57 protein-coding genes, 1 tRNA gene, 1 pseudogene and 1 riboswitch (1 of these 60 running past the window's edge) are annotated in these 54658 nt (G+C 59.7%); of the genes and pseudogenes, 34 read left to right on the plus strand and 25 right to left on the minus strand.

Going from position 1 to position 54658, the window contains the following annotated elements:
• Positions 1-215 precede the first annotated feature (215 nt).
• The 4 genes from ehuB (at position 216) to ehuA (ending at position 3335) form a co-directional block, all read left to right on the plus strand.
• Positions 216-1073 carry an ectoine/hydroxyectoine ABC transporter substrate-binding protein EhuB gene (ehuB, locus tag BVK86_RS06550; protein ID WP_075945650.1) on the plus strand — a complete coding sequence of 286 codons (858 nt, stop codon included), beginning with the start codon at positions 216-218 and terminating at the stop codon, positions 1071-1073.
• Between the two features lie 74 nt (positions 1074-1147).
• Positions 1148-1807 carry an ectoine/hydroxyectoine ABC transporter permease subunit EhuC gene (ehuC, locus tag BVK86_RS06555; RefSeq protein WP_075945651.1) on the plus strand — a complete coding sequence of 220 codons (660 nt, stop codon included), beginning with the start codon at positions 1148-1150 and terminating at the stop codon, positions 1805-1807.
• Positions 1804-2460, plus strand: a complete 657-nt coding sequence (gene ehuD / locus BVK86_RS06560) for an ectoine/hydroxyectoine ABC transporter permease subunit EhuD (protein WP_075945652.1) — start codon at positions 1804-1806, stop codon at positions 2458-2460. Before ehuC ends, ehuD begins: the two co-directional genes overlap by 4 nt.
• The gene (gene ehuA, locus BVK86_RS06565) at positions 2460-3335 is read left to right on the plus strand and encodes an ectoine/hydroxyectoine ABC transporter ATP-binding protein EhuA (RefSeq protein ID WP_083659303.1); all 876 of its coding nucleotides are present in this window, start codon (positions 2460-2462) and stop codon (positions 3333-3335) included. The genes ehuD and ehuA overlap by 1 nt, the downstream gene beginning before the upstream one ends.
• A 125-nt stretch (positions 3336-3460) precedes the next feature.
• Here the strand turns inward: ehuA and BVK86_RS06570 are convergent, their stop codons facing one another.
• The 7 genes from BVK86_RS06570 to BVK86_RS06600 all read right to left on the minus strand — a co-directional run bounded on the left by BVK86_RS06570 (position 3461) and on the right by BVK86_RS06600 (position 14095).
• Positions 3461-4192 carry a YiaD family glycine zipper/OmpA-like lipoprotein gene (locus tag BVK86_RS06570; protein WP_075945653.1) on the minus strand — a complete coding sequence of 244 codons (732 nt, stop codon included), beginning with the start codon at positions 4190-4192 and terminating at the stop codon, positions 3461-3463.
• Between the two features lie 104 nt (positions 4193-4296).
• Complete coding sequence (locus BVK86_RS06575; RefSeq protein ID WP_075945654.1) at positions 4297-4938, minus strand: MBL fold metallo-hydrolase; 642 nt, start codon at positions 4936-4938, stop codon at positions 4297-4299.
• A gap of 87 nt (positions 4939-5025) precedes the next feature.
• Positions 5026-7764, minus strand: coding sequence for a winged helix-turn-helix domain-containing protein (locus tag BVK86_RS06580; RefSeq protein WP_075945655.1), 2739 nt, complete (start codon positions 7762-7764; stop codon positions 5026-5028).
• A 231-nt stretch (positions 7765-7995) separates the two neighbouring features.
• On the minus strand, positions 7996-9360 hold the full coding sequence (locus BVK86_RS06585; protein ID WP_075945656.1) for a DUF1329 domain-containing protein: 1365 nt from the start codon (positions 9358-9360) through the stop codon (positions 7996-7998).
• Between the two features lie 28 nt (positions 9361-9388).
• Positions 9389-11275: a DUF1302 domain-containing protein gene (locus BVK86_RS06590; protein WP_075945657.1), complete on the minus strand. Its 1887-nt coding sequence runs from the start codon at positions 11273-11275 to the stop codon at positions 9389-9391.
• A 336-nt stretch (positions 11276-11611) separates the two neighbouring features.
• Positions 11612-13294 carry a fatty acid--CoA ligase gene (locus tag BVK86_RS06595; RefSeq protein ID WP_075945658.1) on the minus strand — a complete coding sequence of 561 codons (1683 nt, stop codon included), beginning with the start codon at positions 13292-13294 and terminating at the stop codon, positions 11612-11614.
• A gap of 171 nt (positions 13295-13465) precedes the next feature.
• Positions 13466-14095, minus strand: a complete 630-nt coding sequence (locus tag BVK86_RS06600) for a LysE family translocator (RefSeq protein ID WP_075945659.1) — start codon at positions 14093-14095, stop codon at positions 13466-13468.
• A gap of 91 nt (positions 14096-14186) precedes the next feature.
• Here BVK86_RS06600 and BVK86_RS06605 point away from each other — a divergent pair, with 91 nt between their 5' ends.
• The 3 genes from BVK86_RS06605 to BVK86_RS06615 all read left to right on the plus strand — a co-directional run bounded on the left by BVK86_RS06605 (position 14187) and on the right by BVK86_RS06615 (position 17022).
• Complete coding sequence (locus BVK86_RS06605; RefSeq protein WP_075945660.1) at positions 14187-15152, plus strand: 2-hydroxyacid dehydrogenase; 966 nt, start codon at positions 14187-14189, stop codon at positions 15150-15152.
• Between the two features lie 33 nt (positions 15153-15185).
• A complete protein-coding gene (locus tag BVK86_RS06610; protein ID WP_075945661.1) occupies positions 15186-16184 on the plus strand; it encodes a class I SAM-dependent methyltransferase in 999 nt (332 codons plus the stop codon).
• Positions 16185-16223: 39 nt separating this feature from the next.
• Positions 16224-16361: riboswitch (yybP-ykoY riboswitch) on the plus strand.
• Between the two features lie 76 nt (positions 16362-16437).
• Positions 16438-17022, plus strand: coding sequence for a TMEM165/GDT1 family protein (locus BVK86_RS06615; RefSeq protein WP_075945662.1), 585 nt, complete (start codon positions 16438-16440; stop codon positions 17020-17022).
• 65 nt (positions 17023-17087) lie between these two features.
• On the opposite strand, the gene BVK86_RS06620 is transcribed toward BVK86_RS06615, so the two are convergent.
• Positions 17088-17906, minus strand: coding sequence for a M48 family metallopeptidase (locus tag BVK86_RS06620; RefSeq protein ID WP_075945663.1), 819 nt, complete (start codon positions 17904-17906; stop codon positions 17088-17090).
• Between the two features lie 1362 nt (positions 17907-19268).
• On the opposite strand from BVK86_RS06620, the pseudogene BVK86_RS30475 reads away from it, so the two are divergent.
• A pseudogene (locus tag BVK86_RS30475) lies at positions 19269-19466 on the plus strand (HAMP domain-containing protein); the annotation flags it as partial.
• A 111-nt stretch (positions 19467-19577) separates the two neighbouring features.
• Positions 19578-20321, plus strand: coding sequence for a methyl-accepting chemotaxis protein (locus tag BVK86_RS30480; RefSeq protein ID WP_425272396.1), 744 nt, complete (start codon positions 19578-19580; stop codon positions 20319-20321).
• A 108-nt stretch (positions 20322-20429) separates the two neighbouring features.
• Here BVK86_RS30480 and BVK86_RS06630 read toward each other — a convergent pair whose 3' ends face one another.
• From BVK86_RS06630 to BVK86_RS06640, 3 genes are read right to left on the minus strand one after another with little or no spacing between them, the layout of a single operon-like run.
• The gene (locus tag BVK86_RS06630) at positions 20430-21053 is read right to left on the minus strand and encodes an SOS response-associated peptidase (protein ID WP_075945665.1); all 624 of its coding nucleotides are present in this window, start codon (positions 21051-21053) and stop codon (positions 20430-20432) included.
• Between the two features lie 35 nt (positions 21054-21088).
• Complete coding sequence (locus tag BVK86_RS06635) at positions 21089-21349, minus strand: putative signal transducing protein (RefSeq protein ID WP_075945666.1); 261 nt, start codon at positions 21347-21349, stop codon at positions 21089-21091.
• Positions 21350-21358: 9 nt separating this feature from the next.
• Positions 21359-21541 (minus strand): CPXCG motif-containing cysteine-rich protein, encoded by a 183-nt coding sequence (locus BVK86_RS06640; protein ID WP_075945667.1) that lies wholly within the window; start codon positions 21539-21541, stop codon positions 21359-21361.
• Positions 21542-21680: 139 nt separating this feature from the next.
• On the opposite strand from BVK86_RS06640, the gene BVK86_RS06645 reads away from it, so the two are divergent.
• Positions 21681-22847 (plus strand): 1-acyl-sn-glycerol-3-phosphate acyltransferase, encoded by a 1167-nt coding sequence (locus BVK86_RS06645; RefSeq protein WP_075945668.1) that lies wholly within the window; start codon positions 21681-21683, stop codon positions 22845-22847.
• A gap of 60 nt (positions 22848-22907) precedes the next feature.
• On the opposite strand, the gene BVK86_RS06650 is transcribed toward BVK86_RS06645, so the two are convergent.
• Positions 22908-23186, minus strand: coding sequence for a hypothetical protein (locus BVK86_RS06650; protein ID WP_075945669.1), 279 nt, complete (start codon positions 23184-23186; stop codon positions 22908-22910).
• A 193-nt stretch (positions 23187-23379) separates the two neighbouring features.
• Here BVK86_RS06650 and BVK86_RS06655 point away from each other — a divergent pair, with 193 nt between their 5' ends.
• A complete protein-coding gene (locus BVK86_RS06655; protein WP_034149566.1) occupies positions 23380-23586 on the plus strand; it encodes a hypothetical protein in 207 nt (68 codons plus the stop codon).
• A 75-nt stretch (positions 23587-23661) separates the two neighbouring features.
• Here the strand turns inward: BVK86_RS06655 and BVK86_RS06660 are convergent, their stop codons facing one another.
• Positions 23662-24246: a YajG family lipoprotein gene (locus BVK86_RS06660; protein ID WP_046818977.1), complete on the minus strand. Its 585-nt coding sequence runs from the start codon at positions 24244-24246 to the stop codon at positions 23662-23664.
• Positions 24247-24450: 204 nt separating this feature from the next.
• On the opposite strand from BVK86_RS06660, the gene BVK86_RS06665 reads away from it, so the two are divergent.
• Both BVK86_RS06665 and mqo read left to right on the plus strand, forming a co-directional pair.
• The gene (locus tag BVK86_RS06665) at positions 24451-24684 is read left to right on the plus strand and encodes a hypothetical protein (protein WP_075945670.1); all 234 of its coding nucleotides are present in this window, start codon (positions 24451-24453) and stop codon (positions 24682-24684) included.
• Positions 24685-25418: 734 nt separating this feature from the next.
• Positions 25419-26927 carry a malate dehydrogenase (quinone) gene (mqo, locus tag BVK86_RS06670; protein WP_075945671.1) on the plus strand — a complete coding sequence of 503 codons (1509 nt, stop codon included), beginning with the start codon at positions 25419-25421 and terminating at the stop codon, positions 26925-26927.
• Positions 26928-27039: 112 nt separating this feature from the next.
• On the opposite strand, the gene BVK86_RS06675 is transcribed toward mqo, so the two are convergent.
• The 4 genes from BVK86_RS06675 to BVK86_RS06690 form a co-directional block, all read right to left on the minus strand.
• Positions 27040-27327 carry a PA4642 family protein gene (locus BVK86_RS06675; RefSeq protein WP_075945672.1) on the minus strand — a complete coding sequence of 96 codons (288 nt, stop codon included), beginning with the start codon at positions 27325-27327 and terminating at the stop codon, positions 27040-27042.
• Positions 27328-27390: 63 nt separating this feature from the next.
• Positions 27391-27876 carry a hypothetical protein gene (locus BVK86_RS06680; RefSeq protein WP_075945673.1) on the minus strand — a complete coding sequence of 162 codons (486 nt, stop codon included), beginning with the start codon at positions 27874-27876 and terminating at the stop codon, positions 27391-27393.
• A gap of 57 nt (positions 27877-27933) precedes the next feature.
• The gene (locus tag BVK86_RS06685) at positions 27934-28407 is read right to left on the minus strand and encodes a WbuC family cupin fold metalloprotein (RefSeq protein WP_075945674.1); all 474 of its coding nucleotides are present in this window, start codon (positions 28405-28407) and stop codon (positions 27934-27936) included.
• Between the two features lie 3 nt (positions 28408-28410).
• Positions 28411-28968: a hypoxanthine-guanine phosphoribosyltransferase gene (locus BVK86_RS06690; RefSeq protein ID WP_056853257.1), complete on the minus strand. Its 558-nt coding sequence runs from the start codon at positions 28966-28968 to the stop codon at positions 28411-28413.
• A 164-nt stretch (positions 28969-29132) separates the two neighbouring features.
• On the opposite strand from BVK86_RS06690, the gene upp reads away from it, so the two are divergent.
• Together upp and BVK86_RS06700 are read left to right on the plus strand one after the other, a co-directional pair.
• Entirely contained in the window at positions 29133-29771 is a 639-nt protein-coding gene (gene upp / locus BVK86_RS06695) for a uracil phosphoribosyltransferase (RefSeq protein ID WP_075945675.1), read from the plus strand.
• A 2-nt stretch (positions 29772-29773) separates the two neighbouring features.
• A complete protein-coding gene (locus tag BVK86_RS06700) occupies positions 29774-31048 on the plus strand; it encodes a uracil-xanthine permease family protein (RefSeq protein WP_034149573.1) in 1275 nt (424 codons plus the stop codon).
• A gap of 135 nt (positions 31049-31183) precedes the next feature.
• Here BVK86_RS06700 and hemH read toward each other — a convergent pair whose 3' ends face one another.
• Both hemH and BVK86_RS06710 read right to left on the minus strand, forming a co-directional pair.
• Positions 31184-32209, minus strand: coding sequence for a ferrochelatase (gene hemH, locus BVK86_RS06705; protein ID WP_075945676.1), 1026 nt, complete (start codon positions 32207-32209; stop codon positions 31184-31186).
• A 13-nt stretch (positions 32210-32222) separates the two neighbouring features.
• Positions 32223-33125, minus strand: a complete 903-nt coding sequence (locus tag BVK86_RS06710; RefSeq protein ID WP_075945677.1) for a TIGR01777 family oxidoreductase — start codon at positions 33123-33125, stop codon at positions 32223-32225.
• A 197-nt stretch (positions 33126-33322) separates the two neighbouring features.
• On the opposite strand from BVK86_RS06710, the gene BVK86_RS06715 reads away from it, so the two are divergent.
• The 12 genes from BVK86_RS06715 to BVK86_RS06770 all read left to right on the plus strand — a co-directional run bounded on the left by BVK86_RS06715 (position 33323) and on the right by BVK86_RS06770 (position 43402).
• The gene (locus BVK86_RS06715) at positions 33323-34309 is read left to right on the plus strand and encodes an NAD(P)/FAD-dependent oxidoreductase (protein WP_075945678.1); all 987 of its coding nucleotides are present in this window, start codon (positions 33323-33325) and stop codon (positions 34307-34309) included.
• On the plus strand, positions 34306-34521 hold the full coding sequence (locus BVK86_RS06720; protein WP_075945679.1) for a TIGR02450 family Trp-rich protein: 216 nt from the start codon (positions 34306-34308) through the stop codon (positions 34519-34521). Before BVK86_RS06715 ends, BVK86_RS06720 begins: the two co-directional genes overlap by 4 nt.
• A gap of 138 nt (positions 34522-34659) precedes the next feature.
• On the plus strand, positions 34660-35619 hold the full coding sequence (locus BVK86_RS06725) for a YbgA family protein (protein ID WP_075945680.1): 960 nt from the start codon (positions 34660-34662) through the stop codon (positions 35617-35619).
• A complete protein-coding gene (locus BVK86_RS06730) occupies positions 35619-36560 on the plus strand; it encodes a MerR family transcriptional regulator (RefSeq protein ID WP_075945681.1) in 942 nt (313 codons plus the stop codon). Before BVK86_RS06725 ends, BVK86_RS06730 begins: the two co-directional genes overlap by 1 nt.
• Before the next feature lie 34 nt (positions 36561-36594).
• Entirely contained in the window at positions 36595-38040 is a 1446-nt protein-coding gene (phrB, locus tag BVK86_RS06735; RefSeq protein WP_075945682.1) for a deoxyribodipyrimidine photo-lyase, read from the plus strand.
• Positions 38033-38455 (plus strand): nuclear transport factor 2 family protein, encoded by a 423-nt coding sequence (locus BVK86_RS06740; RefSeq protein WP_075945683.1) that lies wholly within the window; start codon positions 38033-38035, stop codon positions 38453-38455. The genes phrB and BVK86_RS06740 overlap by 8 nt, the downstream gene beginning before the upstream one ends.
• The gene (locus BVK86_RS06745) at positions 38452-39234 is read left to right on the plus strand and encodes an SDR family NAD(P)-dependent oxidoreductase (RefSeq protein ID WP_075945684.1); all 783 of its coding nucleotides are present in this window, start codon (positions 38452-38454) and stop codon (positions 39232-39234) included. The genes BVK86_RS06740 and BVK86_RS06745 overlap by 4 nt, the downstream gene beginning before the upstream one ends.
• Entirely contained in the window at positions 39231-40478 is a 1248-nt protein-coding gene (locus tag BVK86_RS06750) for an NAD(P)/FAD-dependent oxidoreductase (RefSeq protein ID WP_075945685.1), read from the plus strand. The genes BVK86_RS06745 and BVK86_RS06750 overlap by 4 nt, the downstream gene beginning before the upstream one ends.
• Positions 40475-41290, plus strand: coding sequence for a DUF1365 domain-containing protein (locus tag BVK86_RS06755; protein ID WP_075945686.1), 816 nt, complete (start codon positions 40475-40477; stop codon positions 41288-41290). Before BVK86_RS06750 ends, BVK86_RS06755 begins: the two co-directional genes overlap by 4 nt.
• On the plus strand, positions 41277-42548 hold the full coding sequence (locus BVK86_RS06760; protein ID WP_075945687.1) for an SAM-dependent methyltransferase: 1272 nt from the start codon (positions 41277-41279) through the stop codon (positions 42546-42548). The genes BVK86_RS06755 and BVK86_RS06760 overlap by 14 nt, the downstream gene beginning before the upstream one ends.
• Complete coding sequence (locus tag BVK86_RS06765) at positions 42541-43044, plus strand: DUF2878 domain-containing protein (protein ID WP_075945688.1); 504 nt, start codon at positions 42541-42543, stop codon at positions 43042-43044. Before BVK86_RS06760 ends, BVK86_RS06765 begins: the two co-directional genes overlap by 8 nt.
• Positions 43045-43096: 52 nt before the next feature.
• Positions 43097-43402: a YkgJ family cysteine cluster protein gene (locus tag BVK86_RS06770; RefSeq protein ID WP_075945689.1), complete on the plus strand. Its 306-nt coding sequence runs from the start codon at positions 43097-43099 to the stop codon at positions 43400-43402.
• Positions 43403-43531: 129 nt separating this feature from the next.
• On the opposite strand, the gene BVK86_RS06775 is transcribed toward BVK86_RS06770, so the two are convergent.
• From BVK86_RS06775 to hemA, 6 genes are all read right to left on the minus strand, one after another.
• Positions 43532-44050 carry an acyloxyacyl hydrolase gene (locus tag BVK86_RS06775; RefSeq protein ID WP_075945690.1) on the minus strand — a complete coding sequence of 173 codons (519 nt, stop codon included), beginning with the start codon at positions 44048-44050 and terminating at the stop codon, positions 43532-43534.
• A 119-nt stretch (positions 44051-44169) separates the two neighbouring features.
• Positions 44170-44961 carry a glutamate racemase gene (gene murI / locus BVK86_RS06780; RefSeq protein WP_075945691.1) on the minus strand — a complete coding sequence of 264 codons (792 nt, stop codon included), beginning with the start codon at positions 44959-44961 and terminating at the stop codon, positions 44170-44172.
• Positions 44954-45709: a molybdopterin-synthase adenylyltransferase MoeB gene (locus BVK86_RS06785; protein WP_075945692.1), complete on the minus strand. Its 756-nt coding sequence runs from the start codon at positions 45707-45709 to the stop codon at positions 44954-44956. The genes murI and BVK86_RS06785 overlap by 8 nt, the downstream gene beginning before the upstream one ends.
• The gene (prmC, locus tag BVK86_RS06790) at positions 45703-46533 is read right to left on the minus strand and encodes a peptide chain release factor N(5)-glutamine methyltransferase (RefSeq protein WP_075945693.1); all 831 of its coding nucleotides are present in this window, start codon (positions 46531-46533) and stop codon (positions 45703-45705) included. Before prmC ends, BVK86_RS06785 begins: the two co-directional genes overlap by 7 nt.
• Complete coding sequence (prfA, locus tag BVK86_RS06795) at positions 46534-47616, minus strand: peptide chain release factor 1 (protein ID WP_075945694.1); 1083 nt, start codon at positions 47614-47616, stop codon at positions 46534-46536.
• A complete protein-coding gene (gene hemA, locus BVK86_RS06800; RefSeq protein WP_075945695.1) occupies positions 47613-48902 on the minus strand; it encodes a glutamyl-tRNA reductase in 1290 nt (429 codons plus the stop codon). Before hemA ends, prfA begins: the two co-directional genes overlap by 4 nt.
• A gap of 213 nt (positions 48903-49115) precedes the next feature.
• On the opposite strand from hemA, the gene BVK86_RS06805 reads away from it, so the two are divergent.
• From BVK86_RS06805 to pth, 7 genes are all read left to right on the plus strand, one after another.
• Positions 49116-50840 (plus strand): tetratricopeptide repeat protein, encoded by a 1725-nt coding sequence (locus BVK86_RS06805; protein WP_075945696.1) that lies wholly within the window; start codon positions 49116-49118, stop codon positions 50838-50840.
• Positions 50841-50844: 4 nt separating this feature from the next.
• A complete protein-coding gene (gene lolB / locus BVK86_RS06810) occupies positions 50845-51462 on the plus strand; it encodes a lipoprotein insertase outer membrane protein LolB (RefSeq protein WP_075945697.1) in 618 nt (205 codons plus the stop codon).
• 1 nt (position 51463) lies between these two features.
• Positions 51464-52315, plus strand: coding sequence for a 4-(cytidine 5'-diphospho)-2-C-methyl-D-erythritol kinase (gene ispE / locus BVK86_RS06815; RefSeq protein ID WP_075945698.1), 852 nt, complete (start codon positions 51464-51466; stop codon positions 52313-52315).
• Between the two features lie 36 nt (positions 52316-52351).
• Positions 52352-52426: transfer RNA gene (locus tag BVK86_RS06820), tRNA-Gln, on the plus strand.
• Positions 52427-52471: 45 nt separating this feature from the next.
• Positions 52472-53413 carry a ribose-phosphate pyrophosphokinase gene (locus BVK86_RS06825; protein ID WP_003171603.1) on the plus strand — a complete coding sequence of 314 codons (942 nt, stop codon included), beginning with the start codon at positions 52472-52474 and terminating at the stop codon, positions 53411-53413.
• A 142-nt stretch (positions 53414-53555) separates the two neighbouring features.
• Entirely contained in the window at positions 53556-54158 is a 603-nt protein-coding gene (locus BVK86_RS06830; protein WP_075945699.1) for a 50S ribosomal protein L25/general stress protein Ctc, read from the plus strand.
• Between the two features lie 169 nt (positions 54159-54327).
• On the plus strand, positions 54328-54658 hold the 5' portion of the coding sequence (pth, locus tag BVK86_RS06835; RefSeq protein ID WP_075945700.1) for an aminoacyl-tRNA hydrolase. It continues 254 nt past the right edge of the window; the window shows 331 of its 585 coding nt (coding positions 1-331); its start codon is at positions 54328-54330; its stop codon lies beyond the right edge, outside the window.

Below are 54658 nucleotides of genomic sequence, written 5' to 3' on the forward strand. Positions count from 1 at the left end.
ATGCAATGTGGCACAGGGCTTTTGTATGCTCGGTCCAAGGTCGATGCACAGGCAGGGGAACCCGCCGCCAACAACAACCAATCGATCTGTACCGGAACTGTGCCCCCGGGCTTCGGCTCAACTGGAAACGGCTCTCGTACGCTTTGCTCTTGTCACACTGCCTCCTACCACAGAGCCGTCACCGACGGGTCCACAAGAAACAGGAGATTTTATCGATGAGCAATTCCATTCCCCGCAGTTCCCATGTCTTGCGTCACCTGTTCGTGGCTTGCGCGATGTTCGGTCTGGCCGCCAGCGCCCATGCCGCCACGACGCTGGAAACCATTACGAAAAACAGCACCATTCGTATCGGCTACGCCAACGAAACCCCATTCGCCTTTACCGAGACTGATGGCCGGGTCACCGGCGAATCGCCGGAAATCGCCAAGGTCATCTTCGCCAAAATGGGCATCAAGCAAGTCGATGGCGTACTGACCGAGTGGGGCTCGCTGATCCCGGGCCTGCGCGCCGGGCGTTTCGATGTGATTGCCGCCGGCATGTACATCACCCCCGAGCGCTGCAAACAGGTGATCTTCACCGACCCGCAATACCAATTGCCCGACGCCCTCCTGACCGCCAAAGGCAACCCGAAAAACCTGCACAGCTATGAAGACATCGCCAGGAACCCGGACGTGAAACTGGCAATCATGGCCGGCACGGTCAATCTGAAATACGCGCGAAACTCCGGCGTGAAGGACACGCAGATCCTTCAGGTGCCCGACACCACCGCCCAGTTGCAAGCCGTGCGTGCCGGTCGCGCCGATGCCGCCGTGGGCACCCAGCTGACCATGAAAGGCCTGGCGGCCAAGGGTGGAGAAAAGGTCGAAGCGGTCACCGAATTCAAGGATGACCCGTCGCATACCGGTTACGGCGCCCTCGCTTTCCGTCCGGAAGACAAGGACCTGCGGGATGCGGTCAATGCCGAACTGAAAAAGTGGCTGGGCTCTGAGAACCACCTCAAGACGGTGGCCCCGTTTGGCTTCGACAAATCCAACGTGACCAGCAAAACGGCTGCCGAGCTCTGCGCTCAATAGTCGAGACAGGCATGGCGCTATAGCGCGATGCCTATCCTGCCGACTCCGGATGTTGAACCACGCAGGTGTAAACAATGGGTGAATTACTTCCGCTATTGATACAAGGCGCCTGGGTCACGCTCCAGGTGACCTTTTTCGGCTCGATCCTGGCCATCGTCGCGGCCATTCTGGCGGCGCTGGGACGCATGTCGCCGTGGCGGGCGCTGAGCTGGTTCTCGGTCGCCTACATTGAAGTGTTTCGTGGCACGTCGTTGCTGGTGCAACTGTTCTGGCTGTTTTTCGTGTTGCCGCTGCCACCGTTCAATCTGGCACTGAGCCCCTACAGCGTCGCCATCGTCGGCCTCGGCCTGCACATCGGCGCGTATGGCGCCGAGGTGATGCGCGGTGCAATCAGTTCCGTGGCGAAAGGTCAGTACGAAGCGGCAACGGCGCTGAACTTCAGCAGCTACAAGCGTTTTCGCCGGATCATTCTGCCTCAAGCCTTGCTCGCCGCTATTCCACCGGGCACCAACCTGCTGATCGAACTGCTGAAAAACACCTCGCTGGTGTCGCTGATCACCTTGTCCGACCTGAGCTTCCGCGCCCGGCAACTGGATCAGGCCACGTTCCAGACGCTGGAAATCTTCAGCCTCGCGCTGGTGATGTATTTCATCCTGGCGCAAGCGATCAACCTCGGCATGCGCAGCATTGAACGTCGCCTGGCGCGCGGCCGGATGCGTGGAGGTCTGTCATGACCCTGTTCGACTGGACCTATGCCTGGCAGATCCTCCCCGATTTGCTGCGCGCTTCGCTCAACACCGTGGGCATTACCCTGATCGGTTTCCTGATCGCCATTGTGCTGGGGCTGTTTCTCGCCATCGGCCGACGCAGCCGCCTGTATTGGCTGTCGTGGCCGATCGCCGGGATGATCGAATTCATCCGCAGCACGCCGCTGCTGATCCAGGTGTATTTCCTCTACTACGTGCTGCCCAATTACGGCGTCAGCCTATCGGCCATGCAAGTGGGGATCATCGGCATTGGCGTGCACTACGCCTGCTACATCGCCGAGGTCTATCGCGGCGGGCTTGATGCCGTGCCACGTGCGCAATGGGAAGCAGTGACCGCGCTGAACATCGGGCCGTACAGCGCCTACCGCAACATCATCCTGCCCCAGGCCCTGCGGCCGATCCTGCCGCCGCTGGGCAACTACCTGGTGGCAATGCTCAAGGACACGCCGGTGCTGTCAGCCATAACCGTGGTTGAAATCATGCAGCAGGCCAAGAACATCGGCTCCGAAAACTTCCGCTACCTGGAGCCGATCACCATGGTCGGCCTGTTCTTCCTCGCCCTGAGCATCGCCCTGGCTTATCTGGTACGGCGCCTCGAACTGCGCCTGGAGCTACGCTAATGACTTCTCCACTCTCGACCTCCAACGACCTTTCCCGGCGCGGCAACCTGACGCCACTGCATCCGCAAGAGGCCACGGCCATGCATCAAACGAAAGCGGTCAAGCCGATTGTCAGCTTCCAGGACGTCACCAAAAGCTACGGCAATTTCACCGTGCTCGACCATTTGAACCTGGACGTCTCGCCCGGCGAGAAAGTCGCGATCATCGGCCCCAGCGGCTCGGGGAAATCCACGCTGTTGCGGGTCTTGATGACCCTCGAAGGCATTGATGACGGACTGATCCGCATCGAAGACGACTTGCTGACACATATGCCCAATCGCAACGGCGTGCTGGTGCCGGCCAACGACCGGCACATCCGCCGGGTGCGCGGCAAAATCGGCATGGTGTTCCAGAGTTTCAACCTGTTCCCGCACATGACGGCATTGCAGAACGTCATCGAAGCGCCGGTGCAAGTACTGGGCATGAAAGCCGCCGAAGCAGGGGAACGGGCGGCGGATCTGCTGGAATTGGTGGGGCTGGGCAGCAAGCTGGGGCATTACCCTTCGCAGCTGTCCGGTGGGCAGCAGCAACGGGTGGCGATTGCCCGCGCCTTGGCCATGCGGCCCAAGGTCATGCTGTTTGACGAAGTGACCTCGGCGCTCGACCCGGAACTGTGTGGCGAGGTACTCAACGTGATCCGCAAGCTCGGCGCCGAACATAACCTGACCATGCTGATGGTCACCCACCAGATGGGCTTCGCCCGGGAATTCGCCGATCGCGTGTGCTTCTTTTACAAAGGCCAGATCCACGAGCAGGGTACCCCGGCGCAGATCTTCGAACATCCGCAGCAGGAACGGACGTGTGCGTTCCTTAGCGCGGTGAAAGAGGCCAACTAAAAAGCAACACATACAAATGTGGGAGCGAGCCTGCTCGCGATGGCGGTGTATCAGTCAGCATTAACGCTATCTGACACATCGCCATCGCGAGCAAGCTCGCTCCCACCGTTTTTTTCTCGCGGGTGTTATGGGTACTGCTGAACAGTGCCCGGCTGTTGCTGACCACCGTACTGCTGACCCGGAATCGCCTTGAGGTTGACCTCTACACGACGGTTCTGCGCACGACCATTGACGTCGGCGTTGCTGGCCACCGGGTTATCCGGGCCGGCACCACGGGCGCTCAGGTTGGCCCCGCTGACGCCTTGCGAGGTCAGGTACGTCGCCACGCTCTGAGCACGACGCTGGGACAGGTCCATGTTGTGCTGACGGCTGCCGGTGCTGTCGGTGTAGCCGACGATTTCGATCTGGTTCTGGTTGAACTCTTTCAGCGAGCCCGCCAGGTTGTTCAGCGGCTGGTAGAAGCTCGAAGCGATGTTCGAAGAATCGGTGGCGAAAGTGATGTTACCCGGCATGATCAATTTGATCTGATCGCCCTGGCGCTGCACTTCGACACCGGTATTGGCCATGCTGGCCCGCAGTTTTTTCTCCTGCTGGTCGGCGTAGTAGCCGTAACCGGCGGCGGAAGCACCCACCACGGCGGCGCCGATCAGCGCGCCCTTGCCACGGTTGTTGTGGTCAATGGCGGCACCCGCCAGGGCGCCGGCCAGCGCACCGAGGCCACCATACTTCGCGGTTTTGCTCATGCCAGTGGAGCCGCTATCGGCCTGACCCTGGTTGTCGTAAGGGTTGGGCGATGCGCAACCGGACAACAGCGCCACGGCAGTAGCAACAATAATCAAACGACGGGTGGTGAACATGAAGAGCTCCTACTTTTTTGCATTCTGTGGTGCAACGGACTTAAGCATCGAACCTTTGCGGGCGTTGGATCGTTTGTGCCGATAAAAATTCCGCTGGTTACAAATCAGGCCCGAACAAACGGATTCTCACGCATTTCATCGCCGAGGCGGGTATCCGGACCGTGCCCGGCCACCACCGTCGCTTCTTCGTCGAGGGTATACAAACGCTGCTTGATGGAACGCACGATAGTCGCCTGATCGCCACCCCACAAATCGGTACGCCCTACCCCACGCTTGAACAGCGTGTCACCGGCAATCAACAGCTTGGCGTCGGCAAACCAGAAGCTCATCGACCCCGGTGTGTGACCCGGCGTGTGCAGCGCTACGCCACAGCCGCAAGCCAACTCTTCATCATCGGCCAACCAGCGATCCGGCGACGGCACTGGCGTGTAGGGAACGCCGAACATCTGGCATTGCATCTCCAGATTGTCCCAGAGGAATTGATCTTCCTTGTGCAGGTGCAAGGTGGCGCCGGTTTTCTCCTTCAACTGCCCGGAAGCGAGGAAATGATCGAGGTGCGCGTGGGTGTGAATGATGCTGACCACTTTCAGGCCCAAGGCATCGAGGCGAGCCAGGATCAACTCATGATTGCCACCCGGATCGACGACGATGGCCTTTTTCGTTACGGGATCGCCGATGATCGTGCAGTTGCACTGCAGCGGACCGACGGGGAAGGTTTCGCGGATGAGGGCGGGCTGTTGGGACATCGGGATCTGCTCGGTAAACGGGGACGGGCAATGTTCGCACAATTCAGTATCCCGCCAACGTCAGCGATGTGTAACGTGAAACATTCCTTAACCCAGAACGCCCAGTTCCTTGGCTCGTGCGACGGCTTGGGTACGCCGCTCAACTCCCAGTTTGCTGTTGATGTGGCTGGCGTGGGTCTTGACGGTGTGCAGCGAAATGAACAGCTGGTCGCTGATTTCCTGATTGGAACAGCCTTGGGCAATCAGTCGCAGAACCGCCAGTTCTCGCGTGCTGAGCTGTTCGGCGGCAGAGTTAGCGTCCAGTAGCGGTCGGGCAGGCAGAGCGGGAAGGTGTTCTGTCAGGCTTTGTGAAACGCTGGTCGGCGCGCACAGTTGCAGCTGACCACGCAACCAATCCGGATGCCCTGCCAACAACCGTTCGAACGACTGCAGTCCGCCCCCGGCCGCAGCGTCCATTGCCTGGGTCAGCGCCTTGCGGGCCTCGGGCTCGCGTCCGGTGTTGAGCAACAGCGAAACTTTTTGCGTCAACGCCATCGCGCTGAGCATCTGCCGACCGGATTGCAGCCCCTGTTCGAGCAATACATTCAATCGCCCTTCGGCCAGCATCGGCTGGCCCTGGATCACCTCCAGCAAGGCTTGTTGCAGTTCGATGTGCAACGGCAATTGCGGGTGGAATTCCGGTGGCGCTGCGGCGTGTTCGCCGTTGTAGGTCTGGCCCAGTCGTGCCAGCCAGGCTTCGGCAAGATCGGTGCGCCCCTGAGCCAGCCAGAGTTCGCATTTGACCAGGGTAATCATCGCCAGATAGTAGATCGGCGGCACGTCCCAGATGTGCATCAGCCGTTCGGCTTCGGCCAGCTCGGCAAAGGCTTTGGCAAACTCGCCGCTGCTGCCTTCGAGCCGGGCGATCACGCAATGGCCGATTAACACGCTGATGTCGCGACAGGCGCGGGCCTCGTTCAAGCCGACCTGCAAGCGCCCCCTCGCCACCTGTGGTTGCAGGCGCAGAGCCAGCAGAAACCCTTCGTACAAGGTCAGTCGGGCACGGACAGCGTAGAGCCGTTGCGGTGACAAGCCCTGCAGGCGTTGCAGGCCCTGGCGAACTTCGGCGAGCGCGCGCAGGACTTCCCCGCGCGCCTGCAACACACGGGCGCGGTCATAATGGGCCAACGCCTCGAATAATGGGTTACCGACCCGTTGGGCCAACTCCAGAGAATCGCGGTTCAATTTGCGCGCGCGCCACAGGTCGCCATCGGCAATGGCCAGGTTGGACAATGTCGAGAGGCACATCAGCCGCTGGCCGTAACGCTTGCATGGAAGACTTTCGAGTGCTTCGGTGCAATAGAGCAGCGTGAGTTCACGGTTGCCACGCCCGCGAGCGATGATTCCGCTCAAGGCCAGCCATTGCGCCAGCATCGACTTTTGCGCCGTCGCCGACGGGGCCGGCAGGAAGCGACTCAGATGACTGGCCAGCTCTTCGGCGGCGTCCAGTTGGCAGGCCAGTCCCAGCGCCCAGCTGTAGAGTACGATCAAGCGCGGCGTGCTGATCAGCAGGCTGTCGGGCAAGTCCATTTTCCAGCGCAGCAACATGCCGACATTCTGTTCCGCGAGCAGTTGTTCTTCCGAGAGGTTTTGCACCAGGTTTGCCGCGACGTCCAGATGCCCGGCGCGCAATGCCTGCTCCACCGCTTCGTCGAGTAGCCCCTGGGCATTGAACCAGCGACAGGCGCGCAGATGCAGGGTGGCGGCCGGAACCATCGTCTGCGCGGTGGGCCGGGTCCGCAACAAGTCGGAGAACAGGTGGTGATAACGAAACCAGTGGCCATGCTCGTCCAGCGGCACCAGGAACACCTGGTGCGCCGCCAGGAAACGCAGGATCTCGGCACTGTCATGGGCGTCGCGAACGGCGTCGCACAGCTCACTGCAGAAACGTTCCTGAGGGGCGGTGTCGTAGAGAAAAGCCTGGACCTCGGGGGGCAGGCAATCAATGACTTCCTCAAGCAGATAATCGCGAATCAGCCCTTCGCCACCGTGCAGCGCCTGGGGTAATGCGCCGTCTGTGCCGGCCTCGGACGCGGCCAGCAGCCAGAATCGCAAGCCGGCGACCCAGCCTTCGCTGCGCTGGATGAGGTTTTCCATTGCCTCACCGCGCAATGAACTGCTGTGCCGGTCGAGCAGGCTCAGGGCCTCATCGTGGGTCAAACGCAAATCTTGTTCGTGTAACTCAAGCAGTTGTCGCGACAGGCGAAGCCGCGCCAGATGCCAGTCCGGGCGCTGGCGGCTGGTGACCATCACCAGCAAACCATCGGGAAGATGATTGAGGAAAAACTGCAGGCATCGGTCCAGAACCGGCCCCTGCGCCAGATGATAATCATCCAGCACCAGCAGCAATGGCGTCGCGGTCGACAGGTGCACGGCCAGTTCGTCAAGCAAGCCGTCCAGCCATTCTTCGAAGGCGAACGGTTGATGGCGCTGACGCATTTTCAGCAAACCGAGGGATTGCCTGCCCAACTGCGGAAAATAGTCTTGAAGACCTTCGAGCAGTCGCTCGAGGAATCGCCCCGGATCACTGTCGCGCGGGCTCAGGCCCAGCCAGAGGCTTTGCCAATGAGCCGGCAGCGCCTGACAGAACTCCACCGCCAAAGAACTTTTGCCGAACCCCGCTGGTGCACTGACCAGCAGCAACCTGCCACCGAGCCCCGCACTCAGACGCTCGCACAATCGAGGTCGCAGCACATGGCCGTCGGGCAATGGCGGTCGGAAAAAACGCCCGTCCAGCGCTGCGACAGCGACGCTTGCAGGACCGGGTGATGGGGACAGATCAGTCATGGCCGGCTCTTGTTTGAATTGCGGGTGGCGGCGTTGCAGATGTCCGCAGACTAGCTGTAAACGAACAGGTAATGAAGGTTATTGCTACAAATGGCTACAAAAAGTCTACGAACAAAAGATCGCAGCCTCGTTTCACTCGACAACGCCTGCAGGGGTTGTGCACAGCACCAAAAAAAAACGCCCCGAACCAGTCGGGGCGCTTTAGAGGATGCGGCCTCTGGTCAGTTCGGGTTAGCGAACACCATCCTGACGCAATGCAGCCGGGGTGAAGTCGCTGGTGGTGGCAGTGAAGCCGAAGTCATACGCGGACTTCTCTTCGTTCTTCATGCCCAGCGCCAGGTAACGACCCGATTGCAGGTCGTACAGGGTTTCGAGGGCATACCATGGCACTTGTTTGTCGTAGTAGTTCTCGGCATGGGCCTCGGCAACGCGCCACAGTTGGCCGCGACCGTCGTAGTGATCGATCACCGCCGCTTGCCAGGTGTCTTCGTCGATGTAGAAGTCACGCTTGGCGTAGATGTGGCGCTGACCTTCCTTCAAGGTTGCAACCACATGCCAGACGCGACGCAACTCGTAACGAGCCAGATCCTGGTTGATGTGGCCAGCCTTGATGATGTCGGTGTACTTGAGCTTCGGATCGTCGAGCTTGTAGGAGTCGGAGGCGATGTACATCTCTTTCTTGCCTTCGAGCTTCCAGTCGTAGCGGTCCGGTGCACCGTTGTACATGTCCAGGTTGTCAGAGGTACGCAGGCCGTCGGCAGCGGTACCCGGGCCGTCATAGGACACTTGTGGCGCACGACGCACGCGACGCTGACCGGCGTTGTAGACCCACGCCGAACGCGGTTCCTTCACCTGGTCGAGGGTTTCGTGCACCAGCAGCACACCACCGGCCAGACGTGCCGGGGCGGTCACTTTCTGCTTGAAGTAGAACAGGATGTTGCCCGGGTTCGCCGGATCGTAGTCCTTCATCTTGTCGCGGAACACGAACTGGTCCTGGAAGTACACCAGGCTGAACGAGCCGTTCGGCTGTGGTGTGGCCTGGGTGACCAGACGGGTCACGCTACCACCGCGATAACGGGTGATGTGGTTCCAGATGACTTCAACGCCACTCTTCGGAATCGGGAACGGAATGGCGGTTTCGAAGTTTTCCAGGCCGTTGCCGCCGGACACCAGCTTGGTGTTGGTGGCGTTCTTCTTGATGGCGGCGAACACGTCATCCGGCACGGTAGCGCCGCGATGGGACGGGTACACCGGCATCTTGAAGGTTTCCGGGTAGCGCTTGAACATCGCGTACTGACCCGGCGCGAGCTTTGCCTTGTACTGGTCGACGTTCTGCGCCGTGATGGTGAACAGCGGTTTTTCGCCCGGGTACGGATCGGACAGGAAGCCCTTGCTGTCGACAGTGCCCGCGTTCTTCGCCAGCGGTTTCCAGGCCGGGATCGAACCGTCGGCATTACCGGCCATTTCAGCGCCCATCGGGGTCAGGCTCTTGCCCAGCTTGTCTGCTTCGGCCGCAGGGACCGCCGCCATGACACCGGTCGCCAACAGCGAAAGCCCCAGGACACCGATGTGGAACAGACTCTTGGTTATTTTCATATTTGCGTTCGTCCTGAAAATACAGTGCTTAGAAGTTCACGCCGAAGCTGAGCGCAACGAAGTCGCGGTCATCCACAGTGGTGTACTTGCCGTCGAAGAAGTTGGTGTACGCCAGGCTTGCGGTGTAGGTGTTCTGGTACTCGGCATCAACACCCAGGCTGACCGCTTTGCGACCTTCCTCGAAGTTGCCGCCAGGACCAGGCGAGTAACCATCAACGTCGTGGGACCAGGCCACGTTCGGTTTGAGGTTCACACCGGCGAACACGTCGTTGTATTCCCAGATGGCACGACCGCGATAACCCCAGGAGGTGGCAGTGGTGAAGCCATCGTCGTTGCAATTACGGTTGAGGTTGTTGGTCGGCGTACCAGGACCGGCACCGGCGATGGTGCTGCTGTTAAGTGCTTGGCAGGTATTCTGGCCACCGGTGGCCGGCAGTTCACCTGGTCCGTAGACCGGATCGCGGCCATAACGAACGTCGGAGGTGCTTTCCAGGCCGCCAACGTGGGTTACGCCCACTTCGCCTACCAGGGTCAGACGGCTGGCGCCCATGACCTGATCGAAGAAGTGCGTCAGTGTGGTCTGGAACTGGGTCACTTCTTTACGACGATAGCCGTGCAGGTCCTGGCCCGGGACACCGTTGAGCAGCGAGGCGTTGGTCAGCGCGCCGCCCAAAGGACGAACACCGGCGAACAGGATGTCGGTGGAGTTGAGCTGCACCGGTGCGTTCGGACGGTAGCTGATTTCACCGCTCCACGCCGTGCCGGTAGGCAGGGTGGTGGAGAAGCTCAAGCCATAGAGACGGATGTCTTCCGGATACTCGACGAAGTAGTTCGAGTTACCCGCAACGATCAGTGGCGCCAGCGCCCTGAAGGCTGCCGGCAGCGCCGCTGCCCCGGCGTAGACCGATGCTGGAGCACCGGTGGCGCTGAAGATCGGCGCGCGGCTGTGATAGTTCATGAAGTAGGCACCGAACTCGGTGTCCAGCGGGTCGAACATGTACTTCAGGGACGCGCCCCACTGGCCGCTGTCGCGAGCATCGCGATCCGGACCACGGCGTACCAGTACACCTTCGTTGTCCACGTTGACGCCCAGACGGGTCAGTGTCGGCAATGCCGCGGCCGGAATGGTCGAGCGCTTGTTCAGCACGCGCAGGTTGTTATCGCAACCGTCGGCAATGATGTCCGGCTGGGAGAAGAAGGTGCCGCAGTTGTCGACGACAGTCTGGTCCCATTCGATCTGGTAGAAGGCTTCAGCCGACAGGTTATCGGTGAGGCTTTGGGACACGTAGAACATGTTGACCGGGATCAGGCCTTCCTTGATCTCGGCGCCTGGGCGACGGAACGCGGACACGTCGATCGGGTTGATCGAGTTGATGCCGCTGCCGATGAACGTACTTTCACCCCAGCTCACTACTTGCTTGCCCAGACGAACCGAACCCGGCTGATCGGCAATAGAGTAGTTGTGGTAAACGAAGGCATCGAGGATCTGACCGCCAGCGGACTTGGCGCCTTCCTTGCGGTTGCTGTCGCTGATGTCCTTGAACGGACGGCTTTCGTCCTTGAGTTCAAAGTCGTACCAGTATTTGCCACGGACGAACACGCCGGTGTCGCCGTACTTCAACTCAAGGTCATGGATACCCTTGAAGATCTTCGAGAAGGTCTCACCGCTCTTGAAGTTCAGGTGACCGTCATCGGAGGTCTGGGACAGGCCTCGGCCGCCGTTGTTGACGCCGATGAGGTTCTTGTTGGCGCTTTCAGTAGACCAACTCGCCCCGATCGACAGGGAAGAGTCGAACTGACCTTCGATTTCACCAACGTTGAAACTGACGCCGAATGCAGGCCCGGCGAGCGTAGAGGCAAGGCTGACGGCCAAAGGCAGTTTAGCCCGGCGCCAGAACTGGTTTACTGATGTCATCGACGCTACTCCATGTGCATTTTATTGTTATGGCAGTGAGCACTTTTAAAAACGCTTGGATAACAGGGAGCCATGGCATCCCAAAGTCACTCCAAAGTTGCATCGCCCCGGTTTGTGCGTTTGCCCCGTTCTTAAAAATCCTTGAGCGGACTATAGCCAGCAGGTAGTAGTGCTTGATCCCTCTAAAGTGTGATTTGCAGCTGCCAGCCACTCTGGAACAGTCCTTTGCCAAGCCGACACCTGTCGGCAGGGCAAGAATGGCTGAAATTTCGGATTTGACAAGGCAAGCGCTTGCTTGGTGGGGCTGGCGTGCCTTTTCGGCACGCCAGAAGACACTTAAAGCGTCGAGAGGAAGGTGCTGTTGGTGGCTTGCCATTCGGTGATGTCGACACGAATTTTCTTCTTGTCGAGCTTGCCGACGCTGGTCTTGGGAATTTCGGTAACAAGGGCAATTTGACTCGGGATCGCCCACTTGCTCAGGTGCCCCAGTTCGACAAATGGCTTGAGGTGTTCCTTGAGTTCCCGCGCCCCAATCACATGGCCTTCACGGACCACCAGCAAGGCAAACGGACGCTCGCCCCACTGCGGGTCGGCAATCCCCACCACTGCTACTTCGCGTACCGCTACGTGGCGACTGATCAGGTCTTCCAGGTCCAGGGAGGAGATCCATTCGCCGCCGGTCTTGATCACGTCCTTGATCCGGTCGCGAATATCGATCACGCCCATGCTGTCGAGTGTGGCCACGTCACCGGTATGCAGCCAACCTCCCGCCCAGAGCTCGGCGCCCTTCTGCGGTTCGTTGAAATAGCCTTCGGTGAGCCAGGGCGCGCGCAGTACCAACTCCCCCTGGGTTTCGCCATCGGCCGGCAGGAAGTGGCCCTCGGTATCGACAATGGCGGCTTCCACCAATGGCCCTGGCACTCCGGCCTTGATCCGGTAAGTGGTGCGTTCATCCTCGCTGCCGGCCATCAGCTCGTCGTTAAGGTGCGCACAGGACACCAGTGGCCCGGTTTCCGACATGCCATAGGCGGCGGTCAGTTGAATGCCCTTGGCCTTGGCGGCTTCGTACAGTGAGCGGTTCAGCGCGCTGCCGCCAATGACGATTTTCCAGCCACCGAAGTCGGTGTCTTGCGACGCCTTGGCGTTGAGGACCATTTGCAGGATGGTGGGCACACAGTGCGAGAAGGAGACCTTTTCCTTGCGCCACAGCTCCACCAGGAATTCCGGGTCGTAGCGGCCGGGATAAACCTGTTTGAGCCCCAGCATGGTCGCCACATAGGGCAGTCCCCAGGCATGCACGTGGAACATCGGGGTGATCGGCATGTACACGTCGTTGGTGCCCAGCAGGCGCACGCTGTCGATCGCGCCCATGATCGTCGACACGCCCATGGTGTGCAGCACCAGTTGCCGATGGGTGAAGTACACGCCCTTGGGATTGCCGGTCGTGCCGGTGGTGTAGAACGTGGTCGCCACCGAGTTTTCGTCGAAGTCCTGGAAGTCGTATTGCGGACTCGCGGCGGCCAGCAACTGCTCATACTCGCCGACGAGATTGGGCAGTTCTGCGGTTTTTTCCGGAAGGTCGGTCAGCAGCAAGGTTTTCTCGACCGTGGTCAGGTGTCCGGCAATCGCGTTGTACAGCCCCACGAATTCGCTGTTGACCAGCACAAAGCGGTCCACGGCATGGTTCATGGTGTAGAGGATTTGTTCCGGCGAAAGACGCACGTTGATGGTGTGGATCACCGCCCCGATCATTGGAATGGCGAACATGCATTCCAGGTAACGATGGCTGTCCCAATCCATGACCGCCACGGTGTCCCCGGGCTTGACCCCGGCGGCCGTCAATACGTTGGCCAGCCGCGCGACCCGTTCGATCAGGGTCGGATAGCTGTAGCGCAACTGGTCGCGGTAAACGATTTCGCGGGTTTTCTCATAACGCGCGCCGGACATGAGCAGCCGTTTGATCAGCAGCGGATACTGGTAAGCGCCTTCGGCTGGGGGAATAACGCGTGTCTGCAACATAAGAATCCCTTTTCTGACTGCACGGTCGTGGCTGTTAAGTACGCACTGTAGTGCGCCTGAACGCCCGCCAAATCAGCCAAAGGAATGATTTGCAGAACCGCGCAAATGCTAGCGTTGCGCCAGCATTTGCGCGTAGATGCAGGAGCCTCCGAAGGCTGCTCCCGCACAGAATCAATGCATCTCGGTAAACGCCAGCTTGACGCCGATGGCGATCAGCACCGCGCCCATCGTCCGGTCAAACCAGTGACCCATGCGGGCGAAACCGGCGCGCACCCTTTGCTGGCTGAACAACATGGCCACCAGGCAGAACCAGATCGCCGTCGCCACCGCCAGGTAAACCCCGTAACCGGCCTGCACCGCCAGCGGCGTATGCGGATTGATGACCACGGTGAACAGCGACAGGAAGAACAGCGTGGCTTTGGGATTCAGACCATTGGTCACGAAACCCGAGGTGAAGGCGCCACGGGCGGTTCGCTCGCCGGCTTCCTGGTGCAGATCGTCCGTCACTGTTTTCGCCGGTTGCGCCCGCAGCGCCTTGATGCCGATGTACAGCAGGTAAGCGGCGGCAGCCCATTTCAAGGCGTTGAACAGCATAATCGACTGAGACACGATCAGGCCGATGCCCAGCAACGAATACCCCACGTGCAGGAAAATCGCCGTGCCGACGCCCAGCGCCGTCCAGGTGCCGGCACGACGACCGTGGGTTACGCTCTCACGCACCACCACGGCGAAGTCCGGGCCGGGGCTGGCCACGGCCAGCAGGTGGATGAGGGCAACGGTCAAGAACTCGGTCCAGTACATGGGGGCTCCTTCAGGCCAAGCGTAACTATTTATTTCATCTGGTAGGCTCGGCAGATTACGCCTTCAGTTCATTGCACAAAAGGTACAGTTGATGACGAACACTCGCCGCGCCGTTTTCCTCGACCATCCATCCCTCGATCTGGGCGACCTCGATTTGAGCCCGCTACGTGACTGCTTCAGCGAGTTGCAGCTGTACCCCCAGACACTGCCGGATCAAGTGATCGAACATCTCAAGGGCGCTACCGTGGCGATCAGCAACAAAATACTGATCGATGCCGCGGCCATGGCGGCGAGCCCCGAGCTGAAGCTGATCCTGATCACCGCCACCGGCACCAACAACGTCGACCTCGCGGCCGCACGGGCCCACGGCATTACCGTGTGCAACTGTCAGGGCTACGGCACGCCGTCAGTGGCGCAACACACCCTCATGCTGCTGCTCAACCTGGCGACGCGCCTGGCCGACTATCAGAAAGCCGTGGGTGAAGGGCGCTGGCAGCAAGCCAAGCAGTTCTGCCTGCTGGACTACCCGATCGTCGAACTGGAGGGCAAAACCCTCGGCTTGCTCGGCCACGGCGAATTGGGCGGCGCGGTCGCACGCCTGGCTGAAGCCTTTGGCATGCGCGTGTTACTGGGCCAGATCCCGGGGCGCCCTGCCCGCCCGGATCGTTTGCCACTGGACGCACTGCTGCCGCAAATCGACGCACTGACCCTGCACTGCCCGCTCAACGAGCACACCCGCCATTTTATTGGGGCCCGTGAACTGGCTTCGATGAAGCCCGGCGCTTTCGTGGTCAACACCGCTCGCGGCGGTTTGATCGACGAACAGGCCCTGGCCGATGCATTGCGCAATGGCCACCTAGGCGGCGCCGCTACCGACGTGCTCAGTGTCGAGCCGCCGGTCAACGGCAATCCACTGCTGGCCACCGACATCCCGCGCCTGATCGTCACCCCGCACAACGCCTGGGGCAGTCGCGAAGCGCGTCAACGCATCGTGGGCCAGGTGACTGAAAACGCCCTCGGGTACTTCAGCGGTAAGGCGCTGCGGGTCGTCAATTGATAGACTGCTGCACTTTTTTTCACAGGAGCAGTTATGGATCCGCGCAGTGAAGTACTGCTTCGTCAGGCTGAATTATTCCAGGGCTCGGTGTTGTTGGCCGGTTTGCCCGCCGATGACTTGCTAGGCCGCCTGCCCGCCGCCCGCGGCTGGTGCTGGCATGCCGGTGATCAAGCCGCGCTGGACGCGCGTTTCGCCGAGCGCAGCCATTTTGGCGTACATGTGCCGGAACACGAATTCGAAGCCGCCGTGGTGTTTTTACCCAAGTCCAAGGATTTGACCGACTACATCCTCAACGCCTTGGCCTCGCGGCTGGCCGGCCGCGAGCTGTACCTGGTCGGCGAGAAAAAAAGCGGTATCGAGGGCGCCGCCAAACAACTCAATCCATTCGGCAAGCCCCGCAAGCTCGACAGTGCACGGCACTGCCAGCTGTGGTTGGTGACGGTGGCCAATGCGCCTGAAGCCAAACCGTTGGAAAGCCTCGCGCAGACCTACGAACTGCCACTGGCTGAAGGCCCGCTCACAGTCATCAGCCTGCCGGGCGTATTCAGCCATGGCCGCCTGGATCGCGGCAGCGCCCTGCTGCTGGAGCATCTGGACAAATTGCCAAGCGGCCACTTGCTGGACTTCGGTTGCGGTGCGGGTGTTTTGGGCGCGGCCGTTAAACGCCGTTACCCACACAATCAGGTGACGTTGCTCGACGTCGATGCGTTTGCCGCCGCCAGCAGCCGCCTGACGCTGGCTGCCAACGGTCTGGAAGCTGACGTGATTACCGGCGATGGAATCGATGCCGCGCCGATGGGATTGAGTGCGATTTTGAGCAACCCGCCCTTCCATGTCGGCGTCCACACCGATTATTTCGCCACCGAGAACTTGCTGCGAAAAGCTGCCAAACATCTGAAAAACGGCGGCGAACTGCGCTTGGTAGCGAACAGCTTCCTGAAGTATCAACCGCTGATCGAAGAGCATTTGGGCGTTTGTGCGATCAAAGCCGAAGGTCAGGGTTTCAGAATCTACCGGGCCAAACGCGGATAGAAATTTCTACTTGCCGAATGGATTTTGCCTAGGCAGAATCCGCTCCGTCCTAGGGGAGTAGTCTCCCACGAGCGCCATGCTCGTCCGGCATACGTCAACATACTTGGTCCTCAGACCATGGCGTATGCGACCCCAGCGTCCGCATCAGACGGATTGCAGGGTTTGACAAGACCTATGACACGAACACCTTACCCGGGGCGGGAAGGCTGTACGTGTCATAGCCGTGTCGACCCGCCCCTTAGGAAAACCCCTGATGCTGGATTCTTTACTCGTTCCGACCGCAATCGTTGCCTTGGCCGAAATCGGCGACAAGACGCAATTGCTCGCGCTCATTCTCGCTGCCCGCTTCCGCAAGCCCTGGCCGATCATCGCCGGCATCGTCGCCGCGACCCTGGCCAACCACGCGGCCGCCGGCGCGGTGGGTGCCTGGGTGGGCAGTTTCTTCTCGGATACGTTATTGCACTGGATCCTCGCGGCGAGCTTTGCCGCCACCGCACTGTGGACCCTGGTGCCCGACAAGATGGATGACGACGAAGCCAGCACCGCCCGCAAGTTCGGGCCATTCCTGACCACGCTGATCGCGTTCTTCCTCGCGGAAATCGGCGACAAGACCCAGATCGCGACCGTGATGCTGGCGGCGCAATATCCGGAATTGTGGCTGGTGATCATCGGCACCACGCTCGGCATGTTGATTGCCAACGTACCGGTGGTTCTGGCGGGTAACTTTGCCGCAGACAAACTGCCTTTGACGCTGATTCGTCGCCTGGCGGCTTCGGCGTTCTTCATTCTGGCGATCGTTGCGGTGTACAAGGCGATGCAGGCGAGCGGGTGGGTTTGACGCGGCAAGGCAATCATTGTGGCGAGGGAGCTTGCTCCCTCGCCACAAGTGTCATCGCGCGCAGATCATGACTTTTTGGCCTGCTCATACAACGGCATCACTTTCGGAATCGCTGCCTGCAACGCCGCGATCCGACTGGTCGAAGCCGGGTGAGTGCTCATGAACTCCGGTGGCGAGCCTTCGGACGCCTTGGTCATCTTGTTCCACAAGGTAATCGCCGCATTCGGGTTGTAGCCGGCGCGAGCCGCCAGTTCCAGGCCGATCAGGTCCGCCTCGTTTTCATTGGCGCGGCTGTTGGGCAAGGTCATGCCGTAGTTGGCCACGGTATCGGCCAGCGCCAGGCTGTCCTGACCCAGACCGAACAACGCACCCGCACCCTGCTTGGCCATTTCGATGCCGTAAGCCTTGGACATTGCTTCACGACCGTGCTCACGCAGGGCATGGGCAATTTCATGGCCCATGACCGCGGCAATTTCATCGTCGGTCAGTTTCAGGCTGTCGATCAGCCCGGTGTAGAAAAAGATCTTGCCGCCGGGCCCGCAGTTGGCGTTGAGCTCGTCACTCTTGATCAGGTTGACCTCCCACTTCCACTGGGCCGCATCGGGACGGAAGGTCGGCGCCTGGGCAATCAGCCGGTCGGCAATCGCCTGCACGCGCTTGGCATCGCTGCTGGTTTTGTCCAGCACACCTTTACTGGACGCTTCGCCCACGGTCTTCTGATAAGACTGGGCGTACATCTGGTCGACCTCTTGCGAGGACAACATGCTGAACATGTACTGCTTACGCTCAACGCCCACAGCGCCACCGCTGGTGGTGTTGACAGACTGGCAACCGGCGAGCAACAAACCTGCGCCCAGCGCACACGAAACCAATGTCTTGTTCATCAAAAAGCTCCCTGAAAACATGACCGTATCCTAGGCGCGGAAATGTATCGACGCCAGATACAACGGCACATATGACGCGCATTTCAGACAAAGCTCTCTTCGTCGTAGGAAAAAATTCACAAACCCGGGCAAGCCACGGCTAATAACCCGCGCGCAGTGATTCATTTACGACCTCGAACGATCCAAAACAGTCATTTGGCCGAGCCCCCCTCATGCCCCCTCGACACCCTGCCGATACACCTCCGCAGACGTCCTTTTGCGTGCGGAGCACCCATGAAATTCAAGTCGATACAGTTTTCCGTGGCGGCCCTGGCCGGCGCCATCGTTCTCAGCGTGGTGGCGGCGCTGGTCGTCTACGCGCTGTTCTCCGGCGCCCGAACGCAAGACATGGTCCAGGAACGGACCCAGGCGCAATTCGAGCAAGTGATCGAACAGCGCCTGACCTCGCTGGCGCAAACCCAGGTCAGCCAGATCCAGCGTGAACTGGAAGCACCGTTGCTGATTGCCGGTGGACTGGTGCGCGTCAACGCGCTGATCGGCACACCCGGCGCCGACGGCCAGCCGGCCTTGAGCCTCAGCCGCGAGCAATTGATCAGCCTGATCAAGGAGAACGTGGCCAAAAACCCGAAGATCCTCGGCACGTACATCGGCTGGGAAAAAGACGCCCTGGATCACAACGATGCGGCCTACGTCGGCACCCAGGTGGTCGGCATCGACCCCAGCAACGGGCGCTTCCTGCCCTGGTGGTTCCGCAACGAGGACGGCAGCCTTGGCCTGGACAAACTGGTGGACGTCGACGACCAGAAAACCTTGTCCACCGGTGTTCGCGCCAGCGAGTACTACCTGTGCTCGAAAGAAACCAAAAAATCCTGCGTGATCGACCCGGCGCCTTACAAGGTCGGCGACAAAATCGTCATGCTCGCCTCCTTTATTGAACCGATCATGCTCAACGGCGCCTTTCAGGGCATCGTCGGTGCAGACCTGTCGGTGAACTTCATCCAGGAAATGCTCCTGGGGGCCAATCAGAAACTCTACAGTGGCGCAGGCGAAATGGCCCTGATCGGCGGCAATGGCCGGATCGTTGCCTACACCAAAGACCCGAGCAAATTCGGCGAAAAAGTCAGCGACATCCTCGACAGGACGCAGATTGCCAACATGGCCAATCTCAAGCGCGGCGAAGTCACCTATACCGTCGACAAGGCCCAGGGCCGGATCGAGTTGTACCTGCCCTTCGGCATCGGCCAGACCGACGCCCGCTGGACCCTGATGCTGCAACTGCCGCTGAATGCGGTCATGGCCGATCTGCAAAAACTCCAGGCCGACCTCGACACCCAGCGCAAATCCGACACCTTCGGCATGGCCATGGTCGGCCTGCTGATTGCCGGTATCGGTCTGCTGGTGATCTGGCTGGTGGGCCACGGCATTGCCCGCCCACTGAAACAAATGGTGGCCATGCTCGACGATATCGCCCAGGGCGAAGGGGATCTGACACGCCGCCTGACCAGCGATCGCGCCGATGAGTTGGGCTCTATCGCCAAGGGCTTCAACACCTTCCTGGCCAAGCTGCAGGCAATGATCACTCAGGTGGTGACGTCGGTGCAGAGTGTCAGCGACTCTTCGGAACACACCGCCGACATCGCCATCCGCACGAACATGGGCGTGCACAAACAGATGGCCGAGATCGATCAGGTCGCCACCGCTGTACATGAAATGACCGCCACCGCCCAAGACGTCGCCCGTAACGCGACGCAGGCTGCGCAAGCCGCCAGCCATGCGGATCAGGCTGCCAGCCAAGGGATGCAAATTGTCCGTGATACTTCGAACTCCATCGGCGTTCTGGCCGTGGAAATCGGTCGCGCGGTCAGCGTGGTGCAAACCCTGGCGAAGGACAGTGAAAACATCAACGCCATCCTCACCGCCATCCGCGGGATCGCCGAACAGACCAACCTGCTGGCACTCAACGCCGCCATCGAAGCGGCCCGGGCCGGTGAACAGGGGCGCGGCTTTGCCGTGGTGGCCGATGAGGTGCGCAATCTGGCGCAAAAGACGCAGAAGGCCACCGAAGAAATCCAGACCATGATCCAACAGTTGCAACAGGGCACGCGGGATGTGGTGCGGGTCATGGAAGACAGCCAGAACCGTACGGACGAAAGCGTGCAGCACGCCGCCAAAGCGGCCGAAGCGCTGGAAACCATCACTCAGGCGGTGTCGGTGATCAACGACATGAACACCCAGATCGCCAGCGCCGCCGAGGAGCAAAGCGCCGTGGCGGACGACATCAACCGCAACGTGATCAATATCGGGCAAGTGGCCAATGAAGTGGCCAGCGGTGCGGATGAGTCCAGCGCGGCGAGTGCGGACTTGACCAAACTGGCCGAGCAGCAGCGGCGGTTGATCAATCAGTTCAAGGTTTGATTCAAGGGCGCCCTCGCTGGCAAGGCATCTCCCACAGGTATTGTTTACACCGAAAATCCATGTGGGAGCTGGCTTGCCAGCGATGGGGCCCGTTCAGCCCCCTCTCCCTCAACCTGGAGTCAGACACTCCGGCCCATTGAGCTTCGGATCATTGACCATGTTGGCCAGCACCCGCTCGCGCAACGCAGCGGGCTCGCTGGCCAGCAGGGCTTGCAGGGTGTGCAACGGCGTCTCGGGATCGAGCCATGCCACCTGCCCCGCTTCATCCAGAATCAACGGTCGCCGCTGGCTGGCCGCTGGCTGCGTGATCACTGCCGTACTCAACCACACCTGCTCCTGCACCGGGTACGCTTCCCAGATCGCCGCGAAAAACAGCGAAGAACCTTCCCCCGGCGTCAACCAATATGGCCGTTTGCGTGTGGTCCCGCGCCATTCGTAGAAACCGTTGGCCGGCAGCAGGCAGCGGCGCTCGCGCAGGGCCTGGCGAAACATCGGCTGCTCGGCCACGGTTTCGGCGCGGGCATGGGCCGGCGTTCGGGACAGATCGGTCAGCCACGGCGGAGTCAGGCCCCAGCGCGAGCGCGCCAGTTCACGCTGGCCGTCCGCGCCGGCACGCAGCATCAACACCGAATCATTGGGGGAAATGTTCCACTGCGCCTGTTGATCGGCGGGAAAACCTGGCAGGGTCGCGAAATCGCGATTCCAGCGAAACAGGGCATAACGTCCACACATGGGGCTGTACGACTCTTGATCAAACGAACGCCAGCCTAACAGACCAGCGTGCCGGGAAAACTCTCCGGTTCATCGCCGGACAACGGCAGCGCGGCATTGTACGCGCTGATCAGCTCGCGGGCGTAGGCGGCCTGATCGTTATCTACCGCCAACCCCAGCAGCCCATAGATCGGTAATTCACCGGTGGCCCCGACCAGATCGCGGCCCACCAGGTGCGCCTCGATGCCCTCGCTGGCGAGCATGCCCTGCAACAACTCACCCTCCATCAGGTTTTCCGGCTCATAGATTCGCTGCATACGCGCCCCTCACTCGTTTTCGCTGAAGACTTCCAGGAACCAATCCTCTCCGTGAACCTGCAACACGAACGTAATGGGCCGGCAACACACCTGACAGTCCTCGATGTAGGTCTGATCGCCGCCGGACAAGTCCACGGTCGTTTCGACTGATTCGCCACAATAAGGACATTCATACTGCGCAGTTTCCAGCATCGCGGTCTCCCAGGTGACTTGTGCGTATAATCGCCGGTCTATTTGCAGGGCTATTTTTGTCTGGCTACTTTTTCAGACCGTACCCCGCCGGTTTTCGATCAAAACCTTTACTTACCCTAGCCGTTTCTAACAAGAGAGCATGATGGGCGAATTCGATGCCATCCGACCTTACGACGACAGCGAAGTCCCAGCGGTGCTGGACAGGCTGCTCGGCGACAAGGCGTTTCTAGATATCCTCACCCACTTTCGCTTCCCGCGTTTTGCCGGTGCTTTGGGCTGGGCGCTCAAACCTCTTATAGCTCATCGACTGCGCCGTGAGTTTGCCGGCATCACGTCGGTGGCCACTTTGCAGGATAAAGTCGAATATTACGTCGACCACACAATCGAGCGCGCCACCGACGGTGTCACCTACACCGGCGTCGAGCAGTTCAAGTCCGGCAGTGCCTATCTGTTCATCGCCAACCACCGCGATATCGTGATGGACCCGGCCTTCGTCAACTATGCCGTGTACCACGCCGGCCTGCCGACCCCACGCATCGCCATCGGCGACAACCTGCTGCAAAAGCCCTTCGTCAGCGACCTGATGCGTCTGAACAAGAGCTTTATCGTGCACCGCTCGATCACCGGTCGCCGCGAGAAGATGGCGGCGTATCAACTGTTGTCGGCGTACATCAATCATTCGATCCGCAACGATTGCGCCTCGATCTGGATCGCCCAGGCCGAAGGCCGCGCCAAGGACGGCGACGACCGTACCGAATCGGCGATCCTCAAGATGTTCCACATGAGCCGCAAGGACGAGCCGTTCGGCGAAGTCATCCGCTCCCTGAACCTCACGCCTGTGTCGATCAGCTACGAATATGACCCGTGCGACCAGGCCAAGGCCCGCGAACTCTACATTCGCGCCACGACCGGCACCTACTCCAAGGCGCCGGGCGAAGATGACGTGAGCATCGCCAAGGGCATCACCGGCTACAAGGGCCGGGTGCACGTGAACTTTGCCGCGCCGATCACCGAACTGTTCGAAGACACCAAGCAGTTGGCCATCGAAATGGACAAGCAGATTCTGGGCGGTTACCGCTTGTTCCCGGTGCATTACCTGGCCTACGCGCAGTGGCAAGACGCCGACCCGCAGTTGCAGGTACCGAGCGCCGCCGAGGTATTCCCGGCCGACGAGTTGGCCAAGGCCCAGGAGCAATGGCAGCAACGCCTGAACGCTTGCCCTGCCGAGCATCGTCCGTTTCTGGTGCTGCAATATGCGACGCCGGTGCGTAATCAGTACCGCGTGAAGGCTGGATTGCCGCTGTAAGCGGTTTCGACCGGATACAAAAACGGCGCCTCGGGCGCCGTTTTTATTGATCCGAGGACATTAAACCTGCGTGCTGATCCACGACACCAAAAGTGCCAGCCCCATGCAGGCGAAGCCGAAGCTGTAGAAAAACCGGTTCATGCGCAAAGTGGCCCAGTCCAGCGTGGGTTCTTCGCTGGGACGGCGTCCGCGCTGCGCTTGCAGACTGGCCATCGCGCGCTGCTCACGACGACGGGTCGCGTGCAGCAACCAGCCGCCCGGAAAGGCGAAGAACAGCGCCAGCAGGTTGATCAATTTGGCGGGATGGGCGGTAAACAGCGTCATCAAATGCAGCGACATCACTAACCTCAAACAAAACCGGTGTGGCGAGCGCCGGACCGACGACCGCGGCGCGGATTTTACCGAAAGCCTCTGTGCCTGCACTCCCCTTTGCGATAAATAACGCGGCAAATGACCAATGGCTGTCCTGCGTCACAGCTTCGTCATCTGAATGGGCCAACATGCGCGCCTCGAAACCGACATGGACTGCGTCATGCTTCACGCCGAAAACCAGGATCGCCTCTATCTCATCGCTCACAACGACGAACAACAAACCCTCGTCGGCAGCCTCGCCTTCAATGTTCAGGACCGCCACTGGCTGGTGTATTGCGCACTCGGCGGTCACCAACATGCGGATTTGCCGGAGGCGGATTTGCTGACGGGCGTGAGCGTGCTGGACTTTTACTCTCAAGCGGCCTGATCCCCCCCTGCAGGGCAGGCATGAAAAAGCCCGGGACCATTGCTGGTGCCGGGCTTTTTTACACCGGGCGAACGCTTACTCGCCGAGTACCTGACCTACAGTCGGGTCCTTGAACAGACGGGTCAACGCGTCGCTCAACACGTCGCTGACCAGCTTGGTGTTGGTTTCCTGGTTTGGCGCCATGCCGAAACGCTGGTCCAGGGACGCACCGTAACGACCGCTATAGCGACGATTGGCGTTCTGCACATCGGAGCGGAAAGTCGCGCCGATGGTTGCCTCGGTCACATACATGCCTTCTTTAGGCGACTGATACTTCAGCTCGGCCAGGGTCACGGTGATTTGCGGCGCGTTCGCTGCATTGGCGGTCGGGGTGAAACCCAACAGACGCACCGCGGCTTCAGCCTGGGCCTGCAGTTTCGGCAGGATCTGCGCGCCCTGCACGGTAATGGCGCTGGTTTCCGGGTACAGGCCGCCACGGGTGCCGAGGGTCGGCGATGGACGACCGTCCACCACACGCACCACCACCGGCTGACCGCGGCCGACCGGCGCCAGTTGAGCCGTCAACTTGGGTTCCGGGTTCAGTTGTTGCGGGCTGTGGGCGCAGCCAACCAGCGTCAAGCTGGTCACAGTGATCAAACCGAACAACAGGCGTTGCAACATGCTCTTCTCTCCAGAATCAGGCACAAACAGGCCGGCAGTATAGCGGTGGGCCACTGCGGCTAACTAGGGTCATGCAACGATTACTGAAATCTCTGACAAACCCGCGGGACCGCGGTTCCTGTCACAGATTTTTCACCCGCCCTTCACTTGCACGTCACGAGGGGCTGCGAACGTAGTCGGTAATCACCCAAAAGGTATCTCGCCATGCGTTTTCTCGTTTCGCTGTTCGAAGCACGCCCACACCACCGCTGCTTCGCCCTGCTCGACCGCAACGGCCATTGTCAGGCGTTCAAGCAATGCAACCTGCAGCCCATGGGCGATGGCTGGGTCGAAATCGAAGAAATCCGCCTCAACTGGCTGCACAAGCCCTTGCCTGCCAGCGCCCGGGTCATTGCGCGCCAGCCACGCTCACGGGCACAGCAACTGCTGACCACCTGACCGAACGCCTAATAAAAGTCATTAAACACGACCAATTCCCTACGTTTCTTCGCTACAATCTCCCCCCGATTATAAGGACGTCTCCTGATCGGGCCTCGCAGCATCGTCAATGCTTCGGTTTTGGCACCCCGCACCGCCCACAGAGAGCCGCCCACACAGATCGAGTGAAGCTGGCGCGCTTGCTGTTCATCAGGCAAAACCTCCACTTTTCGCGAATCTGCAGAGCTGTCATTACGCTCGGTCACTGCTGTTTGCCCGTTTTGCCAGCCATGAATTCCCTGGCGGCAAAGCATTTGGGCACGGTGCCAGGCTGGGACAGCCCTTTTTGAGGTTCACGTCTTCAAAAGAGCGTGAAAAAAACGGGTTTTCACAACTTCACAAGAGTGTGGCGAGCAAATGAATAGTTTTGCGTCTGAACATGCACCATTAGCGTCTAGTACAGCCCAACGACACAGGACCGAGTACGCCTCGAACACCGGAGCCTGAAGCCTGTCCGCTACGGATTTGGTTGCACAAACGGATGTATCGACCATAAGTCGAATTGCCAGCCACGTGTTGAAATGAGTTCATAGACCTCATTAGCCTGGCCGGTAGCGTCCGTCGAAGTTGCAAAAAATTGCGAAGATTCGGACATGGCGATCCTGCCATGGGGACCAGGGGCATCACTGACACGCCCCGGAACGCCTGGCAGCCATGCCGTCAATTTGGTGCTGCAGATTTTGGAGACGCGTTAAATGGCGCATAACGAAGCAGTCGACGTAGTACTGGTTGGGGCTGGCATCATGAGTGCCACCCTTGCCGTACTGCTCAAAGAGCTCGACCCCGCGATCAAGCTGGAAGTCGTCGAGCTGATGGATTCCGGTGCCGCGGAGAGTTCCAACCCGTGGAACAACGCCGGTACCGGTCACGCCGGCCTGTGCGAGCTGAACTACACGCCGCAGGCTGCGGATGGCACCGTCGACATCAAGAAGGCCGTGCACATCAACACTCAGTTCGAGGTGTCGAAGCAGTTCTGGTCGTACCTGACCAGGAAAGGCACGTTCGGCTCGTGCAAATCGTTCATCAGCCCGGTGCCACACCTGAGTTTCGTGCAGGGCGAGAGCGGCGTGTCCTTCCTCAAGGAACGCTTCAAGGTGCTGAGCAAGCACCACGCCTTCGCCGACATGGAATACACCGAAGACAAGGCCACAATGGCCGAGTGGATGCCGCTGATGATGCCTGGCCGCGATCCTGGCGAAACCCTCGCCGCGACCCGCGTGATCAACGGCACTGACGTCAACTTCGGCGCACTGACCAACCAACTGCTCAAGCACCTGACCAGCGCACCCGATGCCCAGGTCAAGTACTGCAAGCGCGTGACCGGTCTGAAGCGTCATAACGGTGGCTGGACTGTCAGCATCAAGGACGTCAACAGCGGCAATACCCGTGAAGTCGACGCCAGGTTCGTCTTCCTCGGCGCCGGTGGCGCGGCATTGCCGCTGCTGCAAGCTTCGGGCATTGAAGAGAGCAAAGGCTTCGGCGGCTTCCCGATCAGCGGCCAGTGGCTGCGTTGCGACAACCCGGAAGTGGTCAAGCACCACCAGGCCAAGGTCTACAGCCAGGCGGCCGTGGGTTCGCCGCCAATGTCCGTGCCGCACCTGGACACCCGTGTCGTCGACGGCAAGAAATCCCTGCTGTTCGGACCTTACGCCGGTTTCACCACCAAGTTCCTCAAGCATGGTTCCTTCATGGACCTGCCGCTATCGGTTCGCGCCGGCAACATCGGCCCGATGCTGGCCGTGGCGAAAAACAACATGGACCTGACCAAGTATCTGGTCAGCGAAGTGATGCAGTCCATGGAGCAGCGCCTCGAATCCCTGCGTCGCTTCTACCCTGAAGCGAAAGCCGAGGACTGGCGTCTGGAAGTGGCTGGTCAACGGGTGCAGATCATCAAGAAAGACCCGAAAAAAGGCGGCATCCTGCAGTTCGGTACCGAACTGGTCGCCGCCAAGGACGGTTCCCTTGCCGCCCTGCTCGGCGCTTCGCCAGGGGCTTCGGTGACTGTTTCGATCATGCTGGAACTGATCGAAAAATGCTTCCCGAGCCAGGCCAAAGGCGAGTGGGCTGCCAAACTGGCGGAAATCTTCCCGGCCCGCGAGAAAGTCCTGGAAACCGACGCTGCGCTGTATAGCAAGATCAACGCGCAGAACAACGTTGCTCTGGAACTGGTTGAAGCCAGCAGTGAGACCGAAAGCTACGCTTGATTGGGCCGCATGAAAAACGCCCCGTCCTCATTGAGGGCGGGGCGTTTTTTATGCTCGCTGAACATTTTCTGTGGTGAGGGAGCTGGCTCCCTCGCCACAGGGAACAAAGCGATCAGCCGCGAGCCTTTTCGATCAGTTCGATGTAGTCCGGCGCATTGCGCTGATCCTTGATCAGGGCAACGAAGTCATTGCCGTGTTCATCCTTGCCGTTAACGTCAAAACCGGCCTCGACGAAGAACGTCAGGAAACGTTCGAAATCGTCGATGCGCAGGCCACGGTAGGCCTTGATCAGTTTGTGCAGGGACGGAGAAGTCGCGTCGACCGGTTCGAAATCGAGGAACAACTTGATCTGCTCATCGCCGATCTCGTCACCAATCACTTGTTTCTTATCTTTACGCATTGCCGACTCCAGCTCGCAGACATTTCACGGGGCGGGCAGTTTACCCCCGCGCAGGCGCCGGGCTCAACGCGGACGAACAGCCCCGGTGTGCAGATCGGCCCAAACGTGGCCGTTGGCGTAGCTTAGAAACTGGCAATACACCGTGTCATGACGCAGCAGATCGATCACCACCCGGTATTGCGCCAACGGGTAGTAGAGGGTGAGGGTCCTGGTTTTGTCGTCGTAGACCGGCTTTTTCAGACTTTTGCTTTCGCCATCGAAATTCACCAGCACCTGATTAATGGTCGCGCCCTTGTTTAAGGATTTGCCCTTGAGACGAACCAACAGCGGCGAAGTGACCGGGATCGGCTGCTGATTGGACTGGCGCTGACTGCCGACCACCACCGAGTACTCGGTGACTTGCAGCAATTGTTGCTGCTCGGGCGCTGCGTCACGCAGGGTCAGATCATCCGGCGGCAGGAACTGCCCGTGCATCGGCGCCGGCGCGGCGGCCAGGGGCAGGCTGAGGGTCAGCAACAGAGCGGCGCAGCTGCGAATCAAAAAGCTCATGACAGGCTCCGTAGGGCGAGTGTTGGAGCGAGCTTGCTCGCCCCTACAAGGTAGGGATCAATCGAATTGCGCGCGCATCCAGGCCTGATAATCGGCAACACCAGGCTCACCTTCGCGCGGCGCCCAATTCGCCAGTTCACCCTCACCAACCGGACGATAAGGTCCGGCCTTGCATTCGAACATCAGGCTGTCGGCCTCCAGCACCACCAAACCGTGGAACACACCGGTTGGCAGGTCTACGCCAACACAGTCCCCACCCGCCTGCAGTACGGTCTTGCTCAACACCGCACCGGCTTCGTCAAAGATCAACACACCCAGACGCCCCTTGAGGACCAATAGGGTTTCAGCCTTGTGGTCACCCAAATGCCGGTGAGGCGGGATGTACGTCGAAGGTTGCAACCCCACCGCCATGCGATGGCAAGCGTCTTCCATCTGATGGAAATTGTGGTGCTGGCGCCCACGAGGATTAGCCGCAGCTTTTCCGGCTAACTCAGCGAACAAAGTCTGATCCAGAAAGCGAGGCGTATCCATGTCTTACATCCCTTTAACGGCAAAAATCCCGTTGGCATTACGCCAGTAGCCTTTGTAGTCCATGCCATAACCGAAGATGTAACGGTCGATGCACGGCAGACCAACGAAATCGGCTTTCAGGTCTGGGCGGGCCTTGCGGTCGTGGTCCTTGTCGATCAGCACGGCGGTGTGCACTTTGCGCGCGCCGGCGTGTTTGCAGAAGTCGATGATCGCGCCCAGGGTGTGACCTTCATCGAGGATGTCGTCGATGATCAGCACGTCACGGTCGATGAACGACACTTCCGGCTTGGCTTTCCAGAACAGCTCGCCGCCGCTGGTTTCGTTGCGATAACGGGTGGCGTGCAGGTAGGACGCTTCCAGCGGGAACTGCAGATGAGTCAGCAGCTTGCCGGCGAAAATCAGGCCGCCATTCATCACACAGAACACCACCGGGTTGCTGTCCGCCAGTTCTTCATTGATGTGCGCACCGACGCGGGCGATAGCCGCCTCGACTTCAGCTTCGGTGTACAGGCAGTCAGCCTCTCGCATGATTTGACGGATATGCTCGAGATCAGCGGACATGGTGCTCTCCAAGGGGGGTAGCGGACAGGAAAAGCGGGCAAAGGTACGCATCCCGCACGGCCAGATCAAGCGTTTGTGGACTAACGTACTGTATGTCTATAGGACAACACCCTCGGATAGATTAATCTAGGCCGGTTTTTTTGCCCGCCGCCGGAGCCTTTCCCATGCCCATCCTCGAGATCCGCCACCCGCTGATCCGTCATAAACTTGGCCTGATGCGCCGCGCAGACATCAGCACCAAGAATTTCCGCGAGCTCGCTCAGGAAGTCGGTGCCCTGCTGACCTATGAAGCCACTAAAGACCTGCCGCTGGAAACCTACGATATCGAAGGTTGGTGCGGCACTGTGTCGGTCGAGAAAATCGCCGGCAAGAAAATTACTGTCGTCCCGATCCTGCGTGCCGGTATCGGCATGCTCGAAGGCGTGCTGAGCCTGATCCCTGGCGCCAAAGTCAGCGCCGTGGGTGTGGCCCGCAACGAAGAAACCCTGCAGGCCCACACCTACCTGGAAAAACTGGTTCCGGAAATCGACGAACGCCTGGCGATGATCATCGACCCGATGCTCGCCACCGGCAGCTCCATGGTTGCCACCATCGATCTGCTGAAAAAGGCCGGCTGCCGCGACATCCGCGCCATGGTGCTGGTCGCTGCCCCCGAGGGTATCGCGGCGGTAGAGAAGGCTCACCCGGACGTGATCATCTATACCGCTTCCATTGATCAAAAACTGAACGAACACGGTTACATCATCCCGGGCCTTGGCGATGCTGGCGACAAGATCTTCGGCACCAAGCAGAAGGACGCGTGAGCATGCAGCAAGAGTTCAACGATCCGCTCTGGCGCACGGTACTGTCCGGTGCGCAGATGCTGTTCGTGGCGTTCGGCGCCCTGGTATTGATGCCGCTGATTACCGGCCTTGATCCGAACGTAGCGCTGTTCACCGCTGGCCTGGGGACGATCCTGTTCCAGATCGTCACCGGGCGTCAGGTGCCGGTGTTCCTGGCGTCGAGCTTTGCCTTTATCACCCCGATCATTCTCGCCAAGGGCCAATTCGGCCTCGCGGCGACCATGGGCGGCGTGATGGCGGCGGGCTTCGTCTATACCTTTCTCGGCCTGGCCGTGAAGATCAAAGGCACCGGCTTCATCGATCGCCTGCTGCCACCGGTGGTGATTGGCCCGGTGATCATCTCCATCGGCCTGGCCATGGCGCCGATTGCCGCCAACATGGCAATGGGCAAGGCTGGCGACGGCAGCGAGCTGATTCATTACCAGACCGCCATGCTGATCTCGATGCCGGCCTTGCTGACCACCCTGATCGTCGCCGTGTTCGGCAAAGGCATTTTCCGCCTGGTGCCGATCATTTCCGGCGTGCTGGTCGGTTTTGGCATGGCGTTCTACTTCGGCGTGGTCGACACGGCGAAGATTGCCGCTGCACCGTGGTTCGCCATCCCGAATTTCACTGCGCCGGAATTCAACTGGCAGGCGATTCTGTTCATTGTTCCGGTGGCCCTGGCCCCGGCCATTGAGCACATCGGCGGCGTGATTGCCGTGGGCAGCGTGACCGGTCGCGATTACCTGAAGAAACCCGGCCTGCACCGCACTCTGCTCGGTGACGGCATTGCCACCACTGCAGCCGGCCTGTTCGGCGGCCCGCCCAACACCACGTACGCCGAAGTCACCGGCGCGGTGATGCTGACCAAGAACTACAACCCGAAAATCATGACCTGGGCGGCGATCTTCGCCATCAGCCTGGCGTTCATCGGCAAGTTTGGTGCCTTGCTGCAAAGCATTCCGGTGCCGGTAATGGGCGGGATTCTGTGCCTGCTGTTCGGTTCGATTGCGGCGGTGGGCATGAACACGCTGATTCGCCACAAGATTGACTTGGGCGAAGCGCGCAATCTGGTGATTGTGTCGGTGACCCTGGTGTTCGGGATTGGCGGTGTGTTGGTGGGTACCGGCACCGGTCCGGACGACTTCGGCCTCAAAGGCATCGCGCTGTGCGCGGTGGTGGCGATTGCGCTGAACCTGATCCTGCCGGGCAACGACAGCTGGAAGCACAAGAAGGCGGATGAGCCGCTGCTGTAAAGGGTGATCCCCTGTGGCGAGGGAGCTCGCTCCCGCCGGGTCGCGAAGCGGCCCCAAAATTCTCGCAGTCAATGAAGATTTTGTGAGTGCTGTGCACTCAAGCGGGAGCGAACTCCCTCGCTACAGGTTGTATGCCTACAGGGCCAGAGGCGCCCTTTCACACAACGTGTTCAACGCTTTCGCCCACTGCGGGTCATCATTGAGACACGGCACCAGCACCAACTCCTCCCCTCCCGCTTCGCGGAACTGCTCTTTGCCGCGATCACCAATCTCTTCCAGCGTCTCGATGCAATCGGCCACGAACGCCGGGCACATCACCAACAGCTTTTTCACACCCGACTTGGCCAACTCGTCAAGACGCACTTCGGTGTAGGGTTCGATCCATTTGGCGCGCCCCAGGCGCGACTGGAACGACACCGACCACTTGCCGTCCGGCAGGCCCATGCGCTTGGCAAACTCGGATGCCGTGCGCAGGCATTGAGCCCGGTAGCAGGTAGCCATTACCTGCGGCGAAGCATTCTTGCAGCAATCTTGGTTTTTTAAACAATGCTGACCGCTCGGGTCCAGCTTCGTCAGGTGGCGCTCCGGCAAACCATGAAAGCTCAGCAACAGATGATCGTAATCCTGTTGCAGATAGGGTTTGGCCGTGGCCACCAGCGCGTCGAGATATTCCGGCTGATCGTAGAACGGCTGGAGCACTGACAGTTGCACATCGAGCTTGTTCTCGCGCACGACGCGCCGGGCTTCTTCGATCACGGTGGTGGTGGTGCTGTCGGCGAACTGTGGATAAAGCGGCGCGAGCGTGATCCGCTTTTGCCCTTGTGCCGCCAGACGTGTCAGCATCGACTCAATGGACGGCTGGCCGTAACGCATCGCCAGCTCGACCGGACCGTGGCGCCACTGTGACGTCATCGCCTGCTGCAAGCGGCGGCTGAGCACTACCAGCGGCGAGCCCTCGTCCCACCAGATCGAAGCGTAAGCATGGGCCGACTGCTCGGGACGCTTGATCAGGATCAGCGACACCAGCAAACGCCGCACCGGCCAGGGTACGTCGATCACGTAAGGATCCATGAGAAACTGATTGAGGTACCGGCGCACATCCGCCACCGAAGTGGAGGCCGGTGAGCCCAGATTGACCAGAAGCAACGCGTGATCGGTCATGCAACGTCCTATTTCAAAGGCGGCTGGAGAGATCTTCCAGGGCCGCGCGCAAATCAGTGAACTGGAATGTGAAACCTGCTTCGAGCAAACGCGCCGGTGTGGCCCGCTGGCCGCCCAGCAATATCAAAGACAACTCGCCCAGGCCGACCTTCAACGCAAAGGCCGGCATCGGCATGAACGCCGGGCGGTGCAACACGCTGCCCAGGGTCTTGGCAAATTCGCGATTACGCACCGGCTTCGGTGCGCACGCATTATATGGACCGTTGGCTTCATTGCGATGCAGAAGAAAATCAATCAAGGCGATTTGATCGTTGATATGAATCCACGGCATCCACTGCCGACCGTTGCCAATCGGGCCCCCCAGCCCGAGTTTGAACGGCAGCAACAGACGCGACAAAAAGCCGCCTTCGGCTGACAACACCAACCCGGTGCGTACGAGGGTCACCCGTATCCCCAAGCCCTCCGCACGCTGCGCGGTTTCTTCCCAGGCAATGCACAGCTGACTGGCGAAGTCGTCGATCACCGGTGGCGAGTCCTCGGTGAGCTCCCGCTCACCACCGTCGCCGTACCAACCCACTGCCGAACCTGAAATCAGCACACTCGGCTTCTGCTCACGGCCCTCGAGCCAGGCCAGCAAAGTTTCCGTCAGGGTGATGCGGCTGCTCCATAACAAAGCCTTGCGTTTGTGGGTCCAGAGCCGATCGGCAATCGGCGCCCCGGCAAGATTGATGATTGCATCCACCGGTTCCTGCCCGATGTCCTCGAGTCGGGCGACACCCCGTACCTGGGCACCGCAAATTTTCGCGACTTTCGCAGGCGTCCGGCTCCAGACGGTCAGGCGATGTCCCTGACTCAACCAGTACCGACAAAGCTGACGTCCTATCAAACCAGTACCGCCGGTCAGCAATATGTGCATGACTTCTTCCTCGCGTGGCGTTTTACCCTGATGACTAGTCTATTTTTATAAGCAAGGGATCTTTGATATCGGGCAGGCTCTGTGTTTAACAATAGGCCAAGCTGTCAGAACGAGAACGTTAAAAGTTATACCAAAAAACAATATTGTACAGGTTTCAACCCCGGCGTAGTCTGTACAGAAAGGTAAACGAGGCCCTTATGACTGTACCTATCGCAATCATCGGCACCGGCATCGCCGGACTCTCAGCCGCCCAAGCCCTGACTGAGCTGGGCTATGTCGTGCAACTTTTTGATAAAAGCCGCGGCAGTGGCGGACGCATGTCGAGCAAGCGCAGTGATGCAGGTGCGCTGGACATGGGCGCGCAATATTTCACTGCCCGCGACCGCCGCTTCGTCACGGAAGTGCAGCGCTGGCAAGCCAACGGCTGGGTGGCCGAGTGGACGCCACAGCTGTACACCTTCCATGGCGGCCAGCTCAATCTGTCACCGGACGAACAAACCCGCTGGGTCGGCACGCCCCGCATGAGCGCCATCACCCGGTCATTGCTCGGCGACCTGGAAGTGCATTTCGCCTGCCGGATCACCGAGGTCTATCGCGGCGAAGAACACTGGCACTTGCAGGATGCCGAAGGTTTCACCCACGGCCCCTTCAGCCACGTGGTGATCGCCACGCCGGCGCCGCAAGCGACGGCACTGCTGGCCTCCGCGCCGAAGCTCGCAGGTGCTGCCGCCGGGGTGAAAATGGACCCTACCTGGGCCATCGCCCTAGCGTTCGAAACACCGCTGGAAACGCCCATGGAAGGCTGTTTCGTGCAGGACAGCCCGCTCGACTGGCTGGCCCGCAACCGCAGCAAACCCGGGCGCGACAACACGCTCGACACTTGGGTGTTACACGCCACCAGCACCTGGAGCCGTCAGCACATCGACCTGCCGAAAGAAGCGGTGATCGAGCAATTGCACGGTGCGTTCGCTGAACTGCTGCACGACTCCATGCCCGCACCGACCTTCAGCCTGGCCCACCGCTGGCTTTACGCCCGCCCTGCCAGCAGCCACGAATGGGGCACGCTGGCCGATGCCGATCTGGGCTTGTATGCCTGTGGCGACTGGTGCCTGTCGGGACGCGTCGAAGGGGCCTGGCTCAGCGGCCAGGAAGCCGCCCGCCGCCTGCATGAGCACCTGCAATGAACCGCATCAACCCAAACAAATTGCTGCTGTCGAAATGGACAGCAGCGCGCCCGCAAAATCGCGAAAAACATTTTCTGGTGACCAGGCTTTTCCGAGACGATGAAGGAACGGTGCTGGAGATCGAGTTGCAAGCGGTGCTGACCCAGCGCAGCGAGCGCTACCAGTGGCAGATTCTTTCCGAGCAGGATCACTGGAGGTTCGGCTGGCTGTAGGCGCTGTAGGAGCCCGCTTCTACAAGGAACGCAAAAAACTTATACATAACATTTGACTTGTACAGCTTCGAATCTATGATGAACCTCATGTTGTACAGATAAAAATATCTGTACAGGTTTTTGATTCGAGGTGTTCCGATGCCCCTGCCCTCCGCCAAACCGAAAATCGCCATCAGCGCCTGCCTGATGGGTACCGAAGTGCGCTTTAACGGCGGGCACAAGGAGTCACGGCTGTGCAGCCGCACCCTCACCGATTACTTCGATTTCGTTGAGATCTGCCCGGAAGTGGCGATCGGCCTGGGCATTCCTCGCGAACCCATTCGGTTGGTGGGCGATCCGGTTCAGCCAGAGGCCGTTGGCACGCTCGACCGTGAGATCAACGTCACCCGGCCGCTGGCCGAGTACGGACGAAAAATGGCGGCGGAACTCGACGACATCTGCGGCTACATCTTCATGCAAAAATCCCCGTCCTGCGGCCTGGAGCGTGTAAAGGTGTATCACGCCAACGGTGCACCGGTTGACGGTGGCGGCCGGGGTATCTATGCCCAGGCTTTTTGCGCGCAGCATCCGGACTTGCCGGTGGAAGAAGACGGGCGACTCAACGATCCGGTACTGCGCGAGAATTTCCTCACCCGTGTCTTCGCCTACAGCGCCTGGCAGCAACTGCTCAAAGAAGGCCTGACTCGCCGTGGCTTGACGGAGTTTCACTCGCGCTACAAGTACCTGCTGATGGCCCACAACCCGGTGCAGTACAAAGCCCTGGGCAATCTGCTGGGCAACATGGGCAAGACCGATCCTCGAACACTCGGCCCGCAGTACTTCAGCGAATTGATGGCCGCGCTGAAAAAATGTGCGACCCGGCGCACTCACACCAACGTGCTGCAGCACCTCAGCGGTTACCTGAAAAAAAACCTCAGCGCCGATGACAAACAGGAAGTGCAGCATGTGATTGGCCAGTACCGGCACGGCATTGTGCCGCTGGTGGTGCCGCTGACACTGCTCAAGCATCACTTTCGGCAGTATCCGGACCCCTACATCGCGCAACAGGTTTACCTGCAACCGCATCCGGAAAATCTCAGCCTGCGAAACGCAATCTAATGAAAGAACTACTCGACAGCAGCGCCAGCGAAGACTTGGGGGCCGACTTCAAAAAGGCCCTCGATGAAGGCTGGCTGCCGATTCGCGAAGTGGCCCGCCTGACCGGCGTCAACGCCGTGACCTTACGCGCCTGGGAACGGCGCTATGGCCTGATCGTTCCGCAGCGTACGCCCAAGGGGCATCGATTGTTTTCCAGCGATCACGTGCAGCGTATCCAGACGATCCTGACCTGGCTCAACCGCGGCGTGGCCGTCAGCCAGGTCAAGCAACTGCTCGATACCCCGCAGGCCTTCAGCCAACCGGTGGAGAACGACTGGCAACGGCTGCGCCAGACCTTGCTGATGGCGGTCACCAAGCTGACCGAGCGGCCGCTGGATGACACCATCAACCAGGCCATGGCGCTCTACCCGCCGCGAACCTTGTGCGAACAATTGTTGCTGCCGCTGCTGGCGGAACTGGAGCAACGCTGGCAAGGCCAGTTCGGCGCGCAGATGGAACGGGTATTTTTTTATTCGTGGTTGCGCAGCAAATTCGGTGCGCGCATCTACCATAACAACCGTCAGTTACACACCCCGCCCTTGCTGTTGATCAACCACTCGGACCGGCCACTGGAGCCTCATCTGTGGCTCACGGCCTGGCTGGTCAGCAGCGCCGACTGCCCGGTAGAGGTGTTCGATTGGCCGCTGCCCGTCGGTGAGCTCGCCGTCGCAGTGGATTATCTGCAACCCCGGGGGGTACTGCTGTATTCCAGCAACGCCATAAACCTCTCGCAGTTGCCGAAGCTTTTGAACAACGTCAATTGCCCAAAAATGATCGTCGGACCAACGGTGTGCATTCATCACGCCGAGCTGTCCGTAACCACTTCAGAAATCGCCGATTTGTACTTGGCCGAAGATCCATTGTTGGCACACCAGGCCCTGGTTCAGTGCGGGCTCATTTAATAGCGCTTCTTTAATGATTTGTACGGACGACACCATGCAATTGATCTGGCTGCGCAGCGACTTGCGCCTACATGACAACACCGCCCTCTCTGCCGCCGCTGCGGTTGGCCCGTGCGTGGCGGTGTATCTGCTGAGCCCGGAGCAATGGCTGGAACACGACGATGCGCCGTGCAAAGTGGATTTCTGGTTACGCAATCTCGGTGAGCTAAGCGTGGCGCTCGGCCAATTGAACATTCCCTTGCTGATCCGCACGGCTGCGCGCTGGGATGAAGCCCCGCAGGTGCTGCTCGACCTGTGCCGGCAATTAAACATCGAGGCCGTGCACGTCAACGAGGAATACGGCATCCACGAAACCGACCGAGACGCTGCCGTTGCCGAAGCACTGGCAGGTCAAGGCATCGAATTCCACAGTTATCTGGATCAATTGCTGTTCAAACCGGGCAGTATCCTGACCAAAACCGGCTCGTACTTTCAGGTGTTCAGCCAGTTCCGCAAGGTCTGCTACGAGCGCCTGCACCGCGCCCTGCCGCGACTGGTCAGCGCGCCATTGGCACAGGCACCGCTGGAAATCCCCAGCGATCCGGTGCCCGCCAGTGTCAACGGGTTCGAGACACCGACCGCCAGCCTTCGGGCGCTGTGGCCCGCCGGTGAAACCGAGGCCCGGCACCGGCTCGAGACCTTCGCCGACACGCAGATCGACTATTACCAGAGCGAGCGCGATTTTCCGGCGAAACCCGGGACCAGTCAGCTCTCGCCTTATCTCGCTGCCGGCGTGATTTCACCGCGCCAATGCCTGCACACCGCACTGCAAAGCAATCAGGGCGAGTTCGAAAGCGGCAAGGCCGGCGCCGTCACCTGGATCAATGAACTGCTGTGGCGCGAATTCTATAAACATATTCTGGTGGGCTACCCGAGAGTCTCCCGTCACCGTGCCTTCCGCCCGGAAACCGAAGCACTGGCCTGGCGCCATGCGCCCGAAGAGCTCGCAGCCTGGCAGGAGGCCCGCACCGGAGTGCCAATCATTGATGCCGCCATGCGCCAACTGCTGGAAACCGGCTGGATGCACAACCGCCTGCGCATGGTGGTGGCGATGTTCCTGACCAAGAATCTGCTGATTGACTGGCGTGAGGGCGAGCGCTTTTTCATGCGTCACCTGATCGATGGCGACCTCGCCGCCAACAATGGCGGCTGGCAATGGAGTTCGTCCACGGGCACCGACTCCGCACCGTACTTCCGGATTTTCAACCCGTTGAGCCAGTCCGAAAAGTTCGACGCCGAAGGTGTGTTCATCAAGCACTGGCTGCCGGAACTGTCCGGACTGAACAAAAAAGAGCTGCACAACCCGGCACACCTCGGTGGATTGTTCGGCGTGGCGAACTATCCGTCTCCGATTGTCGACCTCAACGCGTCACGGGCACGCGCCCTGGCTGCGTTCAAGAACCTGCCGACACGGCACAACGCCGGAGGCCTGCATGAGTAGTTTCCTGCAACAGTTCGCCCGGCAGTTCGCAGAGCTGAATAAAGACAACCTGCATCGACTCAATGACCTCTATACCCAGGACGTGCGTTTTACCGATCCCTTGCACGAAGTCCAGGGCCTTGGGCAATTGCACAGTTACTTCGCCGAGCTTTATTCCAACGTCAGTGAGCTGCGTTTCGACTTTCATGGTTTCGACCAGATCGCGGACGGTGAAGGTTATCTGCGCTGGGTGATGAGCTACCGCCATCCGCGCCTAGCCGGCGGCCGGATAATTCGGGTCGACGGCTGCTCACACTTGCGCTGGCGCGACAAAGTTTATTGCCACCGCGATTACTTCGATGCCGGGGCATTGCTTTATGAACATCTACCCGTGTTGGGTCGGGCCATTGCCTGGCTGAAAAGGAGAATGGGATGAGTCTTTCACCTCCACGGCGATATTGGCTGACCGGCGCCAGCAGCGGCATTGGCGCTGCACTGGCCGAGGAAATCCTCAAAAGCGGCGCGCACCTGGCTGTCAGCTCGCGATCACGGGCGCCGCTGGAAGTCTTGTCCCAGCGTTATCCAGGGCAAGTACTGGTGGTGGCAGGCGACCTGACCAACAGCCAGACCGTCAGGGAAATCGGTGAACAGATTGCCGAGCAATGGGGTTCTCTGGATACGGTGATTCTCAACGCAGGCACCTGTGAGTACGTGGACGCCAAGCAGTTCGACGCCTCGATCATCGAGCACGTGGTACGCACCAATCTGATCGCCAGCAGCTATTGCATCGAAGCCGCCCTGCCACTGTTGCGCAAAGGCATCGCCCCGCACCTGGTGGGGGTGGCCAGTTCGGTGACCTACCTGCCGCTGCCACGGGCGGAAGCCTATGGCGCTTCGAAAGCCGGTTTGCGTTACCTGTTCGAGTCCTTGCGCATCGACCTGTCCCCGGAAGGTATTGAAGTCACCGTGGTCAGCCCTGGGTTCGTCGATACACCCTTGACGGCAAAAAACGACTTTCCCATGCCCCTGAGCTGGCCTGCGGACAAAGCCGCACGGTACATCTTCGCCAAACTCCAGAATCGGCCGCTGGAGATCGCGTTTCCCGGGACGTTCATGGCAGTCCTGTGGCCCATGTCGAAATTGCCCGCCCGCCTGAAACTGGCGATCGGTAAACGCATGGTGCGCAGCAACCCGCCGATTAAGGATAAGCCGTGAAAATTGCCATTATCGGTAGCGGCATCTCAGGCTTGACCTGCGCCTACCTGCTCAATCGTAGACACGAGATCACCCTGTTCGAATCCAGCGATCGTGTTGGCGGTCATACCCACACCAAAAACGTGACGGTCGATGGCCAGCGTTATGCGGTAGATACCGGTTTTATCGTATTCAATGACTGGACCTACCCCAATTTCATTCGCCTGCTCGGCCAGCTGGGCGTGGGGTTCAAACCCACAGAAATGAGCTTTTCGGTCACCGACCCCGACAGCGGTCTCGAGTACAACGGCAACAACTTCAACAGCCTTTTCGCCCAGCGAAGCAATCTACTGTCGCCGGGATTCTGGGGCATGCTGCGCGATATTCTGCGGTTCAACAAAGAAGCCCTGCGCGACCTGGAGCAACAACGGATCAAGCCCGGCACCACCCTCAACGACTATCTACAGGCCGGCCGCTACGGCGAGCGTTTCATCCTGCATTACATCGTGCCCATGGGTTCGGCGATCTGGTCGATGCCGATGGCCGACATGCTGGCTTTCCCGTTGCAATTGTTTGTGCGGTTTTTCAAGAACCATGGCCTGCTGTCTGTCAGCAATCGCCCGCAATGGCAGGTGATCGAAGGTGGTTCAGCGGCCTACGTCGCGCCGTTGACGGCTGGTTTTAGCCACAACATTCGCCTCAACTGCCCGGTAACGCGGGTCGAACGCGACGCAGAGGGCGTGGTTATCCACAGCGCCGGCGTCAGCGAGCGTTTCGACAAGGTGGTGTTCGCCTGCCACAGCGATCAGGCCTTGAAACTGTTGGCCGCACCGAGCGATGCCGAACAATCGATCCTCGGCGCCTTGCCCTACGCCGACAATGAAGTTGTGCTGCACACCGACACACGCCTGTTGCCCGAACGAAAACTTGCATGGGCCAGCTGGAATTTTCGCCTGGTGGGCTCCGGCCATACACATGCCGCCGTGACCTACGACATGAACATCCTGCAGGGTATCCAGAGCGACACAACGTTCTGTGTCAGCCTCAACCAGAGCGCAGCCATCGATCCTGCCAAGGTGCTCGCCCGGTTCACCTATGCCCACCCGCAATTCAGCTTGGCATCGGTGGCCGCACAGGCGCGCTGGGAAGAGTTGAACGGTGCGCAACATACCTACTACTGCGGCGCCTATTGGGCCAACGGCTTCCATGAAGACGGTGTTGTCAGCGCCTTGCGAGTTGCCGGTTCGTTTGGAGAAACCCTGTGAACAGCGCGCTTTATAGCGGCTGGATCGCCCATCGGCGTTTTAGCCCACGGGCTCATCAGTTCCGTTACCGCATCGGCCTGTTGTACCTGGACCTCGACGAACAGCAAACCGTGTTCGGCCTGTCGCGCCTGTCAGGCTTGAGCCGCTTCGCACCGTTTTCGTTTCGAGAAACCGACTACCTCAAGACTTACACCGGCCGAGGCATACGCCTGGTCGACGCGGTGCGGCAACAGGTGGGCGAGGCCATCGGGCATGTGCCGCAAGGCTCGGTCTGCTTGCTGACCCAGCCCCGCAGCTGGGGCCTGTCGTTCAACCCGGTGAGTTTTTTTTATTGCCATGAGGCCGACGGCCAATTGGCGGCGATTGTCTGCGAAGTCACCAACACCCCTTGGCGCGAGCGCTATCACTACGTGTTGCCCGCCAAAGCCCCCGAAGACCTATCGGATTTCCATCAACACTTCTCTGTGCCCAAAGCCTTTCACGTCTCGCCGTTTCTGCCCCGTGATATCCAGTACCGCATGAGCTTCAGCCCGGTCGCGAAACGGATCGGTGTGCACATGGCTGACTGGCAGGGAGAAAAAAAACTTTTCGATGCCACGCTCAGCCTCAAACGCGAACCCCTTGATCGCGCCAGCCTGCACCGTTACTTGCGGCGCTTCCCGTGGATGACCGCAAAAACTGCGCTGGCGATTTATTGGCAAGCCCTGCGCCTGTTGCTCAAGCGCTTGCCGTTATTTGCTCATCGGGCTGCCGATGGCAGCTTTCAGACCGCCACTGTTCCCCCCAAGGACCGCCGCCATGAAATCCTCTAGCCTTACGCTCAAAGCCAGTCTGTTCGGTACCCATGGTTTGAGCGGATCGTTGCTGCGCCGAGGCGTGCTTCGGCAACTGGCGCAGCTCAAACACGGTCAATTGATACTGATCGAAGACGGGGAACGGCATGCGTTCGGCAGCGCCGGCAGCCCGCTGGTGGGGGAAGTCCATATCCTCAATGCGGCCGTCTGGGGACTGGTGGCCAGCAAGGGTTCGATTGGCGCAGCCGAGGCGTTCATTCATGGGTATTGGAGCTCACCGGATTTGACCGCAGTGGTCCGCGTGTTCGTCAGCAACCTTGAGGTGCTCGATGCCCTCGAAGGCGGCCTGGCAAAACTGAGTCGACCACTGATCCAGGGCCTGCATTGGCTGAATCGCAATACACGCAAGGGTTCGCAGAAAAACATCGCCGCTCACTACGATCTGGGCAATGAGCTGTTCGAACAGTTTCTCGACCCGACCATGATGTATTCGGCCGCGCAATTCCTGCGTGCCGACGACAGCCTGGAGCAGGCGCAACTGAACAAACTGGAGCGCATTTGCCAGAAACTTGCGCTGAAACCCACAGACCACCTGTTGGAAATCGGCACCGGCTGGGGCAGCATGGCCCTGTACGCCGCGCAGACATACGGTTGCAAAGTCACCACCACCACGCTCTCCAAGGAGCAGTACGCCTTCACCGCAAAACGCATTGAAGCGCTGGGACTGCAAGACCAGGTCACGTTGTTGCTCAAGGACTACCGCGATCTCACCGGCCAATACGACAAACTGGTCTCCATCGAGATGATCGAGGCGGTCGGCCATCGCTTCCTGCCGACGTACTTCAAGCAATGTGCGCACCTGCTCAAGAGCAACGGCCTGATGCTGTTGCAGGCCATCACCATCCGCGATCAGCGCTACGAGCAGGCCAAGGACAACGTCGACTTTATCCAGCGCTACATCTTCCCCGGCGGCGCGCTGCCCTGCGTCCAGAAAATGCTCGAGATTGTCGGTCGCGACACCGACATGAACCTGCTGCACATGGAGGATTTCGGTTTGCACTACGCCCGGACGTTGCGCTTATGGCACGAGAACTTTCGTGGCGCCCAGAGCCGCTTGATCGAATTGGGCTACGACGATTACTTCCTGCGTCTATGGGAGTATTACCTGTGCTACTGCGAAGGCGGCTTCCTTGAGCGCACCATCGGTACCGCGCAATTGCTCCTGGCCAAGCCGTCTGCAATCACCGCGCCACTGCTCGGCCGTTTCGATGCTTGAACGTCTGGCCAATGCATTGTTGTTCCAGCTCGGCTGGTTCGCGTGCGTGATGGGTGGCAACAGCCTGTGGCTGCTGGTGGCGCTGGCGGCGCTGGTGATTCATCTGTTGTGGATAAGCAGTTGGGGGCGAGAAGGTCGGCTGATCCTCAGTGTGGTGGTGCTCGGCACGGCTGTGGACAGTTTTCTGCGCTGGCTGGGCGTGTTCGAATTCAAAGACCTTTCGCCCTTGATTCCCCTGTGGCTGATGTTGCTTTGGGCATTGTTGGCAACTACGTTGCGCCACTGCCTGCGCTGGAGTGCCAGTCCGATGTGGCGGGCAAGCCTGCTGGGCGCGGTGGGCGGTCCACTGTCGTATTACGCCGGCGGACAATTGGCTGGGGTGAGATTCCCCTTCGGCGTACTACCCACCCTGATCGGCATCGGCCTGCTCTGGGCGCTGCTGTTTCCGCTGCTGCATGTGATGGCCGCCCGTGTCAAACCTGTCGTCGACGACTAGCGTCCGTCAGCGCTTTCACACAGCACCGGGCCACTGCCTTACACTGCGCGCCATGAAAACCATCCCTCACACGCAAATCGCCACGCCCGCGGTGACCTGCTCGACCTGCGCCGCCTGTTGCTGCCAGCTCGAAGTCATGTTGATCACCGACACCGGCGTGCCCGAACGGTATATCGACACCGATGACTGGGGTGGGGAAGTCATGCTGCGCCTGGATGACGGCTGGTGCGCCGCGCTGGATCGCAACACGATGATGTGCACCATCTACGAAAAACGCCCGCTGATCTGTCGAGAGTTCGAGATGGGGGCACCGGAGTGCATTGAGGAACGCCAGGGGATTTCCACGGCGTATCGCTGAAGTTGAAGCCAACTTGCCCCTGTGGGAGCGAGCTTGCTCGCGATAGCGGTTTCAGATTCAACATTGATGCTGGCTGACAGACCGTTATCGCGAGCAAGTTCTCTTCTACATGGGTTGTGAGTATCGAGCTTACAACGGCATCGTGTAATGCAATGCGTAACTCTCTACACCATCGTTAGGACTGCTGATCCCGGCGTTGGAATAGTGCGTCGCTCTAACGCCGACTTCATGTCCGCCGGCAAAGCGCAGGCCGACACCGAAGCGATCCTCGAACTGAAACGAACTACCGAGATCGTTGTTTTCGATTTCGGTGTCGGAGAACAACGCCACGCCAACTCCAAGTTCGACGTACGGCTTGACGTTCTCGCCGGCAAACTCGTAAACAAACACGGGAGAGAACGACAGGCTGTTATTGCTGGAGGTTTTGTCGCCTTCCCAGTAGGTGTAGGCACCGCTCCAGTAACCGGTCAGTCGACCCACGTCGCTCTGCCACCAGCTCTTGTCCCAGTCCAATTGCATGCCCAGGCGATAAGTCATGGTCGACTCGCCGGTCTGGCCGACCGCGAACTCCACGCCTGCAGCCTGCGCAGTGTAACTTTGCCCCATTAGTGCGGCCGCAATCGCGGCCAAGCAGAATAGTCGCTTCATAGAAACATCCTTTTCCGAACGATTTCGTTTGGTTTTTTTGTTGCTCAACGCACACAGCTATAGAAGTCGACGGTTAAACAGAAGTTCACCCCAATTGGAGGAATTACTCCAATTCCCACTCACCCTTCAAAGCTTCGCACAACCCCGGTTGTATTCCATAGTGTCGGCAGAATATTTGCGAAATGTTCTGTATTGGCGCTGGTCCAGAACTGAGCGGCGCGCGCTGGCCCGTCCGCCAGCAACTCACGTTCGGCCAGCAGACGCTGAAGTTGACGAGCGACGGCGGCACCGGTGTCGATCAGACTGATGTCATCCGGGATCATCTCCCTCAGCAACGACTTGAGAAACGGATAGTGAGTGCATCCCAGAATGATGGTGTCAGCGCCTTCGGCAAGCAGTGGCCGAACATAGCGTTCCAGCAACAGGCGCAACGCCGGACTGTGTAGATCGCCGTTCTCGATCAACTCCACCAATCCCGGGCAAGGTTGGGTGATCACCCGAACATCGGTGGCGAAACGGTCGAGCAGCGCGGCGAACTTGGCGCTCTGCAAAGTACCGGTCGTGGCCAGCACCCCGACCACGCCACTGCGGGTGGCGGCGGCCGCCGGTTTGACCGCTGGTTCCATACCGACGATGGGCCACTGCGGATAATCGCGGCGCAGATCGGCAACGCCGGCAACCGTTGCAGTGTTACAGGCCAGCACCAGAGCCTTGGCGCCCTGGCGCTGGAAGAACCTGGCCATGACGCTGCAGCGCTGGCGGATGAATTCCGGGGTCTTCTCGCCGTAAGGGATATTCCCGCAATCGGCGACGTACATGAGCGTTTCGTCAGGCAGCAAACGCTGGATCTCGGCCAGCACCGAAAGCCCACCGACGCCGGAGTCGAATACGCCGATGGGCGCTTCACGCATGCTTTGGCCCACAGACGCTGCAGCCAGGATCGCGCTTGACCCGCAACTCACGGAAGCGTGAGCCCAAGGCGTCAATCAACAACAGGCGCCCTACCAGCGGTTCACCGAACCCCGCCAGCAACTTCAGCGCTTCGAGGGCTTGCAGGCTGCCGACCAGGCCCACCAACGGGCCAACCACGCCGGCTTCGCTGCAGGTCAATTCGGCTTCGCTGCCGTGCCCGTATAGACAGTGGTAGCACGGACTTTCCGGGCGGCGCGGGTCGAACACCGACAACTGCCCTTCCAGACGAATCGCCGCGCCGCTGACAAGGGGTTTGGCACCAGCCACACAAGCGGCGTTGACCGCTTCACGGGTGGAGAAATTGTCGGAACAGTCCAGCACCAGATCCACGCCGGCCACGGCTGCGGCCAGTGAATCTTCGTCCAGCGCCGCGCGATGGGCGACCAGCCGAATCTCGGGGTTGATGGCCGTCAGGCGCTTGATCGCCGAATCCACCTTGCTCATGCCGACGCTGTCGGTGTCATGGATGATCTGGCGTTGCAGGTTGGTCAGGTCGACGGTGTCGAAGTCCGCCAGGTGCATTTCACCCACACCCGCTGCCGCCAGATACAGCGCCACCGGCGCACCGAGACCGCCGAGGCCGACGATCAGTACGCGACTTTCCTTTAATCGCAACTGACCGTCGATATCGATGTGCTGCAACAGAATCTGCCGGCTGTAGCGCAGCAATTCCTGATCATTCAGCATGGCAGGCGTCCCAGACTGATGCGTTGATGACCGCCCAGGTCGGTGCGGCTGTGGACTTCTTCAAAGCCGCGGGTCAGCAGCAGATCGCGCACCGCCTCGGCCTGATCGTAACCGTGTTCGAGCATCAGCCAGCCACCGGCTTCCAGATGATCCGGGGCCTGGGCGACGATCAAGCGCAAATCGTCGAGCCCATCGACGCCTGCGACCAGGGCACTGGACGGTTCGAAACGTACATCGCCTTCCACCAGGTGCGGATCGGCGGCGGCGATGTAGGGCGGGTTACTGATGATCAACTCAAAACGTTGATCCTCCAGCGCACTGAACCAGTGACTGCTGAGTACCGTGGCGTTGTTCAGGTGCAGGCGCTGGCGGTTGCGCTCAGCGAGGGCAACGGCTTCCAGCACGCGGTCCACGGCAGTGACTTTCCACGCCGGACGTTCGCTGGCCAAGGCCAGTGCGATGGCACCACTGCCGGTGCCCAGGTCCAGTACTTTTGCCGGTGTGGCGGGCAGCAGTTCAAGTGCGGCTTCCACCAGCAACTCGGTATCCGGACGCGGGATCAACGTGTGCGGAGCGACTTCCAGATCAAGCTTCCAGAAACCTTGCTGCCCCAGAATGTAGGCCACCGGCTCACCGCCCCGACGGCGCTGCAGATACTCGGCGAAGGTCAGTGCCGCTTCGCTCGGCACGATACGTTCCGGCCAGGTGTGCAAAAAACTGCGGGACTTGCCCAACGCCGCCGCCAGCAACAATTCGGCATCCAGACGCGCCGTTGGCGAGTCGGGCAAATCGGCGGCGCGCAACAAGCTGGCAATGATCGTCATTTACTCACCTATCGCCGCGAGTTGATCAGCCTGGTACTCGGCCAGCAACGGCTCGATCACCGCATCGACGCCACCGGCGAGGATTTCGTCGAGGGAATACAGCGTCAGGTTGACCCGATGGTCGGTGACCCGGCCCTGGGCAAAATTGTAGGTGCGGATACGTTCGGAGCGATCACCGGAACCGACCAGCAACTTGCGCTCGCTGGCGATGGCATTCGCGGCGGCGCTGGTCTGCTGGTCGTTGAGTTTGGCCGACAACCAGGACATCGCACGGGCACGGTTTTTGTGCTGCGAACGTTCTTCCTGGCACTCCACGACGATGCCGGACGGCAAGTGGGTGATGCGAATCGCCGAATCGGTCTTGTTGACGTGCTGACCACCGGCACCGGAGGAACGGTACGTGTCGATCCGCAAATCCGCCGGATTGATCTCGATCGCTTCCTGCTCGTCCGGCTCGGGCAACACCGCCACGGTACAGGCCGAGGTGTGGATGCGGCCCTGGGACTCGGTCGCCGGAACCCGCTGCACGCGGTGCGCGCCGGATTCGAACTTCAGCTTGCCGTAGACATTGTCACCTTCAACCCGGGCGATTACTTCTTTATAGCCGCCGTGTTCACCCTCGTTTTCCGAGAGGATCTCCACCCGCCAGCCGCGACGCTCGGCATAACGCGAATACATGCGGAACAGGTCGCCGGAGAAAATCGCCGCCTCGTCGCCGCCGGTGCCGGCACGGATTTCGAGAAACACGTTGCGCCCGTCGTTCGGGTCCCTGGGCAACAGCATGCGTTGCAGGCTGGCTTCCAGTTCGACCAGACGCTCCTTGGCTTCGCGGACTTCTTCCACGGCCATTTCACGCATGTCCGGGTCGCTGTCCTTGAGCAGTGCCTGGGCACCTTCTAGGTCGCCTTGCACTTTGAGCAACTGTTTATAGGTTTCGACGATCGGCTCGACTTCCGCGTATTCCTTGGAATAGGTGCGGAATTTGTTCTGATCGGAAATGACCTCGCCGTCGCCAAGCAGGGCGGTCAATTCCTCGAAACGGTCCTGGAGGATGTCCAGCTTATTGAGCAGTGACGCTTTCATTGCGGTTTCTTATCCGAAAAGCTTTCCGATGAGCCCTCATTGAGGGCAAAGAGTTCCTGGGCCATCGCCAGCGCATCGAGGCGACCTTCGGCAGAGAGCTTTTTCAACTGCACGCTGGGTGCGTGCAAGAGTTTGTTGGTCAGGCCCCGTGCCAGTTGCACCAGCACTTCTTCGGCGCTGCCACCGTTGGCCAGCAAACGCTGGGCTTTTTGCAATTCTTCATCGCGCAGGCGTTCGCTCTGTTGACGATAGGCCTTTAGCACGTCGACCGCCGCCAATTCGCGCAGGCGGACCATGAAATCTTCGGCGCCGACCGAGACCATCTCTTCCGCGGCCTGGGCTGCACCCTGACGGCTCTTGAGGTTCTCGGCGACGACTTCGTGGAGATCGTCGACACTATAGAGATACACGTCGTCCAACTCGCCGACTTCTGGCTCGATATCCCGCGGAACGGCGATGTCCACCATGAAAATCGGCTTGTGCTTACGCAGCTTCAGGGCGCTTTCCACGGCGCCCTTGCCGAGAATCGGCAACTGGCTGGCAGTGGAACTGATGACGATGTCGCTGCGCACCAGTTCTGCCGGGATGTCCGACAGCAGCACCGCGTGAGCGCCGAACTGCTCGGCCAGAATGCTCGCACGCTCGAGGGTGCGGTTGGCGACCACGATGCGCTTGACCCCCAGGTCATGCAGATGGCGGGCGACCAGGGTGATGGTTTCGCCAGCGCCGATCAACAGGGCCTGGCTGCGTTGCAAGTCGCTGAAAATCTGTTTCGCCAGGCTGACCGCGGCAAACGCCACGGACACCGGGTTCTCACCGATGGCGGTGTCGGTGCGCACTTGCTTGGCCGCATTGAACGTGGCCTGGAACAAGCGCCCGAGCAGCGGCCCGATGGTGCCGGCCTCGCGCGCCACGGCATAGGCCGATTTCATCTGCCCGAGAATCTGTGGCTCGCCCAACACCAGCGAGTCGAGCCCGGACGCCACGCGCATCATGTGACGAACTGCCGCATCATCTTCGTGCACATAACTGCTCGCACGCAGCTCATCGAGGCTCAAATGATGGTAATCGGCCAACCAGCGCAGCACGATATCCGCCGACAGGTGATCCTGTTCTATATAGAGTTCACTGCGATTGCAGGTGGAGAGGATCGCAGCTTCGCGGCTGTCGGTGAGTCGGCAGAGCTGCTGCAAGGCCTCAACCAGCTGCTCAGGGGTAAAGGCCACGCGCTCGCGGACGTCTACTGAAGCAGTCTTGTGGTTAATACCGAGTGCAAGGAAGGCCATTCAAAGTCGCTGATGGTGACGTGAAGCCGGTAATTGTCCTACTTCGACAGATCGAGAACAACTACTCGATATCTATCGCCGCCTCAGGAAGCACCGAAAATTGCGAGCGCTTCTCGTTTACCCGGCGCGCGGGTAAATTGCCGGGCCGGTTATGTTTGGCCCAAGGCTTGTGTCATGATGATCCGACCGCAGGTTAGTCGTCCTTCTTCCTATATGAATAGATCTTCCGCGTTGCTCCTCGCTTTTGTCTTCCTCAGCGGCTGCCAGGCCTTGGCCCCCGTGTCGCCGGACAGCACGTCTGCGGTCGAAGAAAGCACTCCGGCACCTGAAAAGCCCAAGGTTTACAGCTCATTCAGCGAAGACACGGTCTTTAGCCTGCTGAGTGCCGAACTGGCCGGCCAGCGCAATCGCTTCGATATTGCGCTGGACAACTATGTGACCCAGGCCATCAACACCCAGGATCCGGGTATTTCCGAACGGGCCTTTCGCATCGCCGAATACCTGGGCGCCGATCAGGCCGCCCTGGATACCGCGCTGATCTGGGCGAAAAACGCCCCGGACGACCTTGAAGCGCAACGCGCCGCGGCCGTACAACTGGCCCGCGCCGGGCGCTATGACGACTCCATGGTCTATATGGAGAAAGTCCTGCAGGGTAAGGGCGACACTCATTTCGATTTCCTCGCGCTGTCTGCGGCCGATACCGACCAGGACACCCGCAACGGTCTGATGCAGAGTTTCGACCGTTTGCTGCAACGTCACCCGAACAACGGCCAGCTGATTTTCGGCAAGGCCCTGCTGATGCAACAGGACGGCGACGCCAAAGGCGCGCTGGCCCTGCTGGAAGACAATCCGCCAGACGAGGGTGAAATTGCCCCGATTCTGCTGCGCGCGCGCCTGCTGCAAAGCCTCGACCGCGGCGATGAAGCATTGCCAATGCTGAAAAAAAGCATCAAGAAGTACCCGGACGACAAGCGCCTGCGCCTGACGTATGCGCGCATGCTGGTTGAACAGGACCGCATGGACGACGCCAAGGCCGAGTTCTCGAGCCTGGTCCAGCAATATCCGGATGACGATGAACTGCGTTACTCGCTGGCTCTGGTTTGTCTCGAAGCCAAGGCCTGGGACGAAGCGAAAGGCTACCTGGAAGATTTGATCGCACGGGACAGCCACGTCGATTCGGCGCATTTGAACCTGGGCCGCATCGCCGAAGAACGCAATGACCCGCAAGGCGCGCTGATCGAATACGGCAAGGTTGGGCCGGGCAACGACTACCTGCCGGCACAGTTGCGCCAGACCGACATCCTGATCAACAACGGCAAGACCGCCGAAGCCCAGCGCAAGCTCGCCGCTGAACGCGACGAGCAACCGGACTACGCGATCCAGCTGTACCTGATCGAAGCCGAAACCCTGTCCGCCAACAACCAGCCCGACAAGGCCTGGGCCGTGCTGCAACAAGCGCTGCAAAAATACCCGGACGACCTCAACCTGCTTTACACCCGGGCCATGCAGGCGGAAAAACGCAATGACCTGGCGCAGATGGAAAAAGACCTGCGCCTGATCATCAAGCGCGACCCGGACAACGCCATGGCGTTGAACGCACTCGGTTATACCCTGTCCGATCGCACGACACGCTACGTCGAGGCCAAGGCCTTGATCGAACAGGCGCACCAGATCAACCCGGAAGATCCTGCGGTACTCGACAGCCTAGGCTGGGTGAATTACCGCATGGGCAATCTCGACGAAGCCGAACGTTTGCTGCGTCGGGCCCTGGAACGGTTTCCGGACCAGGAAGTCGCCGCGCACCTGGGCGAAGTCCTGTGGGCCAATGGCAAGCAACGCGAAGCCAGGCAGATCTGGAGCAAATTCCTCAAGGAACAACCCGACAGCCCTATCCTGCGCAGCACCATCAAGCGCCTGACCGGATCAGAGACTCTTTAAGATTATGTTTTTGCGCCACATCATTGTTTTCAGCTTCATCGCCCTGCTCGCCGGTTGCGCGGGTTTCGGCGCCCGCGAATCGGTTGAGGGTCACGGCAACCCCGCGCAATGGCGCGAGCACAAGCAGCAGTTGACCGCCCTCGACGGTTGGCAGATCGACGGCAAAATCGGCATTCGCGCACCAAAGGACTCGGGTAGCGGCACGCTGTTCTGGTTGCAGCGCCAGGACTACTACGACATCCGCCTTTCCGGCCCACTGGGTCGCGGCGCGGCTCGCCTGACCGGACGCCCGGGCAAGGTATCCCTGGAAGTCGCCAATCAGGGACGCTACGAAGCCCCCTCTCCGGATGCATTGCTTGAAGAGCAACTGGGCTGGAAATTGCCGGTCGCCAACCTCGCATGGTGGGTCCGCGGACTTCCGGCTCCGGACACAAAAAGCCGACTGACGCTGGATGGCGACAGCCGCCTGGCCAATCTCGAACAGGACGGCTGGCAGGTGGAGTACACCGCCTATACCGAACAAAACGGATACTGGCTGCCCGAGCGAATCAAGCTCCACGGCACCGACCTGGATGTCACGCTGGTGATCAAGGCCTGGCAACCTCGCAAGCTGGGGCAATGACATGCCGGCCAATCGCCTGACTTTGCCCTCGCCTGCCAAACTCAATTTGATGCTGCACATTCTGGGTCGCCGTGAAGACGGTTATCACGAATTGCAGACGATGTTTCAGTTCCTCGACTATGGCGACGAAATCACCTTCGCCGTCCGCGATGACGGTGTCATTTGCCTGCGCACCGAGTTCGAGGGCGTTCCCCACGACAGTAACCTGATCGTCAAGGCCGCGAAAAAACTGCAAGAACAATCCGGCTGCAAGCTGGGCATCGATATCTGGATCGACAAGATTTTGCCCATGGGTGGCGGAATTGGCGGCGGCAGCTCGAATGCCGCGACCACCCTGCTCGGTCTGAACCATCTCTGGCAACTGGGATGGGATGAAGACCGCCTGGCCGCGCTGGGCCTGACGCTGGGGGCCGACGTCCCGGTTTTCGTGCGCGGTCACGCGGCTTTCGCCGAGGGCGTCGGGGAGAAACTGACCCCTGTCGACCCGGAAGAACCGTGGTATGTCGTGCTCGTTCCGCAAGTCTCTGTTAGTACGGCAGAAATTTTTTCCGATCCGTTGTTGACACGTAACACGCCGCCCATTAAAGTGCGCCCCGTTCCCAAGGGAAACAGTCGTAATGACTGCTTGCCGGTGGTAACAAGGCGTTATCCAGAGGTACGTAACGCTTTGAATTTGTTAGGTAAATTTACCGAAGCAAAACTCACCGGAACTGGAAGTTGTGTGTTTGGGGGCTTCCCAAGCAAAGCTGAAGCTGATAAAGTCTCGGCCCTTCTTACAGAGACCCTTACAGGGTTTGTAGCAAAAGGAAGCAACGTTTCGATGTTGCATCGCAAGCTGCAAAGTCTGCTCTAAAGGAACCGAGTACTGGGTACTCGTTGCAACAGATACAGGGGCGTCGCCAAGCGGTAAGGCAGCAGGTTTTGATCCTGCCATGCGTTGGTTCGAATCCAGCCGCCCCTGCCATTTTCTATACTCATCCAGGTTACCCTCAGCCTCTAGGTACTGCGCGTGTCCAAGATGATGGTCTTTACGGGGAATGCTAACCCCGATCTGGCTCGGCGTGTCGTACGTCAGCTGCATATCCCTCTCGGTGACATCTCTGTCGGTAAATTCTCCGACGGCGAAATTACAGCCGAGATCAATGAAAACGTTCGCGGTAAAGACGTTTTCATTATTCAGCCGACTTGCGCTCCGACCAACGACAACCTGATGGAACTGGTAGTGATGGCTGATGCCTTCCGCCGTTCCTCGGCTACTCGTATCACTGCTGTTATTCCTTACTTTGGTTATGCCCGTCAGGATCGCCGTCCGCGTTCCGCACGTGTGGCTATCAGCGCGAAAGTCGTTGCTGACATGCTTACCGTAGTCGGCATCGACCGTGTTCTCACGGTTGATCTGCATGCTGACCAAATCCAGGGTTTCTTCGATATTCCGGTAGATAACATCTACGGCTCCCCGGTTCTGGTGGACGACATTGAAGATCAGCGCTTCGAAAACCTGATGATCGTGTCCCCGGACATTGGTGGCGTCGTGCGTGCACGTGCCGTTGCCAAATCCCTGGGCGTGGATCTCGGGATCATCGACAAACGCCGTGAGAAAGCCAATCACTCTGAAGTGATGCATATCATCGGTGATGTCGAAGGGCGTACCTGTATTCTGGTCGATGACATGGTCGATACCGCCGGCACCCTGTGCCACGCGGCCAAGGCCTTGAAAGAGCATGGCGCAGCCAAGGTTTTCGCCTACTGCACGCACCCTGTGCTGTCGGGTCGGGCAATCGAAAACATTGAAAATTCCGTGCTGGACGAGCTGGTGGTGACCAACACCATCCCGCTGTCCGCTGCAGCACAAGCCTGTGCGCGTATCCGTCAACTGGATATCGCACCGGTAGTTGCCGAGGCGGTCCGCCGCATCAGCAATGAAGAATCGATCAGCGCGATGTTCCGCTAAGGGCCCTGCCCTTCTCGAAATGTCTCGTTGACGAAAAGCGCCCCGCCCCGGCATTCCTGTCGGGGCGGGGCTTTTTTGCCCATATCGCCTTTAGCGCTGGTCGCAAACGCTGGGGCGAATGTGGTTATTTTGGAGATACAACATGAACGATTTTACTCTGAATGCTGAAGTGCGTTCCGACCTGGGGAAAGGTGCGAGCCGCCGCCTGCGTCGTCTCGCAAGCCTGGTTCCAGCTGTAGTTTACGGTGGCGACAAAGCCCCTGAATCCATCAGCATGCTGGCCAAAGAAGTTGCCAAACTGCTCGAAAACGAAGCGGCTTACAGCCACATCATCGAGCTGAACGTTGGTGGCACCAAGCAGAACGTCGTGATCAAAGCCCTGCAGCGTCACCCGGCCAAAGGCCACGTGATGCACGCTGACTTCGTACGCGTAGTAGCTGGCCAGAAACTGACCGCTATCGTTCCAGTGCACTTCATCAACGAAGAAGCACCGATCAAGAAAGGCGGCGAAATCTCGCACGTTACTTCGGAAATCGAAGTTTCCTGCCTGCCGAAAGACCTGCCTGAATTCATCGAAGTCGACCTGGCTAACGCCGAAATCGGTTCGATCATTCACCTGTCGGACCTCAAAGCCCCTAAAGGCGTTGAGTTCGTAGCTCTGGCACACGGCGATGACAAGGCTGTTGCCAACGTCCACGCTCCACGTGTTGCTCCAGAAGCTACCGAAGAAGGCGCAGCAGAGTAATTTCACTCTGTTCGCCGGAGTGACCGGAAACATCGCGGACTAGAACGTAGCGAGAAAGCGGGCGAGAACGCGGAGTTTACATCATGGTAAATGAGCAATTTTCGTCCACTTTCGCCGCTCTCCCTGATTGCGGCGATGTTATCCACCACTCCAAGGAAGGGCCCCTATCGTGACTGCCATCAAACTGATCGTTGGCCTGGGAAATCCAGGCGCTGAATACGAACAGACCCGGCATAACGCAGGGGCCCTTTTTGTTGAGCGCATCGCGAACGCACAAGGCGTAACGCTTGTGGCGGACCGCAAATATTTCGGCCTGACCGGACGCTATTCGCATCAGGGTCAGGATGTTCGTCTGCTGATTCCCACCACGTACATGAACCGCAGCGGCCAGGCCGTCGCGGCCCTTGCCGGTTTCTTCCGCATCAAGCCTGAAGAAATCCTCGTGGCGCATGACGAACTTGACCTGCCTCCGGGCGTCGCCAAGCTCAAACAGGGCGGCG

It is taken from the genome of Pseudomonas reinekei (genome assembly GCF_001945365.1).
Lineage (GTDB): Bacteria > Pseudomonadota > Gammaproteobacteria > Pseudomonadales > Pseudomonadaceae > Aquipseudomonas > Aquipseudomonas reinekei.

What these genes read in the sequence shown, in the direction of transcription:
- ehuB (WP_075945650.1), top strand. Translation starts at nt 216, where the DNA reads ATGAGCAATTCCATTCCCCGCAGTTCCCATGTCTTGCGTCACCTGTTC.
- ehuC (WP_075945651.1), top strand. Translation starts at nt 1,148, where the DNA reads ATGGGTGAATTACTTCCGCTATTGATACAAGGCGCCTGGGTCACGCTC.
- ehuD (WP_075945652.1), top strand. Translation starts at nt 1,804, where the DNA reads ATGACCCTGTTCGACTGGACCTATGCCTGGCAGATCCTCCCCGATTTG.
- ehuA (WP_083659303.1), top strand. Translation starts at nt 2,460, where the DNA reads ATGACTTCTCCACTCTCGACCTCCAACGACCTTTCCCGGCGCGGCAAC.
- BVK86_RS06570 (WP_075945653.1), bottom strand. Translation starts at nt 4,192, where the DNA reads ATGTTCACCACCCGTCGTTTGATTATTGTTGCTACTGCCGTGGCGCTG.
- BVK86_RS06575 (WP_075945654.1), bottom strand. Translation starts at nt 4,938, where the DNA reads ATGTCCCAACAGCCCGCCCTCATCCGCGAAACCTTCCCCGTCGGTCCG.
- BVK86_RS06580 (WP_075945655.1), bottom strand. Translation starts at nt 7,764, where the DNA reads ATGACTGATCTGTCCCCATCACCCGGTCCTGCAAGCGTCGCTGTCGCA.
- BVK86_RS06585 (WP_075945656.1), bottom strand. Translation starts at nt 9,360, where the DNA reads ATGAAAATAACCAAGAGTCTGTTCCACATCGGTGTCCTGGGGCTTTCG.
- BVK86_RS06590 (WP_075945657.1), bottom strand. Translation starts at nt 11,275, where the DNA reads ATGACATCAGTAAACCAGTTCTGGCGCCGGGCTAAACTGCCTTTGGCC.
- BVK86_RS06595 (WP_075945658.1), bottom strand. Translation starts at nt 13,294, where the DNA reads ATGTTGCAGACACGCGTTATTCCCCCAGCCGAAGGCGCTTACCAGTAT.
- BVK86_RS06600 (WP_075945659.1), bottom strand. Translation starts at nt 14,095, where the DNA reads ATGTACTGGACCGAGTTCTTGACCGTTGCCCTCATCCACCTGCTGGCC.
- BVK86_RS06605 (WP_075945660.1), top strand. Translation starts at nt 14,187, where the DNA reads ATGACGAACACTCGCCGCGCCGTTTTCCTCGACCATCCATCCCTCGAT.
- BVK86_RS06610 (WP_075945661.1), top strand. Translation starts at nt 15,186, where the DNA reads ATGGATCCGCGCAGTGAAGTACTGCTTCGTCAGGCTGAATTATTCCAG.
- BVK86_RS06615 (WP_075945662.1), top strand. Translation starts at nt 16,438, where the DNA reads ATGCTGGATTCTTTACTCGTTCCGACCGCAATCGTTGCCTTGGCCGAA.
- BVK86_RS06620 (WP_075945663.1), bottom strand. Translation starts at nt 17,906, where the DNA reads ATGAACAAGACATTGGTTTCGTGTGCGCTGGGCGCAGGTTTGTTGCTC.
- BVK86_RS30480 (WP_425272396.1), top strand. Translation starts at nt 19,578, where the DNA reads ATGGCCGAGATCGATCAGGTCGCCACCGCTGTACATGAAATGACCGCC.
- BVK86_RS06630 (WP_075945665.1), bottom strand. Translation starts at nt 21,053, where the DNA reads ATGTGTGGACGTTATGCCCTGTTTCGCTGGAATCGCGATTTCGCGACC.
- BVK86_RS06635 (WP_075945666.1), bottom strand. Translation starts at nt 21,349, where the DNA reads ATGCAGCGAATCTATGAGCCGGAAAACCTGATGGAGGGTGAGTTGTTG.
- BVK86_RS06640 (WP_075945667.1), bottom strand. Translation starts at nt 21,541, where the DNA reads ATGCTGGAAACTGCGCAGTATGAATGTCCTTATTGTGGCGAATCAGTC.
- BVK86_RS06645 (WP_075945668.1), top strand. Translation starts at nt 21,681, where the DNA reads ATGATGGGCGAATTCGATGCCATCCGACCTTACGACGACAGCGAAGTC.
- BVK86_RS06650 (WP_075945669.1), bottom strand. Translation starts at nt 23,186, where the DNA reads ATGTCGCTGCATTTGATGACGCTGTTTACCGCCCATCCCGCCAAATTG.
- BVK86_RS06655 (WP_034149566.1), top strand. Translation starts at nt 23,380, where the DNA reads ATGCTTCACGCCGAAAACCAGGATCGCCTCTATCTCATCGCTCACAAC.
- BVK86_RS06660 (WP_046818977.1), bottom strand. Translation starts at nt 24,246, where the DNA reads ATGTTGCAACGCCTGTTGTTCGGTTTGATCACTGTGACCAGCTTGACG.
- BVK86_RS06665 (WP_075945670.1), top strand. Translation starts at nt 24,451, where the DNA reads ATGCGTTTTCTCGTTTCGCTGTTCGAAGCACGCCCACACCACCGCTGC.
- mqo (WP_075945671.1), top strand. Translation starts at nt 25,419, where the DNA reads ATGGCGCATAACGAAGCAGTCGACGTAGTACTGGTTGGGGCTGGCATC.
- BVK86_RS06675 (WP_075945672.1), bottom strand. Translation starts at nt 27,327, where the DNA reads ATGCGTAAAGATAAGAAACAAGTGATTGGTGACGAGATCGGCGATGAG.
- BVK86_RS06680 (WP_075945673.1), bottom strand. Translation starts at nt 27,876, where the DNA reads ATGAGCTTTTTGATTCGCAGCTGCGCCGCTCTGTTGCTGACCCTCAGC.
- BVK86_RS06685 (WP_075945674.1), bottom strand. Translation starts at nt 28,407, where the DNA reads ATGGATACGCCTCGCTTTCTGGATCAGACTTTGTTCGCTGAGTTAGCC.
- BVK86_RS06690 (WP_056853257.1), bottom strand. Translation starts at nt 28,968, where the DNA reads ATGTCCGCTGATCTCGAGCATATCCGTCAAATCATGCGAGAGGCTGAC.
- upp (WP_075945675.1), top strand. Translation starts at nt 29,133, where the DNA reads ATGCCCATCCTCGAGATCCGCCACCCGCTGATCCGTCATAAACTTGGC.
- BVK86_RS06700 (WP_034149573.1), top strand. Translation starts at nt 29,774, where the DNA reads ATGCAGCAAGAGTTCAACGATCCGCTCTGGCGCACGGTACTGTCCGGT.
- hemH (WP_075945676.1), bottom strand. Translation starts at nt 32,209, where the DNA reads ATGACCGATCACGCGTTGCTTCTGGTCAATCTGGGCTCACCGGCCTCC.
- BVK86_RS06710 (WP_075945677.1), bottom strand. Translation starts at nt 33,125, where the DNA reads ATGCACATATTGCTGACCGGCGGTACTGGTTTGATAGGACGTCAGCTT.
- BVK86_RS06715 (WP_075945678.1), top strand. Translation starts at nt 33,323, where the DNA reads ATGACTGTACCTATCGCAATCATCGGCACCGGCATCGCCGGACTCTCA.
- BVK86_RS06720 (WP_075945679.1), top strand. Translation starts at nt 34,306, where the DNA reads ATGAACCGCATCAACCCAAACAAATTGCTGCTGTCGAAATGGACAGCA.
- BVK86_RS06725 (WP_075945680.1), top strand. Translation starts at nt 34,660, where the DNA reads ATGCCCCTGCCCTCCGCCAAACCGAAAATCGCCATCAGCGCCTGCCTG.
- BVK86_RS06730 (WP_075945681.1), top strand. Translation starts at nt 35,619, where the DNA reads ATGAAAGAACTACTCGACAGCAGCGCCAGCGAAGACTTGGGGGCCGAC.
- phrB (WP_075945682.1), top strand. Translation starts at nt 36,595, where the DNA reads ATGCAATTGATCTGGCTGCGCAGCGACTTGCGCCTACATGACAACACC.
- BVK86_RS06740 (WP_075945683.1), top strand. Translation starts at nt 38,033, where the DNA reads ATGAGTAGTTTCCTGCAACAGTTCGCCCGGCAGTTCGCAGAGCTGAAT.
- BVK86_RS06745 (WP_075945684.1), top strand. Translation starts at nt 38,452, where the DNA reads ATGAGTCTTTCACCTCCACGGCGATATTGGCTGACCGGCGCCAGCAGC.
- BVK86_RS06760 (WP_075945687.1), top strand. Translation starts at nt 41,277, where the DNA reads ATGAAATCCTCTAGCCTTACGCTCAAAGCCAGTCTGTTCGGTACCCAT.
- BVK86_RS06765 (WP_075945688.1), top strand. Translation starts at nt 42,541, where the DNA reads ATGCTTGAACGTCTGGCCAATGCATTGTTGTTCCAGCTCGGCTGGTTC.
- BVK86_RS06770 (WP_075945689.1), top strand. Translation starts at nt 43,097, where the DNA reads ATGAAAACCATCCCTCACACGCAAATCGCCACGCCCGCGGTGACCTGC.
- BVK86_RS06775 (WP_075945690.1), bottom strand. Translation starts at nt 44,050, where the DNA reads ATGAAGCGACTATTCTGCTTGGCCGCGATTGCGGCCGCACTAATGGGG.
- murI (WP_075945691.1), bottom strand. Translation starts at nt 44,961, where the DNA reads ATGCGTGAAGCGCCCATCGGCGTATTCGACTCCGGCGTCGGTGGGCTT.
- BVK86_RS06785 (WP_075945692.1), bottom strand. Translation starts at nt 45,709, where the DNA reads ATGCTGAATGATCAGGAATTGCTGCGCTACAGCCGGCAGATTCTGTTG.
- prmC (WP_075945693.1), bottom strand. Translation starts at nt 46,533, where the DNA reads ATGACGATCATTGCCAGCTTGTTGCGCGCCGCCGATTTGCCCGACTCG.
- prfA (WP_075945694.1), bottom strand. Translation starts at nt 47,616, where the DNA reads ATGAAAGCGTCACTGCTCAATAAGCTGGACATCCTCCAGGACCGTTTC.
- hemA (WP_075945695.1), bottom strand. Translation starts at nt 48,902, where the DNA reads ATGGCCTTCCTTGCACTCGGTATTAACCACAAGACTGCTTCAGTAGAC.
- BVK86_RS06805 (WP_075945696.1), top strand. Translation starts at nt 49,116, where the DNA reads ATGAATAGATCTTCCGCGTTGCTCCTCGCTTTTGTCTTCCTCAGCGGC.
- lolB (WP_075945697.1), top strand. Translation starts at nt 50,845, where the DNA reads ATGTTTTTGCGCCACATCATTGTTTTCAGCTTCATCGCCCTGCTCGCC.
- ispE (WP_075945698.1), top strand. Translation starts at nt 51,464, where the DNA reads ATGCCGGCCAATCGCCTGACTTTGCCCTCGCCTGCCAAACTCAATTTG.
- BVK86_RS06830 (WP_075945699.1), top strand. Translation starts at nt 53,556, where the DNA reads ATGAACGATTTTACTCTGAATGCTGAAGTGCGTTCCGACCTGGGGAAA.